Origin of the sequence: Ruegeria conchae (assembly GCF_000192475.1) — a bacterium.
Lineage (GTDB): Bacteria > Pseudomonadota > Alphaproteobacteria > Rhodobacterales > Rhodobacteraceae > Ruegeria > Ruegeria conchae.
On record NZ_AEYW01000013.1, the window covers coordinates 170,825 to 226,973 of the forward strand.

Consider the following 56,149-nt stretch of genomic DNA (forward strand, 5'->3'; position numbering starts at 1 on the left):
GCATCGGCCAGACCGGGGTCGGTCATGATCGTGGCCGGGTTCGAGTTCACCAGGATAACGCGGTAGCCTTCTTCGCGCAGAGCCTTGCAAGCCTGTGCACCGGAATAATCAAACTCGCACGCCTGACCGATAACAATGGGCCCCGCCCCGATGATCATGATCGACTGGATGTCGGTTCTTCTCGGCATGGCCTTGTTCCTTCGATTGTCCGCGAGTCAGGGCACCGCCCCAGCGCCCAAATTGTCCTGCGTTATAGGGACCGCGCGAAAAGGTGCAAGAGGTATCGGAAATGGGTTTGAAATTGCCGCTTTCCCCTCTTTCCCTCGGCGCGCTATTCTCTATACCGCGCAGCACGGCAAATGAGGATGCAATTGCGTATTCGTTTCGATCAAGGACCAGCCGGGCGTGGAACTCGGTTCGACAGTCCAATCCGGATCATCCGCGCGGACAACGCGGAGGAGGTGCCCCAGGCTCTGGCGGCGCTTGATCAGGTGCGCGCGGATGGGGCTTGGCTGGCAGGATACGCAAGTTACGAACTTGGCTATGTCCTGGAGCCAAGGCTCACGGATCGATTGCCAGCAGGTCGTCGCCTGCCGTTGTTGTGTTTCGGGGTGTTTGATGAACCGGATCGCGTTGGCCTGTTACAAAATATTGGGGGTATCACCGAGTTTGAACCTCGTTGGGACGAAGCGCGCTACACCCAAGCCTTTCGATTGGTGCATGACGCCATCGGTGCTGGGGACATCTATCAAGCTAATCTCACTTTCCCGATAGACCTTGAAGTGACCGGAGACAGCGCCGCGCTTTACGCTACGCTGGCGGCGGGCCAGCCTGTTGGTCATGGCGCAATGGTCCAGCAGGATGGCTTGCCCGACTTGCTGAGCCGATCTCCTGAACTGTTCTTCCGCACCGATGCCGAAGGTCGGATCGAAACGCGCCCGATGAAGGGCACCCAACCGCGCAGCGAAGACCCGGTCGAAGACGAACGCCGCCGCGTTTTCTTGTCGTCAGACGGAAAGAACCGGGCTGAGAATCTGATGATCGTTGATCTGTTACGCAACGATATCAGCCGGGTGGCTTTGGCCGGGTCGGTAAAAGTGCCCGAGCTGTTCAAGGTCGAGACCTATGCAACCGTGCACCAGATGGTCTCGCTGGTGCAGGCGCAATTGCATGTTGGCGTCGGGTTGTCGGATATTCTGACGGCCCTCTTCCCGTGCGGCTCGATCACCGGGGCACCTAAGATCAGGGCGATGGAAATCCTGTCTGATCTTGAGCCGTGGCCCCGCGATGCCTATTGCGGCACCATTGGCTGGGCAGCACCGGATGGGCGATCTGAATTCAACGTGGCCATCCGCACTCTTATGGTTGAAGACGACAAAGCGACCCTGAACGTCGGCGGTGGGCTGGTCTGGGACAGCACTGCCCCTTCAGAATATGAGGAGGCGCTATGGAAAGCCCGCTTCGCCCACCAACTGAGCCTGATTTCCGTCTGATCGAAACTCTGGCGTTCCGGCCGGGGCAAGGGTTTGTTCGTCTCGACCGCCATCTGTCCCGCATGGCCCGCACAGCTGAGAAGTTGGGGATAGCGTTTGACCGTGCCTCTGCCCATCAAACTTTGGAGAATGCATCGCGGGAAACCTCGATGCGCTGCCGCCTGACGCTGGACGCACGTGGTAATTTTGAGCTGACAATCGGGGAACTTGCAGCCAACCCATCGGTCTGGCGTGTGGGTCTGGCGGATCGGAGGTTGTCATCGTCGGATATCTGGTTGCGCCACAAAACGACCCGTCGGGCCGTATATGACAAGGCGCGGGCAGAGCTGCTGCAGGGTGTTGACGAACTGCTATTTCTCAACGAACGGGAGGAGCTTTGCGAAGGTACAATCACGAACCTGTTCCTGACCATGCCCGATGGAAGACAACTGACGCCTTCTCTGTATTGCGGTTTGCTTCCGGGTATTCTGCGAGAGGAATTGTTGGATAATAAACAAGTTAGCGAAGCTGTTCTGACCTTGACCGATCTTCAAAACGCACAATCTATCTACTTTGGAAATTCCCTGCGGGGGCTGATCCGGGCGGAGCTTGTAGCACTTTGAGCAAAAACACCGAGTGGGTGGAAACCCCAGCAACCAACCAACGCCTCAGGATCGAGTTCATACTATTCTATGTCGCCGTCCCGGTCCTGATCGCGACTTTGTTCCCGCCTAGCTGGATGTTTCCTTCTCTCTTTGCGTTTACCGGCCTCGGCATTTTGCTGCTGCAGGATACGCCCGGATTCTCTTGGGCCGAGCTTCGATATGGTTGGCGAAATTGGTCGTGGACGGAAGTCGTTGCATTTGCCCTGTTCATGGCTGCCTTCTGTTCCGCCCTAGTATTGTGGGCACGACCAGATGCAGCCTTTGCTCTGCTGCTGTATCGCCCGGAGATGCTGATATTCATTTGGATCGGCTATCCGTTGTTGTCCGCTCTGCCGCAAGAGCTGCTGTTCCGCTCTCTCTTTTTCCGGCGCTATCATTCGATCTTGCCCCAAGAGCGCGCGGCCTATCTGCTGAACGCCGGGCTGTTTTCGCTTGCGCACCTGATGTATTGGAGCTGGGTCGTCGCGATCATGACCTTCGCCGGGGGCCTTCTGTTCACCTGGGCCTATCGCAAGCGAGGGTCATTCTTCTACGCTGTTCTTCTACATGCAATTGCCGGCAATATTATCTTTGCGGCTGGGCTTGGTGTCTATTTCTACTCGGGCAACGTGCAAAGGCCGTTTTGACGGCGCGACCCGCCTTGACTTTCCTAGCCCAAAGGGGTGTATCGGCGCGACGAATTCTGCGCCCGAAGGGATATGATCCATGCACGCCTATCGCAGCCACACCTGCGCCGCTCTGACCGCCGCCAATGTCGGTGAAACCGTCCGCCTGTCCGGTTGGGTGCATCGTGTCCGAGATCACGGCGGCGTGCTGTTTATCGACCTGCGCGACCATTTCGGTGTGACTCAGGTTCTGTGCGATGGCGACAGTGCGGCATTTGCTGAGCTTGAGAAGGTGCGGTCCGAATGGTGTATCCGCATCGACGGTACTGTCAAAGCCCGCGACGCTGATCTCGTTAACCCGAAATTGCCAACAGGCGAAATCGAGGTTTACGTGCGCGAGCTGGAAGTTCTGGGCGCTGCCGATGAACTGCCGTTGATGGTGTTCGGCGATCAGGAATACCCAGAGGAAACGCGTCTGCGCTATCGTTACCTCGACTTGCGGCGCGAGGCGATGCAGCAGAACATGACCCTGCGCTCGGACGTTGTTGCATCCATGCGCCGCCGCATGTGGGATCAGGGCTTTCGTGAATATCAGACGCCGATCATTACAGCCTCGTCGCCAGAAGGCGCACGCGACTTCTTGGTGCCGTCGCGTTTGCATCCGGGCAAGTTCTACGCTCTGCCACAGGCACCGCAGCAGTTCAAACAGCTGATCATGGTGTCGGGTTTCGACAAATATTTCCAGATCGCACCCTGCTTCCGCGACGAAGACCCGCGTGCTGACCGTTCGCCGACCGATTTTTACCAGCTTGACCTCGAGATGTCGTTTGTCGAGCAGCAGGATGTGTTCGACACCATCCAGCCCGTTCTGACCGGTGTGTTCGAAGAGTTCGGCGGCGGTCGCAAGGTCGATCAGGAGTGGCCGCAAATCTCCTACAAGGACTCGGCCCTGTGGTACGGCACCGACAAGCCCGACCTACGCAATCCTATTAAAATGCAAGTGGTCTCTGACCACTTCCGCGGGTCTGGCTTCGCGATATTCGCGAAGCTGTTGGAGCAGGAAGGCACTGAAATCCGCGCCATTCCTGCACCAAGTGGTGGTAGCCGCAAGTTCTGTGACCGTATGAATGCCTTTGCCCAGAAAGAAGGTCTGCCCGGTATGGGTTACATTTTCTGGCGGGATCAGGGCGAAGGTATGGAAGCCGCAGGTCCGCTGGCCAAGAACATCGGCCCCGAACGCACCGAGGCAATCCGTCAGCAATTGGGTCTGGGCGTCGGTGATGCGGCGTTCTTCTTGGGCGGTAAACCGAAGGCCTTTGAAAAGGTCGCTGGCAAAGCGCGGGATGTGATTGGCGAAGAGCTTGGTCTGACTGAAAAAGACCGTTTTGCCTTTGCCTGGATCGTGGACTTCCCGATCTACGAGCAGGATGAAGAAACCGGCGCCATTGATTTTGAACACAACCCGTTCTCGATGCCGCAGGGCGGAATGGAAGCTTTGCAGGGCAACCCTCTGGACGTACGTGGGTATCAGTATGATCTGGCCTGCAACGGCTACGAGTTGGTGTCGGGTGCGATCCGGAACCACAAGCCCGAGATCATGTTGAAGGCCTTTGAACTGGCAGGGTACGGCGAAGACGAAGTCAAATCTCGCTTTGGCGCTTTGTTCAACGCATTCCACTACGGCGCGCCGCCGCACGGTGGCTGCGCGGCTGGTATCGACCGGATCGTGATGCTGTTGGCGGATGAGGCCAACATTCGTGAGGTCATGATGTTCCCGATGAACCAGCGCGCCGAAGATCTGATGATGGATGCTCCCTCTGATCCGACATCGGATCAGCTGATGGAGTTGGGTCTAAGGATCATTCCACAGGACTAAAGCCAACCGCTCGCCGTGTGCGGGAGGTTTTGTCTTGCTGGTGGCAAAGACCGAAACACGCAGCGATGATTGCGAGATTGGTTGCGTATTGTAGAAGTGCCTGCCACGGTTCAGTCAAACGGGCTTCCATGGTTTCGTCGCTTGCGGCGGATGGTTTTAGCGGTGATTCGTGTCCGGCGATAGAACCACACACTCAGGATCGAGGCCGTTAAGAAGTAGGCAGTCAGCACGTCAGATTGCCTCCTGGCGTTCCAGGCGGTCTTGCACAAGGCCTGCGACTCTTGCCGTCTCTGCTGTCGTCGGGGCACCTTTGGATTGCGACCGGGCAAGCTCATGCACCGCCTCTGCAAGCGTTGTGTCATTCGCATCTCGCGCAACGCTTTGCAGAAACTGCGTGGCATAGTTTAGCGTGCGTTGGTCCGTCGGCCCGGTGAGCACATCGGCGATATGGGCCATGTCGTCCTGATACGCCAACGGGTCCGGGTGAATGATATCGTCTTTGACCGTGCCGAGGTCACTGGGGCGCCGGTCTTCCGGCAAGAGCGCAAGAATTGTTTTCTGGAAATAAGCAACCGATTTGAGGGGTTTGGCCAGAAAGCCATCCGCTCCTGCACGCAGGGCAAGTGATTGGGCGTTGTCATCGCCGGACAACCCCAGAATGACGCCGATTCGGGGAACTGCATGGGTCAACTCGGCAATCAGATCTGCGCCCGAACCATCGGGAAGACCCATATCAACAATCAGGACCGAAGGTCGGTAGATCTGCAAATGCCGCCGCGCCGATTGCAGGCAATCCGCCCGCCGAATACGCGCTCCGCTGTGCAAGCACATCAAGCGTATCGCGTCGCAAGCATAGCGGCTGTCTTCGACCACTAGGATGGTTTGGCCCAATAGTGGCCGAATCTTGGTTGGCAACGCCGGAGAAGCGAAAGGTTCCGAATCGTCCATGGCAGAACTCCTGATTAGCAGATATCTCACGCTAGGAACTTCTGGCTAATACAGGGTTAACGCGCGTTTTAGCGCACTTGCCCTTTAGCCGGACAACCCCCATAACCGCCGCAGCGCAGAATGAAGGAGAGTCCAATGATCGGTCGCCTGAACCACGTTGCCATCGCTGTTCCCGACCTCGAGGCTGCCTCGGCCCAGTATCGCAATGCGCTGGGTGCGAAGGTCGGCGCACCTCAAGATGAACCAGATCATGGGGTCACAGTGGTGTTCATCGAATTGCCCAACACCAAGATTGAACTCTTGTATCCATTGGGTGAGAACAGCCCTATCAATGGGTTTTTGGAAAAGAACCCTTCAGGTGGTATCCATCATGTCTGCTACGAGGTCGAAGACATTATCGCGGCCCGCGATCATCTGAAAGAGACAGGGGCGCGGGTTTTAGGCTCGGGTGAGCCCAAAATCGGTGCCCACGGCAAACCAGTTCTTTTCCTGCATCCAAAAGACTTCAACGGCTGCCTGGTCGAGCTGGAACAGGTTTAACGCCTATGACCATCACCGCAGCTTTTGTTCTATTCGCAGTCATCTGGTTTATGACCCTGCTTGTGGTCCTGCCGGTTCGCATCAAAACACAGGGTGATCTGGGCGATATTGTTCCGGGAACCCATGCCGGTGCGCCAGAAGTTCATCACATGAAGAAGAAGCTGTGGATCACGACCGGGATATCAGTGGTTCTGTGGGCGATCATTGCAGGCATCATCATATCAGGACTGATCAGCGTAAGGGATTTTGATTGGCTGAACCAACTGGAACCACGCGGCTAAATTAGCGTCGGTCATCCGATAAGCCGTGGTAGATATGGGTGAAGGTCGCCGCGCCAAGTATCGGGATCAGCAGATTGACCAGCGGAACCGAGAGCGGAACTGCCATAAGGACGCCTGCGACCCAAATCGTTGTTGCATGTTTTGCCCGCAGTTTCCGTGCACCTTCGCGCCCCAGTCGACGCATGGCGGCCAATGTGAAATACTCTCGCCCCAATAGAAACCCGTTCATGCCCCAGAAAATGAACAACGCAAATGGGGTGAAGAATGCATAGAGTATCAGCGCCAGCAGGTTGGCGACGATCAAAACCCCCAAAAAGCTGAGCGTATCCCGCAGGGCGTCGCCGAATGGGATGCGAGTGGCAGGAGGTAGAGTGGGATAGTGCTTGTCCTCAACCGCCTGCGCGACCTCATCCAGAAACATCGAGGTAATGGCCGAGGCGACGGGGACCATCAGGAATACCGATAACACCATCATCAACAAGAACGAGGAGACACTGAGCAGATCGTTCAGCCATGTCACCTCACCCAATACCGGCAGGGTGGTCTGATCGCCGACCAGTGCGTTTATCAGCCACAAAAAGCCGGCATAGGCAGCCACCAACAGCGCGAAGGTCAGGCCAACACCCAACAGAAGAACCTTGCGGAATCTTGGGTCGCCGATCTGGCCCAGAGCCTGCAGAAATGACTGAACGATGATCATTCTGAGACCCATTGCGTCAGTGTAGTTACATCCGGGCGTGGTCGCTCGGGTGGGGCAGTCCCTTCGGTGGCGATGTGGATGAAGCCCGCTATTTTCTCATTTTTGGACAACCCCAGTCCTTGCTCGCAAAAGCTGCGGTTATGGGACTGCCAGCCTGAAAGCCAGTTCGCGCCCCAACCCGCAGCCAATGCCGCGTTTAACAATGCCAGACAAACGGCACCTGCCGAATAGGTCTGTTCGATTGCCGGGATCTTTTCGGAAGGTTTCTGCACTTCGATGACGGCTACGGCCAGATGGCCCATGTCGAACTGGCTGCGTGCCTTGGCGATATCTTCGGCGCTTTTGCCCATGGCCAGACCGCAGGTTTCGGTCAGCGCCGCAAGACGTTGCATGGCCCCATGTTCGATAACGACAAAGCGCCAGGGCTCAAGCTTTCCGTGGTCGGGACTGCGCGCGGCAGCGATGAGCAAAGGCATCAACTCTTCCCGCGTCGGGGCTGGTGCCACAAGCGTCTTAGCTGGGCGCGATCGGCGCACCTGCAGAAAATCCAACGCAGCTTGGTTTTTCAGGGACATATGTTAACTTCCTTCACATGGGCAGTGCTTATGTCGGAGGCATGCCATCTTCTTTCAAGGGCAAGTTGCCCCCTAAAAGGTGACTAATTCAATCGGAAAAGCGGCCTGAAATCAGATAAAGAGACGGAAGGGAACCGCTATTTCATGAAATCGTCGCTCTCACGAATCTGATAGACGCCTTCGGGCAAATCCAAAGCAGCCGCCAGATCGCGTACCTGCTCAGGTGACAGGGTGATTTTTTGGATCTGATCAGTTCGGGGGTCCAACTGCTCAAGCGTGACGCACTCGGCAAAGTTGTTGATGACGACGTCCTCTTGCAAAGGTTTGGCACCTTCGTCCACCAGAGTAATGACCGTCGAGTCGAATTCGTGTTCAATTGAAAACATACCGGTACAGTGCCTAGGCAGAGATCGCAATGCAACCCGTTGCAGCGGCATTCGGCAGTAGCCCAGGCAAGTTGGGCGCGTTATGCTTGTCTGCCGACAGGTTGACTGAAAGGAATAGGAATGCGCGGTTTTGCCTTGTCGCTGGTTTTGCTGTTGGCGGCTTGCGGCTCTTCGTCCGTAATCGCGATTCCGGCAGCGGAATGGCAACCCTCATCACCGGCTCTTCGCGAGAAGGCACGGGAATTCGAGCAGGTCAGCCGCGCGGTTGCAGCGTCGGCTGAAAAGGAATGCCGCCGCCAGGCACGTTCTGCCAATTGTGATTTTGCCATTCTGGTTGATCTGTCATCAAGAGCGCCAGCAAATGCATTCCAGACGCTGGACGAGGACGGGCGACCGTTGATCATATTCACGCGGCCGATGATTGATTCAACAGAGAATGCCGAAGAGATGGCTTTTGTCATGGGGCATGAAGCAGCCCATCACATTCTGGGTCACATCGCCCGACAAACGAAAAATGCCAAGGAGAGCGCGCGCATTTTTGGCGAACTCGCCCGCAAGCAAGGTGCAGATGATGCGGGAATTGAGCGTGCACAGGCTCTGGGTGCCGAGGTCGGGGTGCAGAACTATACGCGCGTGTTCGAGCTTGAGGCGGATCGTTTGGGGACAAAAATCACCCATGCGGCAGGATATGATCCAATGGTTGGAATGGTCTTTTTCCAGCGAATTCCAGATCCGAGTGACCGTTTCCTGGCGACACACCCGCCAAATGCTGAACGGGTCGAGGCGGTTCTGCAAACGGCCCGCCAGTTGGGATTGCGATAATGATTCATTTAGACCGATTGGGCGTGGTGCTCAGCGATCGCGGGTCGAAATATGCAGTTACCGGTGCAAAGGTTACCAGCCGTTCCGACGTTGATGCAGCGCTAGCAGAGCTTAAATCAGACAAGGCTTATGCAAAGGCAACGCACAACACTTGGGCCGCGATGTTGCCAACCGGAGCGCTTAAGGCCGACGATGGAGAATCCGGTGCCGCGATGGTCATTTTGCGGATGATGGAGCGCGCGGATCTTTCGGATCACGTCATAATCGTGACGCGTTGGTATGGCGGCAAGAAACTGGGTGGAGACAGGTTCCGCCGGGTACAAGATGCCACCCGAGTGTATCTGGACCAGTTAGAAGCCGGGAATTGACCTGAGTCAAAGGCATCGTTTGATGCATGGGCTACCTTTTCTTCAGCGAGCAAAGAAAGGGAAACGCATGTCTGACCGCGCAACGCTGCGACATCACGCAGGTCTGATGGATGAGATGGCTACAACGCTCGGGGTTGATCTGCAGGAGGCCGCGATTGACGGTGCCTTGCGATTTGATGAAATCTCGGACGCAGTACTGCGCTGTGCCCAATGCCCAAATCCGGGGCATTGCGCGGCCCTTTTGGACCAGGGCACCGACTTGGGCAGTGCACCGGAATACTGCCGTAACCAGGAATTGTTGAACAGGCTAGCGCCATAAAGGAGGAGCATGTTCATGCCGCAACTTGGGCGGATTATGCCGCATTTCCATCTAGTTCAGAGAATGGCGCGGGCAATTGGCGCAGATGTTGTGGCGGCACATCGGAATGGGCGTCTGGAGCAGCAAGACTGGGCTCAGATGATCCACGCATGCCGTGGTTGCGAATGGGCGCACGCCTGTACTGACTGGTTGCATAAGAACGAAAATGTAGAGAAGGCACCAGTCGCCTGCCCAAATCGGGCAATGTTTGCGGCCATTAAGGTAGGAAGCAATGGTTGAGCACGATCCTCGAACCCGACTGGGTGAGATCGAAAAACACTTTTGGCTGACACGATCGGTGGCGCGTTGCATGGGGATATCCCTGACCGAAGGAATGGCCGAGGGAAGGATCACGCCTCAAGAATACGCCCTGATGGTGACCCGTTGCCGTAGTGCTGGATGTAGCGAGCAATGCCAGTTTTGGCTCGCTGATCAGCAGGAAAAAGCATCCGCTGCACCGCAGTTTTGCGCCAATGCCAGTGCTCTGAACGATCTGGCCTGACCGTCAGAGCTTATTGTGCGTCCCGTCGCATAACGGCGGATTGGCGCAGTGCTTACAGCCACAAAAGAACACCTTCTTGCTGGCCTCAGCCGTGTATTTTACTGGTTCGAACGACGTGTCTTTGTGCGAACCGTCGCAAAATGGTTGCCGCTTGGACTTGCCACAGGCACACCAGAAATAGGTTTTTCCTTCGGTCACTTCGACCGGATAGGGCGATTTCTGGGCGATGATCGGGGCGTCTGACATGTGGCTACTCCGTCTTTAGCTAACGTCGAAGTCAGAGTTTAGGGTTCTTTGTCAAAAAAGGTAGTCTGCGAATGAAAACCCGCCTTCCAGCATGGATTCGCCTTAATTCACGAAAGCGTTATCGATTCGGTTGCCATATGAAATTCTTGGTCCTATTCTGATACCGGCCCCGAAAAACTGGGCAATATCAGAAAAGTAATAGAGGATTGATGGACATGAAACTGAAATTTGCTGCTATCTGCGCCACGGCCGTTGTACTGACTGCGTGCTCGCAGCAAGAGGAACCGACCCCGGTCTATATCCAACCCGACTATGACAAGTATGGCACGCCCAGCTGTTCGGCAGGCTACGAACTGGCCACGACCGAGGCGGGTCAGACCGTGTGTAATCCGGTCACGCAATAAGCGTTTCGCAGGCGGTCCATATATTCGGACCGCCTGCACATTCAAGCCGCTGCCGCCGCCGAAAGGCGGTTTTTTCTTGCCTTTCTGCCGCAGGTCGCGAACGTCAGTTCAGGTGGAATTGATCGGAAAGGCCTATGCGAAAATTATTTGATCACCTGAAAGATCGCACTCGCTGGAGTTGGCAGGGCCTATCAGCTACTTGGCGCGAAGAATATTCGTTTCGGGCTTGGGGCTGGGCAAATCTTGTTTCAGGCGCTTTGGCATTCCTACTTCCGCTCGATTCCGCTGAAAAAGCGTTGATCCTTGCGCTCGGGATACTGGTATTGGTGGCTGAACTGTTCAATACAGCCATCGAACGAGCAGTCGATCATACCTCGACCGACCACCATGTGCTGGCGGGGCAGGCCAAGGACGCGGCAAGTGCAGCAGTGGCACTTACTGCTGTTGCCGCTGGTGTTGCTTGGGTCGTGATTCTGTTTGGGCTGTTGTAGTCCGGGTCCCGGTCACACCGACGAACACAAACGTCCCCAAAGATCGTATTCTCCGGCCTCGTCAACCTCGACAGTGACGATATCGCCCGGATTCAGGTTTTCGAAGCCCTCATCGATAAACAGATTTCCGTCGATCTCGGGCGCGTCGGACTTGGTGCGGCAGGTCGCGGCTTCATCATCGATGTCATCTACAATGACCTCGATCGTTTGCCCGACTTTAGCCATCAGCTTAGCCTCAGAAATGGCTAGCGCCTTCTCCATAAAGCGTTCCCACCGATCTTGTTTCACGTCAGCTGGAACATGATCTGGCAGGTCGTTTGAACGTGCGCCATCTACATTTTCGTATTGGAAGCAACCGACACGATCCAATTGCGCTTCGTCCATCCAGTCGAGCAATGTTTGGAATTCGTCTTCGGTTTCTCCAGGATATCCGACAATGAATGTCGAGCGAAGGGTGATATCGGGGCAGGTCTCGCGCCATGCCGTGATCTCTTCCAGAGTTTTTGCCCCTGCGGCCGGCCGGGCCATGCGCTTCAACACGTCCGGGTGCGCGTGCTGGAACGGGATGTCTAGATAGGGCAGCACGCTACAGCCCGCATCCGCCATAAGCGGAATCAGATCGCGCACATGGGGGTAGGGGTAGACATAGTGCAACCGCACCCAAGCATCGAATTGGCCCAGCTCACGCGCCAGATCAGTGATATGGCTGCGCACCTCGCGATCTTTCCACGGATTCAGATCATATTTGCGGTCCAAGCCATAGGCCGAGGTATCCTGCGAGATCACCAGCAATTCGCGCACGCCATTATCGACCAGCTTCTCGGCCTCGCGGAGCACAGCATGCGCTGGGCGGCTGGCCAGCTTTCCGCGCATGTCCGGGATGATGCAAAACTTGCACTTATGATTACAACCCTCGGAAATCTTGAGGTAACTGTAGTGGCGCGGCGTCAGCTTCACGCCCGAAGCCGGAAGCAGATCGACATAGGGGTTCGGATCCGGGGGAACCGCGGCATGAACCGCATCCAGTACCTGTTCGTATTGATGCGGTCCGGTCACCGCCAGAATACGTGGGTGATGCTCGCGGATATAATCGGGTTCGGCGCCCAGACAGCCGGTTACGATGACTTTGCCATTTTCGACCAGCGCCTCGCCGATGGCATCCAGAGACTCGGCCTTAGCGCTATCCAAGAAACCGCAGGTGTTCACAATTACGGCATCGGCTCCGGCATAGTCCGGCGAGATACCGTAGCCTTCGGCACGCAAACGGGTCAGAATACGTTCGCTATCAACCAGCGCTTTAGGACAGCCCAGCGACACCATTCCAAGTGTTGGCTGACCGCGGCGGGGTGTCTCGGCGATGCGGGCCCCTGGGGCCAGATCGGGGCGGAGGTTCGGTGGGTTCGTGCTCATGGCCGGGCATATAGAGGGGAATGCTTCCCCTTGCAAATCCTGCCCACACAGGGCTGACTTGTACCAGAGCAGATAAGCCGGAAAGGCAAACTCATGAAGTGGCTCATTCGTATTCTCTTTCTTGTGGTTGCGGCCTTCGGGCTGGTGATTGGTGCCTTGCTGCTGATGCCAGGAGACAAACTTGCCACGATCCTGGCTGAGCAGGTCAAGGCACAAACTGGTCGCGAATTAAAACTGTCTGGGGATGTCAAACTATCCTTCTGGCCCGTTTTGGGCATGGAAACCGGTCGCGTTACCTTTGGCAACGCGCCCTGGGCCGGGTCGGAGCCGATGCTGAGCGCTCAAAGTCTGGCTGTAGGGGTCGATGCCTCGGCGCTGCTCTCGGGTGATATCCGGATCAAGAGGGTGCTTGCCGATCATCCAACACTGCGTTTGGAACGTTCGGAGGATCGCGGGAATTGGGAGTTGCACCAACCCGGAAATTCATCTGACACCGGTGCGTCGGCGCAAGCGGTTGAGAGTCGGCCGGTGACTCTGGAACAGTTGGAACTGCAGAACGCGCGGTTGATCTACATTGAGAATGGCGCGGTCAGCATGGAGTTCGCCGATGTTGATCTTTCTGCCCGTTGGCCCGACGTGACTGCCCCGATGGAAATGCAGGCCAGCATGCCCGTGCCCGGAGGCAACGTTAAGGTTAACCTGAACATTCCTGACCTGCCTGCGTTCTCGAGCGGGGTGGTGACCCCGTTGGAACTAAGTCTGACTGCACCCGGTGGAGGGATTCAGTTTTCCGGCCGGGTGAATCTGGCCGGAGAAATGGACGGCAAGACTACTGTCACCGCAAAAAATACACACAAGATGTTGGCTGCATTTGGTCAGGGAGGTGTCACCGTTCCCGAAGGCTTGGGCCGGGTTGCGAATGTATCCGGGCAGATGACCTATACCCGAGACGGGCGGATTTCACTGCGGAAAATGGTTGCTGTCCTCGACAATAATCGGCTTGAGGGTGAAGCGGATATTCAGATCTCTGATCCGCCAAAAATCACGGCGCGCCTGAAAGCGGGCGATCTCGATTTGTCCAATGTAAGTGGGGATGACGTATCAAGCAGCGGGTCCGAGGCTGACGGGTGGTCCAAAGCCACAATAGATGCGTCATCGCTGGCACTCGCAAACGGGACGATCCGACTGCAAGCGAACTCGATTTCGTTGCCAGGCATGCGCTTTGGCAAAAGTGATCTGACGCTCAACCTTGATCGTTCGAGAGCGGTGTTGAAAATGCATCCCGCGTCGCTTTTTTCAGGGCATCTGAATGGCCAAGTGGTTGCCAATAATCGCAATGGTCTGTCGGTCGGTGGAAATCTGACGGCCGATAATATCGATATCAATGAAGCCCTTGTAACGCTTGGGGATATCAAGCGCCTGTCGGGAACCGGGTCAGGACATCTAGAGTTTCTGGGTGTGGGGCAGAATGAAGATCAGATCATGCGTTCGCTGAGCGGCAAAGGGAATATTGAAGTCGGGAAAGGGGTCATTTCCGGGGTGGATCTGGACCGCCTTATGGGGCGCGGAGGGGGTTCAGGCGGCACAACGGTTTTCAATAGCCTCACTGCCAGCTTCACGATGAAAGATGGTGATCTGAACAACGACGACTTATTGATGAAACTGGACAATTTTCGAGCGGACGGCACGGGCCGAATTGGTCTTGGTGCCCGCGATATCGACTATCTGTTTACGCCGGTGGCTTTACGCGCCAATGCAGGCGAGGGGATATCGGTACCCGTTCGAATCGTGGGGCCATGGAGTGGCCCGTCGATCAAGCCGGACCTCACCAAAGTGATTGAGGCTGCCGCAGAGGGCAAAGTCAAAGCGTTGGAAGATGACGCCAAGCAAAAGGTATTGGAAAAGGTCGGGAAGGAACTTGATACCACAGTAACGGACACCGGTCAGATCGAGGATGCCCTTAAAGACAAGCTGGAGGACGAGGCCAAGAAAAGCCTTCTCAAACTGCTGGGTGGGGATTGAGTGCACCGATCAAGGGCGCTGAAACCAGCGCCCTTGTTATGTGGGCTAGATGGTCTGATCGTACTCGCCAACGCCGGGTTCGGTGCGAATAACAGCGTCAATATCGGCGAAAATCGCCCGCAATTCGTCTTCGCTTTCGCTGCTTTCGCAAACCACCACGAGGTTCGGAGTATTCGACGAGGCGCGCACCAGCCCCCAGCTGCCATTGTCCAGAATGACGCGCGCGCCATTGACGGTCACTACCTCTTTGACCGCTCGGCCCGCGAAGCTTTCGCCAGCATCGGCCATTGCGACCAACTTATCGACGAGGCGCTGCAAGATATCATATTTCTCGGTATCCGCTGCGTAAGGTGACATGGTGGGTGTTGACCACGTCTTGGGCAGCGCCTTGCGCAGGTCAGACATGCTCTGATCTGGGTTGCGGTCCATCAGCTTGCAGATTTCCACCGCCACGCGCATCCCGCAGTCATATCCGCGCCCGACTGGCTCAGCCAAGAAATAGTGGCCCGATTTTTCAAACCCGGCCAGCGCACCGATTTCTTTGACCCGACGCTTCATATGACTGTGGCCGGTTTTCCAATAGTCGGCTTTGACACCATGAGCCCGCAATTCGGGATCGCTGGCGAAAAGACCGGTAGATTTCACATCGGCCACAAAGGTCGAATTCGGATAAATCTTGGCCAGATCGCGGGCCATAATGACGCCGACCTTGTCGGCAAATATCTCTTCGCCTTCGTCATCTACAACGCCACAACGATCCCCATCGCCATCAAAACCAAGCGCCAGATCGGCGCCGCTGGCTTTGACTGTATCGGACATGTCATGCAGCATTTCCATCGCTTCGGGGTTCGGGTTGTAGTTGGGGAATGTGTAATCCAGATCGTTGTGGCTTGGCACAACCTGAACACCGATCCGTTCGAAAATTTCGGGCGCAAAGGCAGCGGCAGTTCCATTGCCGGTGGCGCAGACCACCTTCAGCGGGCGGGACATTTTGAAGTCACCGACCAGATCGTCGATATAGGCCTCTTTCACACCGTCCACGAATTCATATGACCCGCCCGGGTGCGCGACGCCTTTGCCGTTCAGAACGATATCGCGAAGTTCGGACATCTCGTCAGGCCCGTGTGTCAAAGGGCGATCGAAACCCATTTTGACGCCGGTCCAGCCATTGGGGTTGTGGCTGGCTGTGACCATCGCAACTGCGGGCACATCCAGATGAAACTGTGCAAAATAAGCCATCGGGCTGAGCGCCGGGCCAATATCCTTTACCTGAATGCCTGCCTGCATAAGCCCAACGATCAGCGCGTTTTTGATCGACAGGGAATAATCGCGATAATCATTGCCCACCGCAATTACCGGTGCGATTCCGCGTTTCTGCATCTGGGTACCCAGACCCAGTCCCAGAGCCGTCATACCCGGCAGGTTGATCTCGTCAGGGTATTTCCACCGCGCATCATATTCGCGAAAGCCCGTGGGCTTGATCATCGGGTCGCGCAGAAAACTCCAGGTGTTTGGGGTCACCTCACTGAAGGGTTTGGTCATTACAAATCTCAATCGTTAAATCTGAATTGGGTTTTCTTTGGCCAGCGCATCAAATCGCATCAATGTGTCAACCAGATGGCCCATCTGATCCAGATGGATCATGTTCGGCCCATCTGAGGGTGCGGTGTCGGGATCCTGATGGGTTTCTACGAAAACGGCTCCGACGCCCAGAGAGACAGCGGCACGCGCCATCACTGGCGCAAACTCACGCTGTCCTCCTGAGGAACCGCCTTGGCTGCCGGGCTGTTGCACCGAATGGGTTGCGTCCATGACGACCGGATATCCGGTTTGCGCCATCTGCGGCAGCGACCGCATGTCCGCGACCAGCGTATTGTAGCCAAACGAAGTTCCGCGCTCGGTCAGCAGGATGTTCTGATTGCCAGTGCTTTCGATCTTAGTAACGATATTGGGCATTTCCCACGGGGCGAGAAACTGTCCCTTCTTTACGTTGACCGCTTTTCCAGTATTGCCTGCCGCCAGCAGCATGTCCGTCTGACGACACAGAAACGCAGGGATTTGCAGGATATCGACAGCCTCGGCTGTAATCGCGCATTGGGCTTCGGTATGAACATCGGTCAAAACCGGAATGCCCATGGTTTTGCGAATGTCGTCCAGCACCTTCAGCCCAGCATCAATGCCCATACCACGCTTGCCGGAAAGCGAGGTCCGGTTTGCTTTGTCATACGAGGCCTTGAACACATATTGCGCACCTGCGGCGTCGCAGGCCTCTTTCATGGTGCCGGCGATCATCTGGGCGTGTTCGGCGGACTCAAGCTGGCAAGGGCCAGCGATGATGGTCAGCGGAAGGTCGTTGCCAACCATGAGGTCGGCGATTTTTACATGTTTCATGAGTCTTACGAGGATACCTGTTCACGAAGGACCGACGCGGTAAGCGAGATCATCAGGTAGATACCAGCAAATAACAGGAAAGCCAAAATCGTATTTTCGAACTTGCGCGGATAGCTGGGTTCCTGGCTGGCAACAGGGTTCACCGAGACGGTCAGATACCGCACTTTCCGGTTGGCCTCGGTCCGTGTGGCTTCCATTTGCTGCATTGCCGTTTGCAGCATCATATCTCGGGCCGCTAGATCGGCCTGTGCCATCTGAATACGTACGCTCAGACGCGCCAGCGAATTTTCGCCTGCTGAAGCATCCAGCATCTCAGCATTCAATTCTGACAGCACGGCCTCCAGCCGTTTAATATCTGCACGCGTGCCGTCCACTTTAGCTTTGTTGGGCCGTGCATTGTCAAGAAGGGCGGCCAGCTGCAATTCTTTATCCTGCAGCTCAATTTCAAACTGATCGATTCTGGCACGCAAGCTGGCGATCACGCTTTGCGGATCCAGTATGGCACCCTGCAACTGCAATTCGATCAGGTCTTCCTGTGCCTGCCTGCGCGCTTCTTGCGCGGCTTCAAAGCCCGCCAATGCATCACGCATTTGATCTTCGCGTTTCAGCTCGGTCAGGCCATTAATCCTCTCCTCAGCGTAAGAGATCAGACGATTGGATAGATCGACCGAGATTTCAGGGCTGGGCGCGGCGACCTCCATGCGAATGACACCATCACTAGGGTCGTACCCGATCGTGATCATTCGCTTAAAAAGCTTGTAAGTTTCTTCAAGCGTCGCATCAGAGGGCAAACGTTGGATCAGATCAATATTGTCTTGCTGAAAGAACTCAGCAAACCCGACATCCCGTTCAAGGCGTTCCAGCGCGTCCTTGGATTCCAAAAACTCCTGAGTGGATACTGAATCCTGTGCTGTTGCAAACTGTGTCCCCGCGAGGAAGCCACCGAAAGAGGCCCCTCCACCGTCGGCTTGCAAAATCGAAAACACGGAATCGCTGGCGTACATCGGCGTTGCGACCCGATAGAAATAGTATCCCACAATGAATGTAGGCAGGATCACAAAGGCCGTTAGCCGCGCAAATAATGCAACGAGTTTGCGGCGCCGTCTGCGGGCGATGTCTTTCTGGATTTGCCCGATCTCATATTCGCGGCGTTGGGCCGGGCTGAGCTCTGGACCTGGCAGGTTCTTTTGAGTTTCTTTGGCGGTCTGAGGTAAGTGAATTTTGATGTTATCTGGCGTCGCTTTGTCGTCGGTTGAATTGCGTTGATCGTAAGCTGCAAGATCTAGCAGATTGGAACGCTGAAACGGATCAATCCCTTTCTTACGCAACAGTCGCACTGCGTCATAATCAGAGGTTGCTGCCAACCCATTCTTGTGGGCAAGCCGTCTGGCGACTCTCAATTGCCGCCCGGTTAACCCTTCGCGCTTGATTGCGTCCAATTCGGTCCCCGGCTGCTGCGCGTCTGTGCCGGAACCAGAGGCCTGAGTCGCCTTGCGAATACGATCGATCGCCTCCGAGCGTGCCTCAGCAGTGCCAGCTCCGCGCGCTGCGCGGTCAGGGTTGTATTTTCTAGCCTTGGGCTTGGTAGTCATAGAGCTGCTTCGCCTCTTCCAAGGTTTCAAACATATAAAGCTGACCATCCACCAAAACAGCAGCTTGGCGCGCGAATTTCTCGAGGGTAGATGGATTGTGTGACACGATTACCAAGGTTGTTGTCCGAAGCTTCTCTTTCAGGATATCGCCGGCTTTCTTGTTGAATTCCACATCTGTGGTCGAGGGCATCCCTTCGTCAATCAAATACATGTCGAAATCCAGAGCCAACATCAGCGCAAAGGTAAATCTGGCGCGCATACCGGACGAGTAGGTGCCAAGCGGCTGGTCAAAATACTCACCCAGATTGCACAGCCATTTACAATAGGCTTCGACATAATCAGGGTCCATGCCGTAGATCTTGGCGATCGAGCGCGCGTTTTCGAGCGCTGACAGGCGTTTGGCGACACCCCCGGTGAAGCCCATGGGGAAAGACACACGGCAATCCCGTCGAATTACACCTTCGTCCGGTTTTTCCAACCCTGCCATCATATTGATCAATGTGGTTTTGCCTGTTCCGTTCGGGGCCAGGACCCCAAGTGAGGTGCCCAGTTCGACACGGAACGACACCTGATCCAGAATCACTTTGCGGCGGGTTCCGGTCCAGAATGACTTGCTGACATTTTCGAATTCCAGCATTTGCGGCCTGTCATCGTACTGTTTTGTTATGGCTCGAAGGTGTGTGTGCTACGGGTCCATGTTGGCCACATTATGTCGAAACATGAAACAAATGATCAATGCGGATCCCGCGATATGACATTGAAGTGTTGCCAAGTTAGGTGCTGTTGGCTCCGACCGTATTCATTCCTATCTTAATTGAGTGTTCATTGCGGGAACGTTTCAATCCGATGAAGTCGCTCATTAAGGATATCGGAGAGTGCCGACTTTGCGCGGACAGGTTTGCGCAGACGGCTACCGCGCACAAGCCGCGCCCGGTTGTCTGGTTCCAATCCGGCGCACGAATTCTGATCGCCGGTCAGGCACCGGGGGCTCGGGTGCACCTGTCGGGAAAGCCCTTTACCGATCCCTCGGGTGATCGCCTAAGGGATTGGTTGGGGCTGGACGAACAAGGCTTTTATGACCGCTCGCGTGTATCAATTGTGCCGATGGCATTTTGCTTTCCTGGATATAATGCGCGTAAGGCCGACCTACCACCACCGCCGATATGTGGGCGCACATGGCATGAAAAAGTGATGAATGCGCTGGGAGAGGTGCCGCTGACAATCCTCGTTGGCGGTCACGCGCACAAATACCATCTGGGTGTGAAAACGCCGGTCACCGAGACCGTCAGCCGTTGGAGAGACCATGCGCCGCGGGTCTTTGCCTTGCCACACCCGTCTTGGCGCAATACGGCTTGGCTGAATAAAAACCCCTGGTTTGAGGCCGAGCTTTTGCCGGTTCTTCGGCAACGGGTGCAAGAGGTTCTGAATGACTGAAACTACAGCTTTAGATGCTGCACATGCCGCTATGCTTGCAGCGCCAGAAGACGATTCAGCACGGCTGCGTTTCTTTGAAAGGTTAGCCGACAGCGAGCTGTTCCTGATGCTGTCGGAAGAGGCCAGGGACGAGAATATTTCGCCTGAGCTCTTCGATGTGGCTGATGGCCGTTTCGTGCTGGCCTTTGATCTTGAGGAACGTTTGGCAGAGTTTGCGGGGCATCCGGTTCCCTATGTTGCTCTGTCCGGGCGTGTCTTATCCGGAATGCTGTCAGGGCAAGGAATTGGTTTGGGCCTGAACCTTGAGACCGCGCCGTCATCGATGTTGATCCCGACCGAGGCATTGGGCTGGTTGGAAAGCACGCTGCAGCACGGCCCGCAAGAAGTGCAGCAGAGGCTTACTGAATTTCACCCGCCCGCCGGTCTGCCAGATAAATTGCTGACTGCACTTGATACTAAGCTGGCGACTGCAGCAGGCCTCGCCACTGCGGCTTTTCTAGTGGGAACGAAGACGGATGATGGCGGTCGGGGCCATCTTTTGGGTTTTGTCTCGGCAGTTGAAAACGCGCAGCCTGCTCTGGCGCGCGCCGTTTCTGAGGCGCTGACATTTTCGGGGATTGAGGCGGGTGCATTGGATGTCGGGTTCTTTGAAGCAGAGGAACCGGCAGCCGCCGCGCTGGCAAAGGTCGGACTTAGGTTCGATTTACCCCAGCCACAGGCTCCGAAAGTTGAAAGGGCCGCCCCGGGCAGTAACCCCGAGCGGCCCCCGATCCTGAAATAACAAAGCGCGTTAGTCTGCCGCTTCCAGCTTGTCCTGTGTACGCGTCTCAAAGTCACTTGCATCGTGACGTTCGTGCAATTGAGTGTGAGGTTCGCCAAATGGGCGATTGACCATTCGACCACGCTGAACGGCTGGGCGCGCATCGATTGCTTTGGCCCATCGCATTACGTTTTTGTAGCTTTCGACATCAAGGAATTCCGCCGCATCGTATAGACGGCCCAGAACCAGTTGTCCGTACCAAGGCCAGATAGCCATATCGGCGATCGTATATTCTTCGCCAGCGATATAGGTCTTTTCAGCAAGTTCCCGATCCAATACGTCCAACTGGCGTTTGGCTTCCATCGCGAAACGGTCAATCGGGTATTGCCACTTCTCAGGAGCGTAGGCGTAGAAGTGGCCAAAGCCGCCACCCAGATACGGTGCACTGCCCATCTGCCAGAATAACCAGTTCATAACCTCAGTTCGTTCCGCACCACTCGCGGGTAGAAACTCACCGAACTTCTCTGCCAGATGCATAAGAATAGAGGCACTTTCGAACACGCGCACAGGTATTTCATCCGAATGATCCCAAAGCGCGGGAATTTTCGAGTTGGGGTTGGCCCCGACAAAGCCCGAACTAAACTGGTCGCCTTCGCCAATATTGACCAGCCAGGCATTGTACTCTGCCCCACTGTGGCCCAGAGCCAGCAGCTCTTCGAGCATCACAGTGACTTTAATACCGTTGGGTGTTGCCAGAGAATAAAGCTGCAGCGGGTGCTTTCCGACCGGAAGGTCCTTGTCATGTGTGGCACCGGCAATTGGCCGGTTGATATTGGCAAATTGTCCGCCGCTTTCACTGTCCCACGTCCAGACCTTAGGTGGGGTATAGGTGGATTGTTCGCTCATATCATGCCTTTCTTGCGCTGCTGGCCAATGGACCGCTAAATCAACAGCTAATATTGCAGAACTCAGAGTCCAACCCCAAACATCGCGGGTATTTTGTAACAATCCCCCGGATACACCTCACAATTCCCAATTCGTTTTCACAGCGGCGCGAGTGGGACTTCGCGCGAGGCCAAAAACACCTATTGTCTGAGTAGACCCGTAGCGTGGGTGCCCAGAAACCAATAGGACATGAGGACAATTCACATGAAACGCTTTGCACTGACCCTTGCAGCGACGATGGCTTTCGCCATGCCTGCATTCGCAGGAGATCAATATGTCGACGGTACCGGATTTGCGGTGTCAGGGTATGACGTCGTTGCCTATCGCGACTTGGATCAAGTTGCCGTGGGTCAATCGCAGCCCGAGGCAGTTCGCGGCCGGTCTGACATCACTGCCGATTATAACGGTGCGACCTGGGCATTTTCGACTGAAGAAAACCGCGATAAGTTCCTCGAAAATCCGGCCTATTATGCACCGCAATATGATGGACACTGCGCCTATGGCGTGTCGCGTGGCGGCAAGGTTCCGGCCAACCCGAACCTGTGGCGGATCGTCGATGACAAACTGTATCTGAACATCACCGATGTAGTTGTCGGCTTTTGGGAAGAGGACGTTCCCGGCAACATCAATTTGGCAGAAGGCAACTGGCCGGGTATCGAACCCGACGCGGCGTCTACCAGTGTGATCCCGAAATTTACTTCGGAAGGTCCAGTGTCCAACTGATATTGGTGAAAAAAGTAAGCCCGGCCTTAACAGCCGGGCTTTTTTTACTGGCAGGTTCTCTCACCCTGCCAACTCAAACAAATCCCGCATTTGCTGGTCTGCTTCAAACCGAATCCTAACGCTTCGGGCACCGGGAAACTTCCGTTCGCGTATAGGGTCGGGAATGACAATTTCACCCGAACCCGCACCTTTGGATTTAAATGTCAAAATCTCGGTTTCAGTTTTCCTGCAACTTGCCAGAACCGATGTTGGCAAGGCGACTCGGTTTTCACCCTTGCAGACAGAAGACGCGACGAAGTAAGTCAGGTCACGTCCGAAACAGCCGATTGCATCTGGCACATGGTCAGATGACTGGTCTTGGTCGTCGCTTGTCGCGGCGTAGTCAATCGCAGACATATCTGAAAGCACGTATTCAGGATTCAGCAATTCACGGCAAGCTTTGATCTCATCGGCGTCCAGTTCGATAACACGTTTCTTTAGGCGTGGACGACGTGGTGTCGACGAACTCGTCACCCCTTTTCGGGTCAGACCCTCGCTACGCAGAAAATCGTAAGCCGACTTGGCTTTGGAAAAAACCGAATGGTCACCATCCGTATGATCAGGGTGATCATGAAAGGCGATATTGCGCCAGGCGTCTCTGATGTCGTTTGCGTTGGCGTGGGTAGGCAGGCCAAGAACCTGAAACGCTTCTGCCCGAGCCTTAACTTTGCTCACTGGCTCCATACTGATAACACTCATTAAAACTACACTGCGCTCAGAGTGCCATCGATCACATTTTTGTCAAATTTTCTTAGATATTAGCGTTAATCCCAGCAACAGTTTCTGGAATCAATTCTGGATTGTCGCCCGCGCTTTAATCGGCGTGCCGCACATCGGTAGTGGTGGGTGTGCCCAGCGACAGATTTGCCACCGGATAGGCCACAAGTTCAAGCGACGTTCTGCAATTCGGTCTGAGGTGTAATACCCAATGCGAAACACACATCGCGGGTCAGTTCAGGGCGATTGAGCGTGTAGAAATGCAACTTGTCCACACCACCTTCGATCAGGTCCGAGCAGAGTTCGGTGCAAAGCGCAGTGGCAAGAAGGTCTTCGCGATCGTCGCGGATCGCCTTCTCAAATGCATTTTCGATCCACTCGGGTACTCGGGTTCCACAGCGTTTTGCGAAGTTGCGTGCCCCTTTCCAGTTTTCGATTGGAAGAATTCCGGGCACGATTGGTTTATCAATGCCTGCTTTTTCGCAAGCATCCCGGAACCGGAAAAAAGTCTCGGCTTCGAAAAAGAACTGGGTTAGCGCTTCGTCCGCACCCGCGTCCAGTTTTGCCTTTAGCCAATCCACATCGGTTCGGGCGTTCTGTGCCTCAGGGTGGATGTCAGGATAGGCACCGACGCGAATACTGAACATTTCTGTTTCTGCCAGCGCGGATATCAATTCGACCGAATTGGCAAATCCTTCCGGATGTGGCTGGAACCGGTCCTGTCCCTTGGGAGGATCGCCGCGAAGCGCGACGATATCCTGAACGCCTGCGCGTGCGAACGTATCGGCAATCTCAAGGGTTTCTTGACGCGAGGCATCTACACAGGTCAGATGCGCGGCAACGGGCAGGCCTGAAGATTTGTGCAGGGTTGCAACCGCATCGCGTGTCAGTTCGCGCGTCGTGCCCCCAGCGCCATAGGTGACGGACACAAAGCGAGGGTTCAGCGGAGCCAGCGTCTGAACCGTATCCCACAGGCGAAACGAGGCCTCCAGCGTCTGGGGCGGGAAAAATTCGAATGAGATCTCAGGCTTGGTCATAATGGCCTCGTAACTGTCATTTACGCTCTTGTGCCACCTGAGGCGTTGTGAGACAAACTCATATTATTCAACAACAACATGAGTCACGCAGCATATGCATATTGAGTTCCGACATCTGCGGACGATCAAAGCCATCCACGAATGTGGCGGTTTGGCACGTGCTGCTGATCAATTAAACATTACCCAGTCAGCATTGAGCCATCAGATCAAGGGCTTGGAAGATCAAGCCGGGGTTGAATTGTTCCTGCGCCGTTCTAAGCCAATGAAACTGTCTGCAGCCGGTCTGCGACTGTTGCGGCTGGCAGAGCAAATACTGCCGCAGGTCGAGGCAATGCAGGATGAGTTTTCATCGCTGCGCGACGGTCGCACCGGGCGTATGCATATTGCGATCGAATGTCACGCTTGTTTCGAATGGCTGTTCCCTGTGCTCGAAGCCTTCCGAAAATCCTGGTCTGATGTCGATGTAGACATTCGCCCAGGTCTCGCATTCGACGCGCTACCTGCGTTGCAGAAGGAAGAGGTAGATCTTGTGGTCTCCTCCGACCCTGAAGATTTGCCGGGTGTCGAGTTTATTGAACTCTTTGACTATCAAGCCGTGTTTGTCGCGGCGTCCTCGCACCCGCTGGCTGATAAACCATTCATAGATGCCGAGGACTTTCGCGGCCAGACACTGATCACCTATCCGGTCGAACGGACACGTCTGGACGTATTCAGCCAGTTACTAATCCCGGCTCGTGTTGAACCAGCCACAATCCGTCAGGTTGAACTGACAGCTGTGATCCTTTTGTTGGTTGCGTCGAACCGAGGTATTTCTGTTCTGCCTGATTGGGTCGTGCGTGAGGTAAAGTACAATTCGGACTATGTAACCCGCCCACTGACCAAAGACGGGATCACCCGCAGGCTCTATGCTGCAGTTCGCAGTGAGGACCTTGAAAAACCCTTTGTGCAAGAGCTGGTAAAGCTGGCCCGGACTGAGGCGCGAAAGCTGCAGACGCAATAGCGCCAGACGCAGATCAGCCATGCGCATCATTCCTCTTGGCAAGGGCGCGTTGCCCCAGTATACGCGCGGCTTGACCGGACAGGAGCCTATTTAAAATGGTTGGCAGTGCAAATCTCAACATCATGATCAAAGCCGCGCGGAAAGCAGGGCGTTCTCTGGTCAAGGATTTTCGTGAAGTCGAGAACCTGCAGGTGTCGATGAAGGGCGCGGGCGACTTTGTGTCCAAAGCCGACATTGCGGCCGAAGCAATTTTGAAAGAGGAACTGCTGGGTGCCCGCCCGACCTATGGCTGGCTGGCCGAAGAGGGCGGTTCGATTGATGGCGAAGACCCGACCCGCCGCTGGATTGTTGACCCGCTGGACGGGACCACCAACTTCCTGCACGGCCTGCCGCATTGGGCAGTCTCGATCGCTCTCGAACACAAGGGCAAGATCGTCTCCGGTGTGATCTATGACCCAGCCAAGGACGAGATGTTCTTTGCTGAAAAAGGCGAGGGTGCGTGGATGAACGACATGCGCATTCGTGTCTCGGGACGGCACCGTATGATCGAGTCTATCTTCTCAACCGGTTTGCCGTTCGGTGGCCGTTCGGACCTCCCCGCGACCCTTCAGGATCTCGCCCGTTTGATGCCAGCCTGTGCTGGTGTGCGCCGCTGGGGTGCTGCTGCTCTGGACATGGCTTATGTCGCCGCAGGTCGTTATGAGGGCTTCTGGGAACGCCGGCTCAACGCTTGGGACGTTGCAGCGGGCATCATCATCGTGAAAGAAGCAGGCGGGTTCGTTCAGGCGCTGAACCCCGAAGGCAGCGTGCTTGAAGATGGCGAAGTAATTTGTGCGAATGAGCCGATCTTTGACAACTTTGCCAAAGTGATCCGGGGCTGAACGGCTTCTTCCAGCTTCATAGATGAACGCGCGCCCGATTGGAGCGCGCGTTTTTGTCTAGAAATCCACTTCGATCGCGATCCCTTGCTCAACAGCAAGCTCGACCACGGCGCTTGCGACGGCCAAGTCCTGCAACCCGACGCCCGTTCCATCGAATAGCGTGACCTCTTGATCGGATTGCCGTCCGGGATGTGTGCCATTGATGACTTCACCTATCTGCCGGATATCGGTTTCGGTTTTCGATCCACTGGCGACTGCGTGCTGACATTCGCCCAGTGTGATGGACTGAGCGACCTCATCCGTAAAGACAGTGGCGCGGTTGATCAGGTCGACCCCGACTTCTTGTTTGCCGACCGTATCGGTGCCCATGCAGGCGACATGTGTGCCGTCTGATACATGATCCGACATCAGAGTAGGCGCAAATGACGATGTAATCGTGATGATCACATCCGCCTCGACCATGCCGGGCAATTCCACAGCTTCAAAGGGCAGGCCAGCCTCAGACGCGACTTCTTCGATGTTGGGCAGCATATCGGGGTGCAGATTCCAGCCGATGACCTTCTCAAACTCTCTTTGCTCCAACGCGGCACGCAATTGGAACTTGGCCTGATGACCCGCACCGACCATGCCGATCACCTTGGCGTCTTTACGTGCCAGATGGTTGATGGATACGGAAGAGGCAGCCGCCGTGCGCAGGGCTGTCAGCAAATTGCCTCCGACAATCGCCTTCACCCGGCCCGTATCAGGGTCAAACAGGAATACGGTGGATTGATGATTGATCAGCCCGTGTGTCTCCAGATTGTTGGGCCAATATCCACCGGCCTTGAGGCCAAGCGTCATGCCCGCCCGATCAAATCCGCCCTTGAAGCCATAAAGCGCATCTGCATGACCAATGGCTTCGCGCACGACTGGAAAATTATAGGCATCTCCTGCCGCCATTGCGGCAAATACCTGTTCGATCGCCTCGTAGCTTTCGTTGCGGCCCAGCAGAGCGCCGATTTCCTTTTCAGGAACGATGATCATCTATTTTGCCTTTCGATAGTTCTGATGATCTACGGTCAGACAGGCGACCTAAGCCGCCTGCCTTTCCTGTTATGATCAATAGGCCTTGCCGCGTGCCGAGACTGGCCAAAGCGCTTCGACTTTTCCGTTCCGCACACCAACGTACCAGTCATGGACATTGCAGGTCGGGTCGCAATGCCCCGGTACAAGCCGTAATCTGTCGTTTACCTTCAACGCGCCGTTTGGATCACCGATGACCCCGTGCTCGTCCGAACATTTGAGGTATTCCACATCGTCGCGTCCAAATATGAAGGGCAGGCCGCTATCGACTGATTGCGCCTTAAGACCTGCATCACAGATCGCCTTGTCAGCTTTGGCATGGCTCATCACGCTGGTCAGAATGAACAGCGCGTTTTCCCATTCGCCTTGGTCAATCCGGTTGCCATCCTTATCGAGAATTCGGCCATAATCGGCATCCATGAAGGCGTAGGACCCACATTGCAGTTCATTATACACGCCTGAGTTGGCCTCAAAGTAATACGATCCTGTCCCACCGCCCGAGACCAGCTCGCAGTCGATACCAGCGTTCTTTAGGCCGTCATACGCGTCTTCGACCATAGCGATGGCAGCTTCCAGTTTCTCTTTTCGGGCCTCATAGGTATCAAGGTGCTGCATCGCGCCCTGATAGGCCTGAATGCCAGAGAATTTCAGGTTTGGCGCAGCTTCGGCTGCCTTGGCGATGGCAACGACATCCTCGGTCGTTGTTACCCCACACCGACCCGCACCGCAGTCGATTTCAACGAATACTTCCAGATCGGTCCCGTGGCGTTGCGCCGCTTCGGACAGGTCTGAGATATTCTCGATGTCATCGACGCACACAATCGTACGCGCACCCAACTGAGGCAAGCGTGCCAAACGATCGATCTTGGCCGGATCGCGCACTTGGTTGGACACCAAAATGTCTTTGATACCACCACGGGCGAACACTTCGGCTTCGGACACTTTCTGGCAGCAAACGCCAACGGCACCGCCCAGCTTTTCCTGCAGCTTCGCCACATCTACCGATTTGTGCATTTTGCCATGCACCCGATGGCGCATCCCATGGGCCTTGGCGTAATCGCCCATCTTTTTGATGTTCCGCTCAAGCGCGTCCAGATCGAGGATCAGGCAGGGCGTCTGAATTTCACTTTCATCCATACCGATTGCGGCAGGGATGTCGTAGCCAACTTCAAGCTGATCAATGTTCATCGGTTTATTCATCCTGTTTCTCCTTACCCGTTGAGCCAGGGCAGTTTGTCCAAATCCACGTTGCCGCCTGTGATGATCACTCCGACTCGCTTGCCTCGGAATGTGTCGGGGTTCTTGATAATGGTCGCAAGCGGGACAGCTGAAGATGGCTCCATCACCACCCGCAGGTATTTCCAGGTGAGCTTCATCGCGATGATGATTTCTTGTTCGGACGCGGTGAAGATGTCGGTCACGTAGTTTGAAACGAAGTGCCAGGTGTTTTCCTTGAGCGGCACCAAAAGACCATCCGCTACCGTTTTCGGGGCATCATCTGCGATAATGTGACCTGCTTTGAATGAACGGTACGCATCGTCCGCCTGCTCGGGTTCAGCCGCGTAGATTGCGGTTTCCGGCGCCAGGTTTGGCACAGTCAGGCAAGTGCCCGAGACCATGCCACCGCCCCCGATCGGTGCGATTACCGCATCCACACCATCCGTTTGCTCCAGCAACTCGGCCGAACAGGTCGCCTGACCAGTTATGACGCGCGGGTCATTGTAAGGGTGTACGAATTCACCACCGGTTCTGGCCTGAACTTCGGCGAATGTTGCTTCGCGGGAAGAGGTTGAAGGCTCGCATTCGGTGATCGTACCACCATAGCGACGTACTGCGTCTTTCTTGGCTTGCGGGGCTGTTCGCGGCATGACCACATTACAAGGAATACCTCGGCGACCCGCAGCATATGACAGTGACAGAGCGTGGTTACCGCTGGAATGGGTGCAAACGCCCTTGGTTGCCATCTCATCGCTTAGACCAAAGACAGCGTTGCTGGCTCCGCGCACTTTGAAAGCGCCGGCCTCTTGAAAGTTCTCACACTTGAAGAACAGCTGTGCGCCAGTCAGGTCATTTAGGTAATCAGACGTCATAACCGGCGTGCGCCGAATATGTGGCCTGATCCTTTCATGCGCTGCCAGCATATCTTCAATAGTCAGGTCAGCAACTGGGATTTGATCCAACATTATGGTCCTCCTCAGGCTGCAGCTTTGGCGTGGCCGGATGTTCCAGCACGATAAAATTCTTGTGCCGCCGCCACACCGCCGCCCAGCTCAATTGGATAGTTCAGATCGGCCATCGCCATTTCTATCGTGGCCAAACCCGACAGAACCATCACATCCGTCAGACTGCCCAGATGGCCGATGCGGAAGGCTTTGCCATTCAACTCTCCCAAACCGATGCCGAACGAAACGCCGTAGGTGTTAAAGGCATGGTCGGTCAGTTCGTTACTGTCGAACCCTTCGGGCACATAGATCGCGCTGACAGTATCAGAACATAGGTCAGGAGTCTGAGCGACGAGTTTCAGTCCCCATGCGTTGGCCGCGCGTCGAACCCCTTCGGCGAGGCGCGTGTGGCGGGCATAAACATTGTCCAGTCCTTCCTCGAACAACATCTTCAGGCTTTCGCGCATACCGTAGATCAGTTGCAACGGAGGCGTGTAAGGAAATCCACCCGAGGCATTGGCCGCCATCATGTCACGAAAATCAAAGAATGTCCGGGGCAGCTTCGCAGTTTCCATTGCTGCCAGCGCCTTGGGGCTAACACACAGGATTGCCATGCCGGTCGCCAGCATGAACCCTTTTTGCGATCCCGAGACAGCGATATCGACGCCCCACTGATCGAATTCAAATGGCATCGAGGCCAGCGAGCTGACGCAATCCACAAACATCATCGCTGGATGATTTGCCGCGTTCATAGCGTGCCGTACGGCCCTGATGTCAGAACGCACTCCGGTTGCGGTTTCATTGTGGGTTACCAAAACGGCCTTGATGTCGTGCGCTTTGTCAGCTGACAGGATCGCTTCAAAGCGGTCTGCAGGTGCACCAGTGCCCCACGTGCATTCGACGATCTGAACGTCCAGCCCATGCCGTTCGCACAGGTCAATCCAGCGGTGACTGAAAACGCCGTAACGCGCGACCAAAACCTTGTCTCCTGGGCTGAGCGTATTAGTGATCGCTGCCTCCCAACCCCCGGTGCCGCTGGCGGGGAAGGTGATGATCTGACCCTCGGTCGTGCCGAAGACTTTCTTTGTATCCTCCAGCACCGGGGCGAAAGTCTCAACGAAATCCGGGGCGCGGTGATCTTGTGTCTGCACCTGCATGGCAAGGCGCAAGCGATCAGGTATGTTGGTTGGGCCTGGGATAAAGACCGGGTTTTGGTTCGACATGACTCAATCCTCTGCTTTGGAAATAAGTGTCGCTGGAACGGGCTTAGGTTGCAATTTTCTTGAAAAACATTTTCATTTTATTCATTAAATAGATAAGGCGCTGAAATAGATGGGAATTTAGTTTCTCAATTTTATTCCCATGGAATTGCGATCTGAAAAACTTGAATCAGTACGGACACTAATATCGGAAGGTGAGCTAGAAAATGGAGTCTCAGAAAAGGCCTCGTGGTCGGCCGAAATCGATGTTCAAGGAAAGCTCAGCCGGAACCATGCAGTCGCTGGACCGAGCGCTGGGCGTACTTACAACCGTCGCCGGGCTGGAACGTGTCGCGCTAAGTGACCTGGCGCGCGAGGTCGATGTACCAACTGCCACCACGCACCGTATTCTGGTGACATTGCAGAAGCACGGGTTCGTCAGTTTCGACGAAGAGCGGCAAGAGTGGATGGTCGGTATCGAAGCCTACCGGACTGGTGCATCTTTCCTTCGACGCAATAACGTTCTCGAGATTGGTAGGCCGATCCTTCGTCGTCTGATGCTGGACAGTGGTGAGACCGCTAATCTGGCGGTGCCTGATGGGCCAGAAGTTGTCTTTGTCGGGCAGGTTGAAACCCAAAATCCGATCCGGGCCTTCTTTCCGCCAGGTGCGCGAACTCCAATGTATGCTTCGGGTACGGGAAAGGCGATTCTGGCTGCTCTGAGCGAGGAAAGTTTAAACAAGGTGTTGGCTCGGACTGACTTGATTGCCTTTACTGAGAACACCAATCTCCCCCAAGCGGGTCTGCACGACGATCTGGCGGAGACCCGTAGGCGCGGCTGGTCTTACGATCATGAAGAGCGCTACGAGGGCATGTCCTGCATTGGCGCGGCGATCTTCAATGATCGCGCCGAACCCTGCGCAGGCATCTCAGTGTCCGGCCCAACTGTGCGGTTCAGCCTCGATCGCGCGCCTGAGCTGGGTATGCTGGTACGAAACGCGGCACAGGAGATTACCCATCTGAGTGGAGGTAGATCGCCCAGCCAGTGATCCGCGATTACTTGCGCGGCACTTTGGGAATACGTGATTGCGACAGCTTATACTTGTGTCCCGGGTGTGGAGGATGGCCATGGGTGCGGTCCCAGAATCCAGGGCCTCCGCGCTTGAGCCAAAGAGGGACACACAGGATCAGGCCAACAAAGAACCCTCCGGTATGGGCCCAATAGGCAACGCCACCCTCATCAGGATTGCTGGACAGGCTTCCAAAGAACTGAAGGCCCAGCCAGACCCCAAGCATGACAAATGCCGGGATGGTGAATATCCGAATATAGACAATCAGGATCAAAAGGATATCGACGCGCGCCTTTGGGAAAAGCAGAAGATAACCGCCCATGACCCCGGCAATTGCGCCGGAAGCGCCGATTGTCGGCACCAAAGAGCCAGGTGCCGAGACAACGTGAATAAGCCCCGCGCCGATTCCCGCCAGCAGATAGAATACAAGAAACAGAACATGCCCCATTTCATCTTCGAGATTATCGCCGAAGATCCATAGAAACAGCATGTTCCCGGCCAAATGCATCCAGCCCCCGTGCAGGAACATTGAAGTCACAAGCGTCTCGAGCCCATAGCCGTCGGTGATCCGTGCAGGAATGACGGCGTAGTCGAAGTAGAGCCGATTCATGGCCCGCGCATCGTCCATGATCCCTACATAGCCGAGGAAGATCAGGATATTTGCCGCCAGAAGGGCATAGACGACATACGGAGTACGCCCCGAAGGGTTATGATCGCGGATCGGAAACATGGCGCGACGCTGGGCTTTTCACCGCCCAGCGTCAAGGCCCGGTTATGCCGCACCTCCGAGTAGGGCGGCATTACCTCCGGCAGCGGTCGTGTCGACGCAGACATGGCGTTCGCCAAGAACACGCGCACGGTCAGGGTGACCGGGTATCAGTGGGATAATCGGACCATTGCGCCGGGCCAGATGCTGCTCGATCTGGCGGGCGGTGTCGTCGTCGCCCCACCACAGAACGCCCGAGAAACCGGTCAGGTTTTCAAGCCGGTGTAGATCCAGCGCTCCGGTCATCCGGACTGTCGTTCCGCCCAAGCCCATAACTGCCTGCGCCTGTGCCTCGGCTGCATCGGGTCCAGGGCCCATACACAAGAGTGGCTCACGCGCATAATCGGTCAATCGGTTTGATTCGCCGGTTGGGCCGGGCAGCGATTGCGTGCGAGGTGGGGCAGGTTGTCCTTCGGGTGCGTTCATCTCTGCTGCACTGTCCCAGTGTCCCGAAGAATTCTGCCGATCCGTGGCGCAGAACCGCGCCATATAATTCGGTCCGCCTGCTTTGGGCCCAGTGCCCGAAAGACCCTCACCACCGAACGGTTGTGAGCCAACGATTGCGCCGATCTGGTTGCGGTTGACATAGATATTGCCGGCGTGGATCGCTTCGGTCACATGCTGCACGCGATCGTCGATCCGTGTGTGTAAGCCGAAAGTCAGGCCATATCCTGTGGCGTTGATTTCTGCGATAACCTTGTCGATCTCTTGCGCCTTGAAACGGGCGACATGCAGCACCGGTCCGAATATTTCACGTTCTAATGCTGAGATGCCGGGGATTTCGATCAGAGTTGGTGCGATGAACGTACCTTCGGGTGGAGTAGAGAGTTCTTTCAGAACCCGCCCCTCTGCGCGCGCATTGGCGACGTGATCTGCGATACCCTGACGAGCCTGCTCGTCAATGACTGGGCCACAATCGGTTGAGATCAGCCAAGGATCGCCAACTTGCAGAGCGTCCATTGCCCCTTGCAGCATTGTCAGAACATCCTCGGCGATGTCCTCCTGCAGATAGAGACAGCGTAGGGCGGAACACCGTTGTCCTGCTGACTGGAAAGCGCTTTCGATGATCGATTGCACGGCTTGCTCCGGCAAGGCGGTGCTGTCCACGATCATGGCGTTCAGGCCGCCGGTCTCGGCGATCAGAGGTGTGCCGGGACGCATATGCTGGGCCATTGCAGACCGGATTTTCAATGCGGTTGCGGTCGAGCCGGTAAAGGCCACACCCGAGACGCGTTCGTCCGACGTCAACGCTACGCCCACTTTTGGTCCTCCGGGCAACAATTGCAGAACATCGCGCGGGACGCCTGCTTCGTGCATCAACTGAACAGCGCGATGTGCTATGAGGGGCGTTTGCGGGGCAGGGGCGGCGAGCACGGCGTTGCCAGTTGCCAGCGCGGCCGAAATTTGCCCCGTGAAGATCGCCAGAGGGAAATTCCAAGGGCTGATACAGGTGAAAATCCCGGCAGGCTTGGCCGCCGGAATATTGGCGGCGTAATAACGTAGGAAGTCGACAGCCTCGCGTAGCTCGGCAACCGCATCGGGTACAGATTTCCCGGCTTCGCGAGCGAGCAGGGCGAATAGCTCGCCGTAATGCGCCTCGTAGAGGTCGGCGGCTTTGTTCAGGACTTCAGCGCGGGTGGCTGCCGTGGCCTGCCATGGGCAGGCACTGGCAAGCGCCAGCTCGACATCGGTCGGACTGGCAACAGCGACCGAGCCCGGGCGGTCCTGCGGTCGGGCCGGGTTGATAACAGGCAAATCTGACTCGGGCTGAGCATCGTCCGAAAGCAATGGCCGGGCGTACCAGTGATGGGCGCGGTAAGCATCGCGCGCAATGTCGACCCGGTCCAGTGTTGGCGTATGATGCAAATCGAACCCTTTCGAGTTCGGACGCTCGGGTGCAAACAATTCTGGTCCGGTCGGCAGTGGTTTTGCGGGTGTCTGAATGGCTTGGAAAGGGTCTGCCGCAACAATTTCCGGTGCGACATCTTCATCAACAATCTGGTTGACGAAGGACGAATTCGCCCCGTTCTCCAGCAGACGCCGCACCAGATAGGCCAACAGGTCACGGTGCGCGCCGACAGGCGCGTAGATACGGCAGCGGGCGCTCTGCTTGTCGCGCACGATCTGATGCAGGGTCTCTCCCATTCCGTGCAGGCGCTGGAACTCGAACGGTTGGTCGTCAGCCATATGCAGGATTGCACTGACCGTATGGGCGTTATGGGTGGCAAATTGCGGATAGATGCGGTCGGTCATATCCAGCAGCTTGCGAGCATTGGCGATATAGGACACATCGGTCGCTGCCTTCTGGGTGAAGACCGGAAACCCATCGACGCCTTCGACCTGAGCGCGCTTAATTTCTGTGTCCCAATACGCGCCCTTCACCAACCGCACCATCAGCTTGCGGTCATGACGCTCGGCCATCTCGTAGAGCGTATCCAACACGAGACCGGCGCGCGGGCCGTAGGCTTGTACGACAATGCCGAACCCGTCCCAGCCTGCCAGTGCGGGCTCAGCCATGACTTCTTCGATGACCTGCAGCGACAGGGAGAGGCGATCGGCCTCCTCTGCGTCGACGTTCAGCCCCATGCCCGCGGCCTTTGCAAGCAGTGCCAGAGCCCGAAGGCGGGGAACCAACTCCTCCATGACCCGCTGTTCCTGCGCCAGTTCATAGCGGGGGTGCAGCGCGGACAGCTTGACCGAGATACCGGGGTTTTCGCGGATGTCTTTGTGGGTGCAGGCTTCGGCAATGGCGGCGATGGCACGGGAATAGGACAGATGATAGCGGGCGGCGTCGGCTTCGGTCCGTGCGGCTTCGCCCAGCATGTCGTAGGAATAGGTGTATCCTTTGTCTTCCATCCCCTTGGCACGTTTCATGGCTGACTGAATGGTCTCGCCCAGAACAAATTGGCGCCCCATTTCTTTCATCGCACGACCCACAGCAGTTCGGATCACAGGCTCGCCCAAACGTTTGATTGCCCCGCGCAAAGCGCCCACTGGCGAAGTCTTGTCCTCATCCAAAACGCGCCCGGTCAGCATCAGCGCCCATGTTGAGGCGTTCACCAGCGACGAGGATGATTGTCCCAAGTGCTTGCCCCAGTCCGATGGCGCGATCTTGTCTTCGATCAATGCGTCGATAGTGTCCGCATCGGGGACACGCAACAGTGCCTCGGCAAGACACATTAGCGCGACGCCTTCATCGGTGGACAGGCCGTATTCGGCTAGAAATACCTCCATCATACCGGGCGACGTGCTGGAGCGAATGTCGCGCACGAGCTGCGCCGCCGCCTTACAGATGTCGGCGCGGTCAGTTTGTGACAGGTCGGCTTGAGCGATCAAAGCGTCCAGCACGGTGGATTGCTCGGCGTAGGTTTGGGTGTCGATCTTGGTGCGCAGGCTATGTGACATGTGTACTCCGGGGCTTTTGCCTAATATAACTGGCCTTGAGCAGGAGAATGGACTGAATTTTTTCTTCTGATAGTCGAATGGACCGAATTTACGGGGGCAGATGATGCGAAACGACTTGTCCGGTCTTGATCAGTTCGATCAGGCCATCCTCACGGCGCTGGCCGAGGATGGTCGCATTTCGGTAACAGATCTTGCGCGCAAGATCGGCCTATCGAAGTCCCCGACGCAAGCACGACTCAAGCGGCTTGAGGCGGACGGGATCATCACAGGATACCGGGTCATGCTTGATCCGATCCGTTTGGGCCTTGATCATGTAGCCTTTGTCGAAGTGCGTCTGACGGATACACGCGAAAAGGCGCTGGCTGAGTTTAACGCGGCTGTGCGTAAGGTTGCCGAGATTGAACAGGCCCACATGATCGCGTCAAACTTCGATTACCTGCTCAAAATACGTACCCGTTCGATGTCGGAATACCGCACTGTTCTGGCCGAAAAAATCTCATCCCTACCGCATGTTGCGAATACCTCTACTTTCGTGGCGATGGAGGCGGTGAAAGAAACGGGGTTACTCGCCCCACTAGAAAACGGTTGACCTATGGGTTCTGGGGATCAGGTTAGAGGGGATGAAACTCGCATTTGCCGTTTTCCTTGCCGTCTCTGCTGTGCAGGCCACCGCTGACTGCCCGGTCGCACCCGACCATATCTCTGGGATCGACTCTCTGATAGCGCAGGCTCAAGATGCGTCAACCGAGCAAGAAGCGCGAGGCATCTCTGGCCAGATGTGGCAGCTCTGGACCGATGCTCCGGATGCGAGGTCGCAAACCTTATTGGATCGTGGAATGTCCATGCGCGAAGCCTGGGATTTGGCCGGAGCGTTGGCAGAATTCGATGCTCTCGTTGCTTACTGTCCCGAATATGCCGAAGGGTACAACCAGCGCGCCTTTGTCAATTACTTGCAGCAAGACTTTGGGGCGGCTCTGATTGATCTGGACCGGGCCATAGCGCTCTCGCCGAACCATGTTGCCGCGCTCAGCGGGCGGGCATTGTCGCTGCTGGGGCTGAAGCGCATGGATGAGGCGCGCGCGGCGCTGAACCATGCACTGGAATTGAACCCCTGGCTATCCGAACGTGCCCTGCTTGCCCCGGGTGGGCTACTTGACCCGCCGGGCGAGGATATCTGAACAAAGCTGAAAACGCCCCCGAACCCGAGTTCGAGGGCGCTTTCGCTCATTGGATCGGTTTAGCCAACAAGCCCGTTATCGGTACGTTTGATCGCGATCACCGATGAGCGTGGCGTGCCGCCATCGGGCCAATTGCTGCCCGGGTGCTGGATGCCCACGAACATGGTACGCAGGTCGGTAGACCAGGCCAGGCCGGTGACCTCGCAGCCATTCGGACCAGTCATAAAGCGCACGATCTCGCCGGTGGCAGGATCACCAACCAACATCTGGTTATTGCCATTGCCAGCGAAATCTTCTTCGTTGTTGTCTTTGCCATCCGTCTGAATCCAGACCAGTCCTGTCGAGTCGATCGCCATACCGTCTGGCGAGTTGAATAAGTTGCCCTCATTCACGTTCGCTGAACCAGCGCGGTCGTCCGAATGTACGGTCGGGTTTCCGGCCATGACATACAGGTCCCAGTCAAAGCCTGTGGCCGCGTGATCCTCATTCGCTGGGCGCCAGCGCACGATTTGACCGTATTTGTTGGCATCGCGCGGGTTTGGACCGTTGGCCGAGGTATCATCGCCACCGGCATTTGGTTTCACGCCGCGGTTCTTGTTGTTGGTCAGACAGCAATAGGCCTCAACTGCAACAGGGCTTGAGGCCACCCATTCCGGGCGGTCCATGGTGGTGCCGCCCACTGCCGAAGCGGCCATACGGGTAAAGATCAAGATCTCGGCCGCATCCATACCTGTAGAATCGGGCGTCAAAGGCAGCCACTCACCGCTCATGTCGTCGTTAAATTTGGCGACAAAAAGTGTTCCGTTATTCAGCAGATTTTCGGTGTCGACACCGGGAGCGTAGGCAGCGTTCGAGATGAATTTGTAAAGGTACTCGCCGCGCTCATCGTCGCCCATATAGACCACGACACGACCGTCGGCCGCCAGCGCCACCTCGGCGTTTTCGTGCTTGAAGCGGCCCAGACCGGTGTGCTTGACCGGTGTGCTGTCGGGCTTGGTCGGGTCGATTTCAACGATCCAGCCTGCGCGATGTGGTTCGTTAGGGTTTTTCGAGGTGTCAAAGCGTGGATCAAACGACTCGTAGCCATTCCAGCTTTCGGCCTTGATGCCATAGCGCTTCATGCCATCTGCGACCTTCTGGTCGTAGCTGGCATTTTCATCAGAGGAGCCGAAGTAACCGTTGAAATTCTCTTCGCAGGTCAAGTAGGTGCCCCAAGGCGTCTTGCCCGAACCACAGTTATTCATCGTACCCAGCGCCGCGGAGCCGGTGGGATCAGATTCGGTCTTCAGCAACTCGTGCCCCGCAGCAGGGCCGGCGATCCTCATCGGCGTATTGTGGTGGATCCGGCGGTTGAAAGGACTGTCCTTGACGGCCACCCAGCCCTCAGGGCCTTCCTTGATCTCCATCACGGTTACGCCCTGAATGTTTTGGAGTTTCAGAACGTCATTTGCGCTGGCAGGCACTCCCTCCTGCGCAGCAGGCAGGTTTATCTTGCGGTTCGGATATTCGTGGTTGATCGCGATCAACTCGTGACCCTGGAATGAGAAGGTTTCCATCCCATCGGTGTTCTCACCAAAGATCTTGTCAGAGTTCTCAACCGAACCGCCATCGGTCAGATCATAACCGTCCGCTTCCGAAAACAGCGGATCACCCCAGCGCATCAGCATCTTCCACTCATAGCCTTCGGGCACGTGGACGGTGCCATCGGTCTGCGCAGGAATCGGGGTGAAGGCAAAGCGCGAAGCTCCAACAGCCTGTGCTGCGGTTGAGGTCAATAGACCTGCACCCATGGCTGCAGCACCCGATCCGAATGCTACAACACCCGCCAAAAATCCGCGGCGAGAGATGGCACTTTCGACGACGCGATCAAAATCGTTTTCCTCGGGGCGAGGGAAGTGCAGCTCATCCCAATCATCGGCGGACATGTTTGTAGGATCGAAGTCTTTCATGGATAGCTCCTGGCTGTCGGAATGCAATTTCGTTCAGCGGGTGTAAGGCGCTCACATGACAGAAATATAATAGTTTTATCAAATAATTTTTACACGTCGTTGGTGGGCAAACCAGTACTGATTTGCCCACGGGTTTGAACAAATTACAACCGCTACATAGGTGAGGACGGCTATGCAGCTCTCACCTTGCTGCGGCAATAGCAGGATGCGTGAACCGGAACCGTCGCGCGCGCCGCCGCCTGATCCAGCAGGAGTTTGATATGCCGCGCTTCAGTCTCTTCGCCGCGCTGCACCAGACATTCGTGCAAGCCATGAAGACTCCAGATATTGCGCGGATGTTGGCAGGCGCGCGCCAGCGTATCGTCAAGGCCCAGATCGGCGCGGTAGACCGCTTCAGCCTCGTCAAATTGACCAGCCTCCATCAACAACGCGCCCAACGCGTGGCGCGTCGGCTGCATCCACCCCCAGGGTTCGTCATAGACCAAGGCGTCATCCAGTTCGACCGACCGACGTAGATGGGTTAGTCCGCCTTCCTGGTCTCCGGATTTGAAAGCGATCTCACCATCCATCATGGCTTCGCCAATCATCAATACATCCTCGGCTGTATTGTTGAAGACCAGACGGCTTTCCGGCACCGCTTTGCGCGCCTCAACAGCCACTTCACGTGCTTGTTTAGCGGCGTCCAGCTGTCCCAGGTTTGCAAGTGCGACCGCGCGTGCTTGTTGAATCGCGGCCGTTGTGTAGCTGTATAGTTCAGCATCTTCGGGCAATGGTTCATCCAGAATTTCCTGCCACGTGCCAAATCGGACCATGACATGCACCTTCTTGCCATAAAAAGATTCAAACAGGTCTGGGAAGAACCGGATCACATTGTCAGGCAGCATCCGCATCAGCTCTTCCGATGCAGCGAGTGCCTTTTCAGGCTGCCCAAGGAACATGGCGCCGTAGGCTTCGAAATGCACATTGTGGACACGATAGACGGTATAAAAGTTCTCACCTCCTGCCATCGCTTCGTATTTCTGGTCAACTGCAGCGGCTCGATGATTGCGCCAGACGACATTCTGATAGTCACCGCAAAGAACATCGATATGCGTGGCCATATGCACCAGGTGTCCGCTATCTGGGACCAAATCGACCAGCCGATCCCCGTGTCGCAGGGCATTTTCGGGTGTAGGCGACATCTCCATCAGATGGATATACATATGCAGCAGTCCTGGGTGGTCCCAAGCGCCAGGAAGCGCGTCAAACGCTGTTTCCAATACGGTCTGTGCCTCTTTGGTCGAAGCCCCTTCGGCAGGTATCCCTTTCTTCAAATCCCAAAGCTGCCATGGGGTGCGGTTCATCAAAGCTTCGGCAAATACGGATGAGACCTCAAGATCGCCTGGATTGTTTGAATAGACCTCACGCATTGAATCCGCGAACGCGTCATTCCAAGGTGTGTAATCCTCGATCTCGGGGTCAGAAGGAAAACGATGTGATATCGCTTCGATCAAAGCGGCCTCGACCTGCGTAGATGTTTTGCGCAAAGCCATAGCCGCCTCGATTGATCGATGGGCTTTCTCGAGCGTTGCGGTTTTTTCATCGGGCTCAAAAAACTCCCACGGCTTGTTGTAATTGGGGCCAATGGCATAGGCGACGCCCCAATGTGCCATGCCACATTTCGGGTCATATGTGAGTGCTTGTTCGAAGCAGGCGGCTGCGGCCTCATGATTATATCCGAACAACCAGACCAAACCCTGGTCGAATAGTTCCTGAGCTTTATCGGATGAAGTTGTTATGGCACGACTATACGTGCCGAGGTCAAATTCGGTCATCAATCAATCCCCCGTGTGATATCCGCCGAGGAAGAGCGAGCAGCGCCTGTCGGCGGATGTCTGAAGGATAGCACATTTTGAGCGGGCATTGGGGGCGCTAAGAATAGCGTCTGAAAAAGCGTGTATGGGAGTGATTTCGCTTCTTGGCGATTGTGAGTGCATGGAATACTCAGCGTCCGTGCTGAGAGGGCGTTGTGTAGTGGTAATACGATAGTAAGATCAGGACCGTTCTCAGCAGAAAGCGATCAGCGTGTCTCGGCTCAAACTCGATCATCTACAAACATTTCTTGCTGTCGTGCGCTTCGGCAGTGTCAGCAAAGCAGCCGATGTGCTCAACCTTACGCAACCTGCCGTGACAACGCGCATCAAGTCCCTTGAAGACGTCTTGGGAACGTCGTTGTTTGAACGTGAAAGCGCCGGAATGCGCCTGACTAAGCGTGGGGATATGCTGATCCATTATGCCGAGCAATTTCAACACCTTTCCGATCTGGTCGAAGAGCACGTTGTAGACACGAGCGCGGTTGACAGGTTGATCCGCCTTGGCGTGTCCGAAACCATTGCACAAAGCTGGTTGCCCGAATTCGTCGGTGCGTTGCGCGCAAAATACCCCTCTCTCAAGATTGAGATCAGCGTCGACATTTCATTGAACCTACGGGACCAGTTGCTGGGGCGTGAAATCGATCTGGGTATCCTGCTTGGGCCGGTCTCGGATTACACGGTTGACAACGTGGTATTGCCGGATGTGCCACTGGCATGGTTCCAGGCGTCGGGTGGACCTGTTGGTCAAAATGTCGATCTGGCCGGCATTCCCATCGCGACCTACGCCAAGAACACTCGGCCGTACCGGGTATTGAGAGCCGCTCTGTACGAACGGTTCGGTTCCGGAATCTCCCTTTTCCCGTCCTCCTCATTGTCATCTTGCTTTCGGATGGTTGAGGCTGGGCTATGCGTAGGCGCCCTCCCGATCTCGCTGGCAAAAAAACTGGTGCAAGAGGGAAAACTGGTCGAATTCAACCCGGGATGGGTTCCCGAACCCCTTCAATTTTCTGCGTCTTATCTGGGTGATCCACGCAACCATCTGCTTGAGGCTGCAGCGGGTATCGCCAAGGAAATAGCGCTTCAACAAGCATAAAAACTTTTTATGTAGAAGGCAAAAATAATACAATTTGATTTTATGCCTCGGTCACACGAACGTATTCCAAATGAGGGAGGCGTCGTGATGAACGATCTGTTTGAGCCACTAAAATCTGCGACAACAGAGTCTGTGCGCGCGCAGATCAGGTCACAGGCCTATCGCGGGCACACTGCCGGTTTGGGCGGAAATACCCTGCAGGCCAACCTGGCGATATTGCCCGAACCTTACGCGTTGGATTTCATGCGCTACTGCCAGCGAAATCCAAAACCCTGTCCGATTGTTGGTGTTTCCGACACAGGTAATCCCAACATGGATACCTTGGGCGGTGATATCGATATCCGCACCGATACTCCGGCCTACTACATTTATCGCGATGGCATCCACACCGACACGGTTCATGATCTCAGAAACCTGTGGCGTGATGATTTTGTGGCTTTCGCATTGGGGTGCTCGTTTACCTTCGAACATGCATTGCAACAGGCCAAAGTACCGCTCTGGCACATCGAAAACGACCGCACTGTGCCAATGTTCGCGACCAGCATCCAGACGGTTAAATCTGGTCCGTTCGAGGGGCCTATGGTCGTCAGTATGCGGGCGATCCCTAATGCAAGGGTCGACGAGGTTGTCGAAATCTCGCGCAAGTTTCCTTTGGCGCACGGCGGTCCGGTGCATTGGGGTGATCCGGCGATCATTGGGATTGCCGATGTAAGTAGCCCGGATTGGGGCGATCCGGCTCCGGTCCCCGACGGAACCACGCCAATGTTCTGGGCTTGTGGCGTCACACCTCAGGCTGCGATCAAGAATGCCAAACCTTCAATCGCGATCACACACAAGCCGGGTCACATGCTGATCACCGACATCGCTGATGACGCCGAAACACCAATCTACCAATCAAGATGATGCAACAGGAGAGAAACCAGATGAAGAAACTCGCAACAACACTCGGCGCGCTCGCTGTTTCAGCAACCGCTGCAATCGCCGACAGTCCCGTGGTTCTGAATGCAGTTGGAACTTGGTCCAGCCTCACGAATTACCAGAAACACGAAGAGCCTTTCTTTAACCAGAGGCTCAACGAGGCATCAGGTGGAGAAATAGTCGGAAAGATCCAATCGCAATCCGGTTTGGGGCTAAAAGGCTTCGAGATCATGCGCATGGTCAAGAACGGCGTCTTTGACTTTGCATTCGGGTTGCCTGGCTACGTCGCTGCTGAAAATGCGATCTTCGAAGGTGCAGATTTGTCTACCCTGACACAGGATATCGACACTCAACGAAAGGTGGCCGATGCCTATTTCGACACGCTGTCCGCGGCGTTCGATGAAATCTACAATGCCAAGCTGTTGATGCTGTACCCGTTCCCAAGCCAAACCTTGTGGTGCAACGCCGAAGTGAACGGGATTGCCGATCTGGAAGGCAAGAAAATCCGTGTCTATTCGACGACCTTGGGTGATTTTGTCGAGGGCGTCGGGGGCACATCCGTGACAGTCGCCTTTTCCGAGGTTATCCCGGCACTGGAGAAAGGTGTCGTCGACTGTGCGATTACGGGGACGATGTCAGCCTATACAGCCAAGTGGAACCAGGTCGCCACCCACGCTTATACCTTGCGTGTCGGTTGGGGTCTCGCATTCGGAGCCATGAACCTGGACAAATGGAACAGCCTGTCGCCCGAGCAACAGGCACTCTTGGAAACCGAACTCGCAGTGCTGACGGACTCCATGTGGGCCGAGACTGCAACCGAAGATGACATTGCGATTTCATGCATCACTGGCGGCAAATGCGAGATCGGAGAAGCCGGATCCATGACGCTCGTCGAACCCTCGGCAGACGATCTGTCCGCACGGGACAAGATCGCGACCGATGTCGTGCTGGCCCGTTGGGCGGAACGCTGCGGCGCCGATTGTGCCGCAAATTGGAATGAAACCGTTGGCCCGATCCTTGGCCTGAAAGCCGAAGCCAAGTAATCCGGCCAATTCAGTGGGGCGGCCGGACTCCCGCCGCCTCACCACAAAACATCAGGTTATCAAAATGTTAGACAAGCTCTTAGGCGGCGCGCAGAGGCTCAGCCTCTGGATGACGTGGCTGGGCGGTACACTGATCGTGTTTTCGGCCTTCCTCATCACTCTCGAAGTCTTTCTGCGCAAAGTTTTCAACATCTCTCTGGGCGGGGCGGACGAAATCTCGGGCTATGCCTTCGGTGTGGCAACCGCTTTGGCGCTGTCTTTTGTGCTGTTTGAACGCGCGCATATCCGGGTTGACGCTCTGCTTGGAGCAATTCCCAAAGCGCTGCACCCGTTTATCAACCTGTTTGGCCTCGTGCTTTTGACGGGGTTTGCGTTGGTCATCGTTGTGATGGTGTGTGGAATGGTGGCGGATACGCTGGCTAACGGTTCCCGATCAATTACGCCGATGCGCGTTCCGCTGGCCATTCCCCAGATACCGTGGCTCTTGGGTTGGATGTTCTTTGTAGGCTCGGGCGTTCTGATCGCTCTGACCGCGATCCGACAGTATTTCCGAGGCGATCTGGCCGCAGTGCAGGACCTGATCGGCGTGAAATCCCTGGACGAACAAATAGAAGACGAGACGGTATAGACCAATGCTGATCAAGACACTCCTGATCCTTCTTGCTCTCATCGGTCTGGCCGTTCCTATTGCCGCCTCGTTGGGTTGGCTGGGCCTGATCCTGCAATGGACCGATAGCCCGATGCCGCTGCACCGCGCAATATCGGATATGGCATGGCAGACCAGCACGGACTTTCTGCTGGTGGCAATCCCGATGTTCGTAATGATGGGAGAAATCCTATTGCGTGCTGGTATCACCGAACGGATGTACGACGGTATCGTGAAATGGCTTGGTTGGTTGCCAGGTGGGTTGATGCATTCCAACATCGGATCCTCGGCCCTGTTTGCGGCAACGTCTGGGTCATCCGTAGCCACGGCAGCAACCATCGGAACGGTGGCTGTGCCGCAGATCAAAAAGCGGGGTTACAACGAACGGCTGTTTCTTGGTACGGTGGCTGCCGGGGGAACGCTCGGCATTCTCATCCCGCCTTCGATCAACCTGATCCTGTATGGTTTGTTGACCAATACGTCCGTGCCGGAACTGTATCTGGCGGGCTTCCTGCCCGGATTTCTGCTGGCACTGCTGTTCATGGCGACCGTCGTTGTGGCATGCATGATCAGGCCGGAATGGGGCGGGGACCAATTACGCCACAGCTGGGCAGAGCGGCTTGCTGCACTTCCCGCACTGATTCCGCCACTTGGCATCTTCATGGTAGTCGTCGGCTCCATTTATGCGGGACTGGCAACTCCGACCGAAGCCGCAGCTTTGGGGGTTGTTGCCTCGATGGCGCTTGCGGCGTTCAACGGCAAGATGTCGATGGAAACCATGCGTCACGCAATTGAAGGCACGATGCGTACGACGGCCATGATCATGCTGATCATCATAGCTGCGGTGTTCCTGAACTTTGTCCTTTCAATCATCGGCCTGACCCAAGCTCTGACCGATTTCGTCACAGGGCTGGGCTGGAGCCCCATGCAAACCATGTTGATGATCGTCGCGGTGCTGATCCTGATCGGCTGCTTCATGGAGACGCTTTCCATGCTGTTGACCATGGCACCGCTGGTTACACCGATCGTTGTGGCGCTTGGCTTTGATCCGGTTTGGTTTGGCATCTTGTTGATGGTACTTCTGGAAACCGCTCTGATCACGCCGCCCATTGGGATCAATCTGTATGTGGTGCAGGGGATCAGAAAAGCAGGGCCCATGATGGATGTGATCCGCGGCGCATTGCCATTTGTTGTCACCATGTTCGTCATGCTCGGGCTTCTTTTGGTCTTTCCTAAGCTCGCAACCTGGTTGCCTTCTCTGGTGTACTAAACCGCCAAGACACCTTTCCACTTTCATGAAATTCAATGCCGGTTTGTCCGGCAAACAGAGGAGTTATGTCCATGTGGCAGTTTTGGGTTGATCGAGGTGGCACGTTCACCGACATCGTTGCACGCAAGCCGGATGGGAGTTTGCAGACACATAAGTTGCTGTCCGAGAATCCTGAGCGCTATGCTGACGCCGCCGTACAAGGGGTCCGTGAATTACTGGGTTTGGAAAGTGATCAGGACATCCCAAAAGGGTCAATTCGTGCGGTAAAGATGGGAACCACGGTCGCGACCAACGCGCTGCTTGAACGGAAAGGCGACCGAACCATACTGTTCATAACGAAGGGGCTGCGCGATCTTTTGCGGATCGGATATCAGAACCGTCCTCGCCTGTTCGACCTGAACATCCAACTGCCCGAGCTTTTGTACGAAGACGTAGTCGAAGTCGAAGAACGCATCGCGGCGGCTGGCGAGGTCGTAACGCAGCTGGATATCGACAAAACGAAAACCGCTTTGGAAAAGGCCTATTCGGAAGGATATCGTTCCGTCGCTGTCGCGCTTATGCACAGCTTTCAGCATCCCAATCATGAAAAACTGATTGGCGAGCTGGCGCGTGCCGTTGGGTTTCCACAAATCTCGCTTAGCCACGTGGTGAGCCCGCTGATCAAACTGGTCGGCCGCGGAGATACCGCAGTGGTTGATGCCTATTTGTCACCCATTCTTCGCCGATATGTAGAGCAGGTAGCGAAAGCTCTGGGCGCGGATGAAGGCGGGTGTAATCAATTGATGTTCATGCAGTCTAACGGCGGCTTGACTGACGCTGATCTCTTCCAGGGCCGTGATGCAATCTTGTCCGGGCCGGCGGGCGGTGTTGTCGGGATGGTACGCACCGCTGCAGATCATGGCTTTGACAAACTGATTGGTTTCGACATGGGTGGTACGTCTACGGACGTGTGTCACTATGCCGGTGAATATGAACGATCCTTTGAAACCGAGGTTGCTGGCGTCCGGATGCGTGCGCCGATGATGTCGATCCATACGGTCGCTGCAGGTGGCGGATCAATCCTGTCCTTTCGCGATGGCAGGATGCAGGTCGGGCCGGAAAGTGCTGGCGCCAACCCCGGACCTGCTGCCTATAGGTGCGGCGGCCCGCTGACCGTCACCGACTGCAATGTCTTGCTTGGTAAACTGCAGCCCGAGCATTTCCCTTCGGTTTTCGGCCATGAAGGCAACGAACCGTTGGACAAAGAAATTGTGCGCAGAAAATTTGAATCTCTGGCGGCCGAAATGGGCACGGATAAATCAATTGAGGAACTTGCACAGGGCTTTTTGCGGATCGCTGTTGAGAACATGGCTAACGCGATCAAGAAAATCAGTGTGCAACGCGGTTACGACGTTACCAAATACACTATGAATTGCTTTGGCGGCGCCGGGGGACAGCACGCCTGTCTGGTCGCCGACGCGCTGGGGATGGAACGGATTTTTATTCACCCTTATGCAGGCGTTTTGTCAGCTTTTGGTATGGGTTTGGCGGACATCACAGCGATCCGGGAACACCAGTTCCAGTCCTCTATTCTGGATACAGAGGCACAGAATATCTGTGATACTCTGGCACAGTCCGCTACGGCTGAGGTTGCAGCGCAGGGTGTGGCAGAGGTTGATATTTCGATCTCAGCAACTGCCCATATCCGCCCCGCGGACGCTCAGCAAAGCCTGTCGGTGCCGTTGTCCGACCCGGGTACGATGCGCGACGCATTTGTCGTGGCGCATAAGCAGCGCTTTGGATTCGCGCCGGATACCAGCGATCTGATCATCGAGATGCTGGTGACAGAGGCAATCGGAAAGACGGGTGAGCAGGTCACCTTGCCCGACAAAATCGCGGCCGGGGCCACTCAGACCCCGGTGACGCTTTATAGCAGTGGGCAACACCAACAGGTTCCCCTTATCGATCGGACGCAGCTTGGTGTTGGCCATTCGGTGAAAGGCCCTGCGATCTTGACCGAACCCACCGGAACAAATGTCGTTGAAGACGGCTGGACCGCCACCTGTCTGAGCGGTGGCAACCTGATCTTGACGCGTGAAACTCCGCTGCAGCGGGTTGAGGCGGTCGGCACAAATGTCGATCCGGTCATGCTGGAAGTATTTAACAACCTGTTCATGTCTATCGCCGAACAGATGGGGGCAACGCTCGCGAATACGGCGTATTCTGTGAATATCAAAGAGCGATACGACTTTTCCTGTGCGATATTTGACCAAAACGGTGATCTGGTCGCCAACGCGCCGCATGTACCTGTGCACTTGGGCTCGATGTCGGAAAGCGTTCGAACGATCCTGCGCCAAAACAGGGGCAAGATCCGTCCAGGTGACGTGTTCATGATGAACAACCCCTATAATGGCGGCACTCACCTTCCCGACGTTACTGTCATCACCCCAGTTTTTGACGAAGCAGGTGAGAAAATTGTGTTCACCGTCGCCTCGCGCGGTCATCACGCTGATATCGGAGGCAAAACCCCTGGGTCGGCTCCGCCCGACAGTCGCCACATAGAAGAGGAAGGCGTGTTGATCGACAACTTCTTGTTGGTCGATCGGGGTGAATTGCGTGACGACGCGGCGCGCGAACTGTTGGCGTCGGGGCGTTACCCGTGTCGCAATGTCGATCAGAACATGGCGGATCTTGCGGCGCAGATTGCCGCGAACGAGACCGGAGCGGTCGAGCTGCGCAAGATATCGGCACAGTTTGGTCTGCCAACAGTCCACGCCTATATGGGGCACGTTCAGGACAACGCTGAGGAGAGTGTGCGACGGGTTCTCGACGTCCTGCGAGATTGCAGCTTTTCCTACCCATTGGACGGAGGGGCAAAAATCGAAGTTGCAATTTCGGTAGACAAGGCATCCCGAACCGCCACCATCGATTTTTCGGGCACTTCCGGCCAATCACCGCTCAACTACAATGCGCCACTGGCGATTTGCCGTGCCGTTGTCTTGTACGTGTTCCGAACGTTGGTCGGCAGCGACATTCCGATGAACGAAGGCTGTATGAAACCTCTGAATCTGATTGTTCCGACGGGAACGATGATCAATCCCAACGCGCCCGCGGCTGTCATTTCCGGCAATACTGAAGTCTCGCAAGCCATTGCGGACACCCTTTATGGTGCACTTGGGGTTGTTGCAGGCAGCCAGGGCACGATGAACAACTTTGTCTACGGCAATGCAACCTTTCAAAATTACGAAACCATCTGCGGAGGGACCGGAGCTGGCAAGGGCTTTGACGGTACCAGTGCAGTACACAGCCACATGACAAACACCCGTATGACGGACCCGGAGGTACTGGAAAGCCGGTTCCCGGTGCGGTTGGAGGAGTTTTCGATCCGCTCTGGTTCGGGCGGGACCGGTGAGTTCCAAGGTGGCGATGGTATCCGCAGGCGGTTGCGGTTCTTAGAAGAAACAACCGTGACCGTCCTTTCGTCCCACCGGGATATCCATCCACACGGTGCCTCTGGCGGCGCCCCGGGCGCGACGGGACAGAACGCTATTGTCCGCGGCAACGGGTTGGTTCAAGAGCTTAGCGGTAACGACCAGTCAGTACTGCTTCCGGGAGATGTTTTCGTAATGGAGACACCAGGCGGAGGTGGGTTCGGCCAACCAGACAAAATGGTATGATTTGGAGATACTTGATGAAATAGGGATTGTTGTGGCAAAAGGGTGCTCTTGACTTGCTCGGGATGTGGCGAAAACGCTTTTTTTGACAGGAAAAACAGCTGAGACCAGCTTCGTCCAGTGACGCTGGTCCGCTGCCAATCGGCTATTGCTAGTGTTATGAACGACCGCTTTGGGGATTCGGTTTTGAAGCGTCGAATTGGTGTTTGAAAGGCCGCTCTGGGCCACCCCGTGTCAGTTATTTGCGGGGCAGGGGGCTTTGCTGCACCGGCACCGAGGTCAGCATCGAACCCATTCTGCAAAATGCTGCGTTTCGAAGGACTGGTGGAAGATAGACTATACCTGACACCAACGGCGGCAATTAAATGCCCGTGCTTCAATCGATAAGCTGTAGGACGCTCATGCCCGCGTCTATTGCTGCCTGAACACCTTGCGGTGAATCCTCGATAACCAAAACGTCGTTTTGAGGTACCGCCAAACGTTTTGCCGCTAGTTTGAATAACTCTGGCGAAGGTTTTGGCCGAACGCCGACAGAGATACTGATCAAATGGTCGAAAAGATCCCTCGTCCCTACGGCTGCAAGTGACTGCTCAGCGACACTTCGTTCCGCATTCGTTGCGACCGCCAATGAAATCCAGCCTTCTTTCAGTGCCAACATTGCCGTAAACGGCAGCCCCCATGTGCAGACCAATACCGAAGTCCATTCTGTCCTCAGTCAAGATTTCCTCCCGCCTTTGGAATGCTTCTCTTGTGGCCGACAATGCTGCTTCACACACGTCCTCTGGTAACCTTCTACGTCCGTCAAACGGGAATATCGCAAGCAAGCCGTCGCCAACAAATTTTAGAACTTCTCCCCCGTGGTCGTGAACCGCGCCGGCAACACAGTCAAAATAACGGTTAACTGCCGCGACGTATTTTTTCGGAGACAGACTTTGAGTAAGGGCAGTCGAGCCCTGCATGTCACTGTATAGAAGCGCACAGTCGATCTCTCGAACATCGCCACGCGATATTTGTCCACTTAAGACAGAGCGACCTGAAATCCTGCCCAAATATGCTTCCATCAATTCAGCCGCCAAGTACAGTTCAGAGAAAATACGCGCGGTCCCAAACAAAGGTGTGGAAAGACGCCTAAGACCATTAACCTCACGGTCGGAAAAACCCGACCGTTTCTTTGTGGCAAAGAATACCGAGACACCAAGTAGCCACTCTGACCCGCTGTCGAAACTTATTATGCGTGTTCCGAACGGAGCAGAAAAAACGAGGTAGTCAGTGATGCCCGATGCGGCAAGCTTTTGGTATATTGGGTAGTTTTCCCAGACCTACGGATTAGTGAGATCAGCGCGAATTGACGGCATCATTTCAAATTCGCCATCCATGCTGTCGACCAAGTCCCAAATCTCGGTATTCATGAACTTCTTAGCGAGTTTTTCTGTTACTTTGGTGTTTTCACCAAATGGAGCTTTGTCAAAAAGATCATCCGTAACCGAACTCCATGGCATAACAGTCCAATCCAATCGATCGCTTGAAGCATCCCAAGTCGCATCAAGCAGCCCAATAACGGGGTGCATTATCAAACGACCAAGTGAAACACGCGCGACCGGAACTCCACCATCGACCAACCGATGGCTTAAATGCTGGACTAAACCACCGATATCCCCATCGAAAAAGGCCAGCTTCTGCAACCAGTCTGAAATGCTGTCAAATACATCTCACGTAGTACTCTCCTCAACCATATTGTGTTACAGCTAGTTGTTCATGTCATTCGGTTTATTGGTGGGGGTTTTGCGAAGGATCAGCTTGGCATATGGATGCTGCAATGCACCTAAGGTAGGAGCGAGCCAAAAGCGGTTGCGCTTTCCCAATAGGACCTCTTTGCCAAAATATCTGGCTGACAGTGCTCTTTCTTCTAGCTAGCTTCCAACAAGCGGGGGGAGAAACATGGAAAAGAGGCTTGCTGCAGTGCTGGCGGCTGATGTCGCCGGATACTCGGCGTTGATGGATCAGGACAGGGACGGAACGCTCAAAGCACTGAAGATTTTCCGTGAAGATCATCTGATACCCGCTTTGGCAGTTCATGAAGGACAACTGATCAAAAGCATGGGTGACGGCTGGATTGTCGAGTTTCGCTCCGCATCAGCCGCGACAGAATTCGCGATTGCTGTTCAGCTCGCTGACCGACCAAAGGAGATCCAAATCCGCATCGGTATACATACCGGCGAAGTCGTTTCGGAAGGCGAGGACATATTCGGTGACGGTATCAACATAGCTGCCCGCCTGGAGGCATTAGCAGAACCGGGGCAGATACTGCTTTCAGACACAGCACATAACAGCTTAGACAGGAATGCCGCCGCGTCGTTCTCTGGTGGCCAGCAGACTGAGTTGAAAAACATTACTCGCCCCGTTGGTGTCTGGCAGTGGCCTGTCGGTTCGGCGACGACAAGTGCATCTGTCAAATCTGAGAAACCCGGTATTGCTGTGCTGCCGTTTGACAATATGTCGGGCGACCCGGAGCAAGAGTTTTTCGCCGACGGAATTACCGAGGACATCATAACAGAGTTGTCTCGATTTCGTTGGTTGATGGTCGTGGCGCGAAACTCATCTTTCACGTTTAAAGGAAAGAGTACCGACATTCGCGAAGTCGGGCAGGCGCTCGGCGTGAGATATGTGCTTGAGGGGTCGGTAAGGCGAGCAGGCCAGCGCCTTCGCATTACAGGACAGTTAATTGATGCAGAGAATGGCAGTCATCTTTGGGCTGATCGTTTCGATGGAACGCTGGACGATGTTTTTGACCTGCAAGATCAAGTCACACAGGAAGTTGTCACGGCGATCGAACCGTCCGTTCGCCATGCCGAGACGGTCCGCGCTCGGGCGAAACCGACGGAAAATTTGGATGCCTATGAACTTTATCTTCAGGCTCAATCACACTTTCATCTGCTGACGGACGAAGACAACCGTGAGGCCATTCGCCTTACGCGTCTGGCGTTGGAGCGCGATCCCGATTACCCGTCGGCAGCTGGATTGCTTGCGTGGTTGCATATCCAAAGGATGGTGCAGGGGCTGAAACCAATTGACGAAGGGCCAAAGGCCGCCGTCGCCGCAGCGGAACGTGTATTGTTAAGTGATCGCGCGGATGGAATTGCGTTGGCTTACGCCGCACACTCGATCTCGATGCTTGCACAAGACCTGCCGCGCGCGCGCGCAGTTTTCAAACAAGCACTCTCTGAAAATCCAAACGCTGCGATCGTTCATATGCTCGCTGGCATCAATCTGAATTTTCTCGACAGACCCGAAGAAGCCCTAGAACACGCTACACACTCGATCAATCTCAGTCCAAAAGATCCGATGCGGCACGCAGCCTATGTCGGGCAAGCCTCCTCATTTTTCCAACTTGGCCGCTATGCCGAAGCCGTACAAGCCAACCGAAATGCGTTGGCCATCAGGGCGAAATTCGTGATTACGCATCTCATGCTCATCGCATCCTTGGCTCAAAACGGAGACCTCGAGTCAGCAAGGGCTGCGGTAGCTGAACTGAAGGAACTTCGTCCGGATCTTGACATCAAAGAGCAAACGAGACTGCCCATATTCAGCGTTCCCGAATGCTCGGAGCAATGGCGGGAAGGATGGTTAAATGCAGGCCTTCCAATCTGAGATAGCAAAACCAAAAAAGTGATCCAATCCGGAGGCTTCGTTGGATGTGTCGCAAACTTTTGAGACAGTCAGAGTTAGCGACTTACCTGACACACCTATCCTGCGATCTCTGCAAATTGCAGAAAACCAGATGTCGTAGTGTTGGGGAATTGCTGCTTTCGGATCATGTTGGCGACTTCGATGCCGTCCAGTGTGGCCGAGGCGGTTCTGAACGATTTGAACCCGCACATGTGCCGGATGCGACGCTTGATAAACTGATGATCCTGCTCGATCAGGTTGTTTAAATACTTGGACCTGACTGTATGAATTTTGGCGGTGCAACCAAACCGATTAAGGATTTTGTTCACCTCTCGAATGCCCACTGCGTTGGCTCCGCTTTTGTCGATGACGATCTTGCTCGGGATTCCATTTGACGACAGAGCTTTGGCAAAGAACCTGGCTGCCGCTGGACGGTTCCAGCGCTCAGACAGCATGAAATCATGGGTATTTCCTGCCTTGTCGACGGCCCGATAGAGGTAGATCCATTTGCCGCGAACAGGAATATAGGTCTCCTCCATACGCCAGGAGCTCAACGTTGGGCGTTTCTTTGATTGCGCACGAGCTGCGACGATCGGCGAGTATTTCACAACCCACCTATTCAATGTGGCATGGTCAACTCGCACACCGCGTACAAAACAGTATCCTTGGGAAGTGACAGCACTTCAATGAGATCATGCTCAATTAACCTGTTCGAAATCTATTCGGCGGAAACAATCGTCAGATCACACAGGCTCGTCAACTAGACCCCAGAGTTTGCGACACATCCGACATGCGTTGACCGAGATGCACGAGCGGTAGGAGATTGCAACTCAAGAGTGGCCGCGCCTACTGACGCAGACGGCTGACTTTGCGGGAATCGGCAGTAAATGTTACTGTCGCCTTGTTGGCAAGATCGCCGCTAGGTTTCTCCGGCCATCGCGTTTCGTTATTATTTTTGCAATAAGTTTTTTAGCCGTTCGGCCGGGCGATCCGGGGCCTCTGGGCCAGCGTTTCAGGATGCTTTTGAACGGAGGCAGACATGCCGGAAACAGTATTTGAACGCGCGCCAGACGGCGCAATCATTGGACTTCAGCATCATGGCGACCCACTTGAGGGGCGTACAAAAGGAACCAGTGCGCTGGATGTGGCCCAGGCCTATGTCGCCGAAGTGGCGGGCTTCTACCGGATAACGCCTGATTTTCTTGATCGGCTCGGTGAGAGTGTTTCGGGCAAGTATGATCGCGAGGAGGGCAGCAAGCTGCGGCTGGAAGAATCCAAGGCGGTACAGTCCTTTCTGATCTTCACATTTCGCCAGACCCTTCACGGAATTCCGGTCTGGGAACGCGGCCTGACGCTGCGAATGGCTGGTCCAGACAATGTGGTCACCGGTTCGTCCTCAAGCGTCGCTTCCGATATCGAACTCGGCAATCCTCCCACACCGCCGGCCAGCCGAGACAAACAAGCTGGCACGGTTCTGCGCGAAGCGGTGAAAGGGGCCAAATTCACAAAATTCAAAGTCAATGACATCCAGGACTTTGTTTATCGCTACGACGCGAAACATCGTCTGCCGCACAAAGAACCGGGCGAGATCGAAGGTGCCAAGTTGACCCCGCTGCCGGATATCGGCCGTGTACCAAAGGGCCTTAAGGACGGCGAATGGCGTTTCGCGAGCCTTGTGCATTTTGGCTGCAAAATTCCCGACTACGGAGAGCTGAACTGGCGGGCACTAGTCGACTGGGAAACCAACGCGGTGCTCTATATCCGGCCCTTGGTGGGCTGCGTCTCGGGCTATGTCTTTACTGACGACCCGATCTCACTTTCAGGAGATTCCGAGCTTGATCCGACGGCGCCGGTCGCGCTTTTGGACGCACAACGCGAGCTGGTGGCACTGGAACGGTTAATATTACCGGGCGGAGGCGCACCGGTGGAGCTGAGCGGCGAACTAGTGGCAGTACGCGACCTCGACACGCCGAACATCGCCCCACCGACTGAAAATGCCGGTGCCGCATCGGTCTTTGACTATCCCGCCGACAGCGACGATTTCGCGGCAGTCTGCGCGTATTACAACCACGATTTCCTGTATCGCTTCGTCCAGTCTTTGGGCTTCGATCTGCTCAGCTATTTCGACGGGGTAACCTTTCCGGTGGATGTGGATCACCGTTGGTTCAATCCCGCTGCAGGGCCGGTGAACGCCCAGGCCCCCGGCAATGCCATAGGCGACGGTGTTCTACGATTTCGCTATGCACTGGCGGCCAATGGGTCCACGGTCGGCATGGCTACAGACTCGCGCGTTTCGGCGCATGAGTTCGGGCACGCGGTGCTGTGGGATCATCTCAATTGGCCCAATTTCGGCTTTTGTCATGGCTTTGGTGACGCGCTGGCGGCAATTCTCTACGATCCGCAGGGCATCGCGCCGGATCGTTTCCGCACCTTCCCCTTCAGCAATCTGATCACCCGGCGTTGGGATCGGTCGGTTGCCTCGGGCTGGGGCTGGGGTGGTACGATGGACGTGGGCGGATATCTGTCAACCGAGATCAACGCCACAACGCTGGGCCGGATCTATCGATCTTTGGGCGGTGACTCTACCGATCTGGACGACAGGCTACATGCCAGCCGCTACACGATCTATCTGATCCTGCAGGCGGTACCGCTTTTGGCCGGGATCGTGCCCAACACAGTCGAAGGTTTTTCCCGGGCCTTGCAGGAATCTGACCAGAACACTGCTCTATTCGACGGTGCAGCCGGAGGCTGGGCACACAAAGTGGTGCGCTGGGGCTTTGAGAAGCAAGCCCTCTACAACGGAGCACCGCCCGATGTGGACGTCTTCATTGATGACGGACGGCAGGGTGAATACCCTTGGCAACAGTCAGGCAATGTCGCCCCCGGCATATGGAACCGGCATCGTCCCGACGGGGGCACCGACCATGAAACGCCGCGCCGCTGCGTCGAGAACTATCTGTATGTCCGGATCGGCAATCGCGGCAACTACCCAGCCCAATCAGTGACGTTATCAATGGCCCGCGCGA

The 56,149-nt window shown here is 55.6% G+C and carries 55 protein-coding genes and 1 pseudogene (2 of these 56 cut by a window edge); 30 read left to right on the top strand and 26 right to left on the bottom strand.

Annotated elements, in window-relative coordinates; genetic code table 11:
• Window positions 1-188: the 5' end (the start) of a carbamoyl-phosphate synthase large subunit gene (carB, locus tag G7G_RS0112740; RefSeq protein WP_010441815.1), read on the bottom strand. 3,157 nt of this gene lie to the left of the window's left edge; only the first 188 of its 3,345 coding nucleotides appear in the window; it begins with the start codon at window positions 186-188; its stop codon lies beyond the left edge, outside the window.
• Window positions 189-365: 177 nt separating this feature from the next.
• On the opposite strand from carB, the gene G7G_RS0112745 reads away from it, so the two are divergent.
• The 4 genes from G7G_RS0112745 (at window position 366) to aspS (ending at window position 4,618) form a co-directional block, all read left to right on the top strand.
• Window positions 366-1,493 (top strand): aminodeoxychorismate synthase component I, encoded by a 1,128-nt coding sequence (locus G7G_RS0112745; RefSeq protein ID WP_010441816.1) that lies wholly within the window; start codon window positions 366-368, stop codon window positions 1,491-1,493.
• Window positions 1,448-2,095 (top strand): aminotransferase class IV family protein, encoded by a 648-nt coding sequence (locus tag G7G_RS0112750; protein WP_029621983.1) that lies wholly within the window; start codon window positions 1,448-1,450, stop codon window positions 2,093-2,095. Before G7G_RS0112745 ends, G7G_RS0112750 begins: the two co-directional genes overlap by 46 nt.
• A 17-nt stretch (window positions 2,096-2,112) precedes the next feature.
• Window positions 2,113-2,763 (top strand): CPBP family intramembrane glutamic endopeptidase, encoded by a 651-nt coding sequence (locus G7G_RS0112755; RefSeq protein WP_238528796.1) that lies wholly within the window; start codon window positions 2,113-2,115, stop codon window positions 2,761-2,763.
• Between the two features lie 79 nt (window positions 2,764-2,842).
• On the top strand, window positions 2,843-4,618 hold the full coding sequence (gene aspS / locus G7G_RS0112760; protein WP_010441819.1) for an aspartate--tRNA ligase: 1,776 nt from the start codon (window positions 2,843-2,845) through the stop codon (window positions 4,616-4,618).
• A gap of 231 nt (window positions 4,619-4,849) precedes the next feature.
• On the opposite strand, the gene G7G_RS0112765 is transcribed toward aspS, so the two are convergent.
• Window positions 4,850-5,566, bottom strand: a complete 717-nt coding sequence (locus tag G7G_RS0112765) for a response regulator (protein ID WP_010441820.1) — start codon at window positions 5,564-5,566, stop codon at window positions 4,850-4,852.
• A 135-nt stretch (window positions 5,567-5,701) separates the two neighbouring features.
• Here G7G_RS0112765 and mce point away from each other — a divergent pair, with 135 nt between their 5' ends.
• Window positions 5,702-6,106, top strand: coding sequence for a methylmalonyl-CoA epimerase (mce, locus tag G7G_RS0112770; protein ID WP_010441821.1), 405 nt, complete (start codon window positions 5,702-5,704; stop codon window positions 6,104-6,106).
• Between the two features lie 5 nt (window positions 6,107-6,111).
• Window positions 6,112-6,387 carry a DUF1467 family protein gene (locus G7G_RS0112775; RefSeq protein WP_010441822.1) on the top strand — a complete coding sequence of 92 codons (276 nt, stop codon included), beginning with the start codon at window positions 6,112-6,114 and terminating at the stop codon, window positions 6,385-6,387.
• 1 nt (window position 6,388) lies between these two features.
• Here the strand turns inward: G7G_RS0112775 and G7G_RS0112780 are convergent, their stop codons facing one another.
• From G7G_RS0112780 to G7G_RS0112790, 3 genes are all read right to left on the bottom strand, one after another.
• Window positions 6,389-7,087 carry an EI24 domain-containing protein gene (locus G7G_RS0112780; RefSeq protein WP_010441823.1) on the bottom strand — a complete coding sequence of 233 codons (699 nt, stop codon included), beginning with the start codon at window positions 7,085-7,087 and terminating at the stop codon, window positions 6,389-6,391.
• Window positions 7,084-7,662, bottom strand: a complete 579-nt coding sequence (locus G7G_RS0112785) for a nitroreductase family protein (protein WP_010441824.1) — start codon at window positions 7,660-7,662, stop codon at window positions 7,084-7,086. Before G7G_RS0112785 ends, G7G_RS0112780 begins: the two co-directional genes overlap by 4 nt.
• 137 nt (window positions 7,663-7,799) lie before the next feature.
• Entirely contained in the window at window positions 7,800-8,048 is a 249-nt protein-coding gene (locus G7G_RS0112790) for a hypothetical protein (RefSeq protein ID WP_010441825.1), read from the bottom strand.
• A gap of 120 nt (window positions 8,049-8,168) precedes the next feature.
• Here G7G_RS0112790 and G7G_RS0112795 point away from each other — a divergent pair, with 120 nt between their 5' ends.
• The 5 genes from G7G_RS0112795 (at window position 8,169) to G7G_RS0112815 (ending at window position 10,098) form a co-directional block, all read left to right on the top strand.
• On the top strand, window positions 8,169-8,870 hold the full coding sequence (locus tag G7G_RS0112795; protein WP_010441826.1) for a M48 family metallopeptidase: 702 nt from the start codon (window positions 8,169-8,171) through the stop codon (window positions 8,868-8,870).
• Window positions 8,870-9,238 (top strand): YigZ family protein, encoded by a 369-nt coding sequence (locus G7G_RS0112800; protein WP_010441827.1) that lies wholly within the window; start codon window positions 8,870-8,872, stop codon window positions 9,236-9,238. The genes G7G_RS0112795 and G7G_RS0112800 overlap by 1 nt, the downstream gene beginning before the upstream one ends.
• A gap of 67 nt (window positions 9,239-9,305) precedes the next feature.
• On the top strand, window positions 9,306-9,557 hold the full coding sequence (locus G7G_RS0112805; RefSeq protein WP_010441828.1) for a DUF6455 family protein: 252 nt from the start codon (window positions 9,306-9,308) through the stop codon (window positions 9,555-9,557).
• Between the two features lie 15 nt (window positions 9,558-9,572).
• The gene (locus G7G_RS0112810) at window positions 9,573-9,836 is read left to right on the top strand and encodes a DUF6455 family protein (protein ID WP_037321510.1); all 264 of its coding nucleotides are present in this window, start codon (window positions 9,573-9,575) and stop codon (window positions 9,834-9,836) included.
• The gene (locus G7G_RS0112815) at window positions 9,829-10,098 is read left to right on the top strand and encodes a DUF6455 family protein (protein ID WP_010441830.1); all 270 of its coding nucleotides are present in this window, start codon (window positions 9,829-9,831) and stop codon (window positions 10,096-10,098) included. Before G7G_RS0112810 ends, G7G_RS0112815 begins: the two co-directional genes overlap by 8 nt.
• 3 nt (window positions 10,099-10,101) lie before the next feature.
• On the opposite strand, the gene G7G_RS0112820 is transcribed toward G7G_RS0112815, so the two are convergent.
• On the bottom strand, window positions 10,102-10,344 hold the full coding sequence (locus G7G_RS0112820) for a CDGSH iron-sulfur domain-containing protein (RefSeq protein ID WP_010441831.1): 243 nt from the start codon (window positions 10,342-10,344) through the stop codon (window positions 10,102-10,104).
• Between the two features lie 215 nt (window positions 10,345-10,559).
• On the opposite strand from G7G_RS0112820, the gene G7G_RS0112825 reads away from it, so the two are divergent.
• Both G7G_RS0112825 and G7G_RS0112830 read left to right on the top strand, forming a co-directional pair.
• Window positions 10,560-10,748, top strand: coding sequence for a hypothetical protein (locus G7G_RS0112825; RefSeq protein ID WP_010441832.1), 189 nt, complete (start codon window positions 10,560-10,562; stop codon window positions 10,746-10,748).
• Between the two features lie 134 nt (window positions 10,749-10,882).
• Complete coding sequence (locus G7G_RS0112830) at window positions 10,883-11,239, top strand: diacylglycerol kinase (RefSeq protein WP_010441833.1); 357 nt, start codon at window positions 10,883-10,885, stop codon at window positions 11,237-11,239.
• A gap of 12 nt (window positions 11,240-11,251) precedes the next feature.
• On the opposite strand, the gene rimO is transcribed toward G7G_RS0112830, so the two are convergent.
• Window positions 11,252-12,649 (bottom strand): 30S ribosomal protein S12 methylthiotransferase RimO, encoded by a 1,398-nt coding sequence (gene rimO / locus G7G_RS0112835; protein ID WP_010441834.1) that lies wholly within the window; start codon window positions 12,647-12,649, stop codon window positions 11,252-11,254.
• Between the two features lie 93 nt (window positions 12,650-12,742).
• Between rimO and G7G_RS0112840 the strand changes: the two genes are divergently transcribed.
• A complete protein-coding gene (locus G7G_RS0112840; RefSeq protein WP_010441835.1) occupies window positions 12,743-14,671 on the top strand; it encodes an AsmA family protein in 1,929 nt (642 codons plus the stop codon).
• 45 nt (window positions 14,672-14,716) lie between these two features.
• On the opposite strand, the gene G7G_RS0112845 is transcribed toward G7G_RS0112840, so the two are convergent.
• From G7G_RS0112845 to G7G_RS0112860, 4 genes are read right to left on the bottom strand one after another with little or no spacing between them, the layout of a single operon-like run.
• Window positions 14,717-16,213: a phosphomannomutase/phosphoglucomutase gene (locus G7G_RS0112845; RefSeq protein ID WP_010441836.1), complete on the bottom strand. Its 1,497-nt coding sequence runs from the start codon at window positions 16,211-16,213 to the stop codon at window positions 14,717-14,719.
• Window positions 16,214-16,228: 15 nt separating this feature from the next.
• Complete coding sequence (gene kdsA / locus G7G_RS0112850; RefSeq protein ID WP_010441837.1) at window positions 16,229-17,062, bottom strand: 3-deoxy-8-phosphooctulonate synthase; 834 nt, start codon at window positions 17,060-17,062, stop codon at window positions 16,229-16,231.
• 5 nt (window positions 17,063-17,067) lie between these two features.
• Window positions 17,068-18,654, bottom strand: coding sequence for a KpsE/RkpR family capsule polysaccharide export protein (locus G7G_RS0112855; RefSeq protein WP_010441838.1), 1,587 nt, complete (start codon window positions 18,652-18,654; stop codon window positions 17,068-17,070).
• Window positions 18,632-19,291 (bottom strand): ABC transporter ATP-binding protein, encoded by a 660-nt coding sequence (locus G7G_RS0112860; protein WP_010441839.1) that lies wholly within the window; start codon window positions 19,289-19,291, stop codon window positions 18,632-18,634. Before G7G_RS0112860 ends, G7G_RS0112855 begins: the two co-directional genes overlap by 23 nt.
• Before the next feature lie 209 nt (window positions 19,292-19,500).
• Here G7G_RS0112860 and G7G_RS0112865 point away from each other — a divergent pair, with 209 nt between their 5' ends.
• Window positions 19,501-20,088, top strand: coding sequence for a uracil-DNA glycosylase family protein (locus G7G_RS0112865; protein ID WP_010441840.1), 588 nt, complete (start codon window positions 19,501-19,503; stop codon window positions 20,086-20,088).
• Window positions 20,081-20,869: an SseB family protein gene (locus G7G_RS0112870; RefSeq protein ID WP_010441841.1), complete on the top strand. Its 789-nt coding sequence runs from the start codon at window positions 20,081-20,083 to the stop codon at window positions 20,867-20,869. Before G7G_RS0112865 ends, G7G_RS0112870 begins: the two co-directional genes overlap by 8 nt.
• Before the next feature lie 9 nt (window positions 20,870-20,878).
• Here G7G_RS0112870 and yghU read toward each other — a convergent pair whose 3' ends face one another.
• The gene (gene yghU / locus G7G_RS0112875) at window positions 20,879-21,754 is read right to left on the bottom strand and encodes a glutathione-dependent disulfide-bond oxidoreductase (RefSeq protein ID WP_010441842.1); all 876 of its coding nucleotides are present in this window, start codon (window positions 21,752-21,754) and stop codon (window positions 20,879-20,881) included.
• Window positions 21,755-21,997: 243 nt separating this feature from the next.
• Here yghU and G7G_RS0112880 point away from each other — a divergent pair, with 243 nt between their 5' ends.
• Window positions 21,998-22,516 carry a YHS domain-containing (seleno)protein gene (locus G7G_RS0112880; RefSeq protein WP_010441843.1) on the top strand — a complete coding sequence of 173 codons (519 nt, stop codon included), beginning with the start codon at window positions 21,998-22,000 and terminating at the stop codon, window positions 22,514-22,516.
• A gap of 60 nt (window positions 22,517-22,576) precedes the next feature.
• Here the strand turns inward: G7G_RS0112880 and G7G_RS0112885 are convergent, their stop codons facing one another.
• Together G7G_RS0112885 and metF are read right to left on the bottom strand one after the other, a co-directional pair.
• Complete coding sequence (locus G7G_RS0112885) at window positions 22,577-23,254, bottom strand: J domain-containing protein (protein WP_238528797.1); 678 nt, start codon at window positions 23,252-23,254, stop codon at window positions 22,577-22,579.
• 188 nt (window positions 23,255-23,442) lie between these two features.
• Window positions 23,443-24,309 carry a methylenetetrahydrofolate reductase [NAD(P)H] gene (gene metF / locus G7G_RS0112890; protein WP_010441845.1) on the bottom strand — a complete coding sequence of 289 codons (867 nt, stop codon included), beginning with the start codon at window positions 24,307-24,309 and terminating at the stop codon, window positions 23,443-23,445.
• Between the two features lie 94 nt (window positions 24,310-24,403).
• Here metF and G7G_RS0112895 point away from each other — a divergent pair, with 94 nt between their 5' ends.
• Window positions 24,404-25,309: a LysR family transcriptional regulator gene (locus G7G_RS0112895; protein WP_010441846.1), complete on the top strand. Its 906-nt coding sequence runs from the start codon at window positions 24,404-24,406 to the stop codon at window positions 25,307-25,309.
• Between the two features lie 95 nt (window positions 25,310-25,404).
• On the top strand, window positions 25,405-26,190 hold the full coding sequence (locus G7G_RS0112900) for an inositol monophosphatase family protein (RefSeq protein ID WP_010441847.1): 786 nt from the start codon (window positions 25,405-25,407) through the stop codon (window positions 26,188-26,190).
• Window positions 26,191-26,247: 57 nt separating this feature from the next.
• Here G7G_RS0112900 and bhcD read toward each other — a convergent pair whose 3' ends face one another.
• The 4 genes from bhcD to bhcA form a co-directional block, all read right to left on the bottom strand.
• Window positions 26,248-27,213, bottom strand: a complete 966-nt coding sequence (gene bhcD, locus G7G_RS0112905) for an iminosuccinate reductase BhcD (RefSeq protein WP_010441848.1) — start codon at window positions 27,211-27,213, stop codon at window positions 26,248-26,250.
• A 75-nt stretch (window positions 27,214-27,288) separates the two neighbouring features.
• On the bottom strand, window positions 27,289-28,452 hold the full coding sequence (bhcC, locus tag G7G_RS0112910) for a 3-hydroxy-D-aspartate aldolase BhcC (protein ID WP_010441849.1): 1,164 nt from the start codon (window positions 28,450-28,452) through the stop codon (window positions 27,289-27,291).
• 11 nt (window positions 28,453-28,463) lie between these two features.
• A complete protein-coding gene (gene bhcB, locus G7G_RS0112915) occupies window positions 28,464-29,435 on the bottom strand; it encodes a beta-hydroxyaspartate dehydratase BhcB (protein ID WP_010441850.1) in 972 nt (323 codons plus the stop codon).
• A gap of 11 nt (window positions 29,436-29,446) precedes the next feature.
• Window positions 29,447-30,637, bottom strand: coding sequence for an L-aspartate--glyoxylate aminotransferase BhcA (bhcA, locus tag G7G_RS0112920; RefSeq protein WP_010441851.1), 1,191 nt, complete (start codon window positions 30,635-30,637; stop codon window positions 29,447-29,449).
• 203 nt (window positions 30,638-30,840) lie between these two features.
• Between bhcA and G7G_RS0112925 the strand changes: the two genes are divergently transcribed.
• A complete protein-coding gene (locus G7G_RS0112925; protein ID WP_010441852.1) occupies window positions 30,841-31,662 on the top strand; it encodes an IclR family transcriptional regulator in 822 nt (273 codons plus the stop codon).
• A 7-nt stretch (window positions 31,663-31,669) separates the two neighbouring features.
• Here G7G_RS0112925 and G7G_RS0112930 read toward each other — a convergent pair whose 3' ends face one another.
• Complete coding sequence (locus G7G_RS0112930) at window positions 31,670-32,413, bottom strand: rhomboid family intramembrane serine protease (protein WP_010441853.1); 744 nt, start codon at window positions 32,411-32,413, stop codon at window positions 31,670-31,672.
• Between the two features lie 42 nt (window positions 32,414-32,455).
• Entirely contained in the window at window positions 32,456-35,854 is a 3,399-nt protein-coding gene (putA, locus tag G7G_RS0112935) for a bifunctional proline dehydrogenase/L-glutamate gamma-semialdehyde dehydrogenase PutA (RefSeq protein WP_010441854.1), read from the bottom strand.
• Window positions 35,855-35,957: 103 nt separating this feature from the next.
• On the opposite strand from putA, the gene G7G_RS0112940 reads away from it, so the two are divergent.
• Window positions 35,958-36,443: an Lrp/AsnC family transcriptional regulator gene (locus G7G_RS0112940; RefSeq protein ID WP_010441855.1), complete on the top strand. Its 486-nt coding sequence runs from the start codon at window positions 35,958-35,960 to the stop codon at window positions 36,441-36,443.
• Between the two features lie 31 nt (window positions 36,444-36,474).
• Complete coding sequence (locus G7G_RS0112945) at window positions 36,475-37,032, top strand: tetratricopeptide repeat protein (protein WP_010441856.1); 558 nt, start codon at window positions 36,475-36,477, stop codon at window positions 37,030-37,032.
• A 59-nt stretch (window positions 37,033-37,091) separates the two neighbouring features.
• Here G7G_RS0112945 and G7G_RS0112950 read toward each other — a convergent pair whose 3' ends face one another.
• Together G7G_RS0112950 and G7G_RS0112955 are read right to left on the bottom strand one after the other, a co-directional pair.
• Complete coding sequence (locus G7G_RS0112950) at window positions 37,092-38,981, bottom strand: PhoX family protein (protein WP_010441857.1); 1,890 nt, start codon at window positions 38,979-38,981, stop codon at window positions 37,092-37,094.
• A 170-nt stretch (window positions 38,982-39,151) separates the two neighbouring features.
• On the bottom strand, window positions 39,152-40,795 hold the full coding sequence (locus G7G_RS0112955) for a tetratricopeptide repeat protein (protein WP_010441858.1): 1,644 nt from the start codon (window positions 40,793-40,795) through the stop codon (window positions 39,152-39,154).
• A gap of 250 nt (window positions 40,796-41,045) precedes the next feature.
• Here G7G_RS0112955 and G7G_RS0112960 point away from each other — a divergent pair, with 250 nt between their 5' ends.
• The 6 genes from G7G_RS0112960 (at window position 41,046) to G7G_RS0112985 (ending at window position 49,460) form a co-directional block, all read left to right on the top strand.
• The gene (locus G7G_RS0112960; protein ID WP_010441859.1) at window positions 41,046-41,927 is read left to right on the top strand and encodes a LysR family transcriptional regulator; all 882 of its coding nucleotides are present in this window, start codon (window positions 41,046-41,048) and stop codon (window positions 41,925-41,927) included.
• Window positions 41,928-42,014: 87 nt separating this feature from the next.
• Window positions 42,015-42,830, top strand: coding sequence for a putative hydro-lyase (locus G7G_RS0112965; RefSeq protein ID WP_010441860.1), 816 nt, complete (start codon window positions 42,015-42,017; stop codon window positions 42,828-42,830).
• 20 nt (window positions 42,831-42,850) lie between these two features.
• Complete coding sequence (locus tag G7G_RS0112970; protein WP_010441861.1) at window positions 42,851-43,888, top strand: TRAP transporter substrate-binding protein; 1,038 nt, start codon at window positions 42,851-42,853, stop codon at window positions 43,886-43,888.
• Between the two features lie 64 nt (window positions 43,889-43,952).
• The gene (locus tag G7G_RS0112975) at window positions 43,953-44,516 is read left to right on the top strand and encodes a TRAP transporter small permease subunit (RefSeq protein ID WP_029621989.1); all 564 of its coding nucleotides are present in this window, start codon (window positions 43,953-43,955) and stop codon (window positions 44,514-44,516) included.
• 4 nt (window positions 44,517-44,520) lie between these two features.
• On the top strand, window positions 44,521-45,804 hold the full coding sequence (locus G7G_RS0112980; protein WP_010441863.1) for a TRAP transporter large permease: 1,284 nt from the start codon (window positions 44,521-44,523) through the stop codon (window positions 45,802-45,804).
• A 71-nt stretch (window positions 45,805-45,875) separates the two neighbouring features.
• A complete protein-coding gene (locus G7G_RS0112985) occupies window positions 45,876-49,460 on the top strand; it encodes a hydantoinase B/oxoprolinase family protein (RefSeq protein ID WP_010441864.1) in 3,585 nt (1,194 codons plus the stop codon).
• A gap of 373 nt (window positions 49,461-49,833) precedes the next feature.
• Here G7G_RS0112985 and G7G_RS24970 read toward each other — a convergent pair whose 3' ends face one another.
• The 3 genes from G7G_RS24970 to G7G_RS0112995 form a co-directional block, all read right to left on the bottom strand.
• Window positions 49,834-50,115 carry an HAD family hydrolase gene (locus tag G7G_RS24970; protein WP_010441865.1) on the bottom strand — a complete coding sequence of 94 codons (282 nt, stop codon included), beginning with the start codon at window positions 50,113-50,115 and terminating at the stop codon, window positions 49,834-49,836.
• Complete coding sequence (locus G7G_RS23015; protein WP_139056606.1) at window positions 50,048-50,533, bottom strand: adenylate/guanylate cyclase domain-containing protein; 486 nt, start codon at window positions 50,531-50,533, stop codon at window positions 50,048-50,050. Before G7G_RS23015 ends, G7G_RS24970 begins: the two co-directional genes overlap by 68 nt.
• 243 nt (window positions 50,534-50,776) lie before the next feature.
• Window positions 50,777-51,139: a hypothetical protein gene (locus G7G_RS0112995; RefSeq protein WP_010441866.1), complete on the bottom strand. Its 363-nt coding sequence runs from the start codon at window positions 51,137-51,139 to the stop codon at window positions 50,777-50,779.
• Window positions 51,140-51,395: 256 nt separating this feature from the next.
• Between G7G_RS0112995 and G7G_RS0113000 the strand changes: the two genes are divergently transcribed.
• Complete coding sequence (locus G7G_RS0113000; RefSeq protein WP_010441867.1) at window positions 51,396-53,105, top strand: adenylate/guanylate cyclase domain-containing protein; 1,710 nt, start codon at window positions 51,396-51,398, stop codon at window positions 53,103-53,105.
• A 95-nt stretch (window positions 53,106-53,200) separates the two neighbouring features.
• On the opposite strand, the pseudogene G7G_RS23020 reads toward G7G_RS0113000, so the two are convergent.
• Window positions 53,201-53,773, bottom strand: a pseudogene (locus G7G_RS23020) (IS6 family transposase); the annotation flags it as partial.
• Between the two features lie 389 nt (window positions 53,774-54,162).
• Between G7G_RS23020 and G7G_RS23710 the strand changes: the two are divergent.
• On the top strand, window positions 54,163-56,149 hold the 5' portion of the coding sequence (locus G7G_RS23710; protein WP_010441869.1) for a hypothetical protein. 1,103 nt of this gene lie beyond the right edge of the window; the window shows 1,987 of its 3,090 coding nt (coding positions 1-1,987); it begins with the start codon at window positions 54,163-54,165; the stop codon falls past the right edge of the window.

Bases quoted from the DNA above. Each gene is read 5' to 3' on its own strand.
- G7G_RS0112745 (WP_010441816.1), top strand. From the start codon at position 366: ATGCAATTGCGTATTCGTTTCGATCAAGGACCAGCCGGGCGTGGAACT.
- kdsA (WP_010441837.1), bottom strand. From the start codon at position 17,062: ATGAAACATGTAAAAATCGCCGACCTCATGGTTGGCAACGACCTTCCG.
- G7G_RS0112880 (WP_010441843.1), top strand. From the start codon at position 21,998: ATGAAACGCTTTGCACTGACCCTTGCAGCGACGATGGCTTTCGCCATG.
- G7G_RS0112820 (WP_010441831.1), bottom strand. From the start codon at position 10,344: ATGTCAGACGCCCCGATCATCGCCCAGAAATCGCCCTATCCGGTCGAA.
- G7G_RS0113000 (WP_010441867.1), top strand. From the start codon at position 51,396: ATGGAAAAGAGGCTTGCTGCAGTGCTGGCGGCTGATGTCGCCGGATAC.
- G7G_RS0112965 (WP_010441860.1), top strand. From the start codon at position 42,015: ATGAACGATCTGTTTGAGCCACTAAAATCTGCGACAACAGAGTCTGTG.
- aspS (WP_010441819.1), top strand. From the start codon at position 2,843: ATGCACGCCTATCGCAGCCACACCTGCGCCGCTCTGACCGCCGCCAAT.
- G7G_RS0112950 (WP_010441857.1), bottom strand. From the start codon at position 38,981: ATGAAAGACTTCGATCCTACAAACATGTCCGCCGATGATTGGGATGAG.
- yghU (WP_010441842.1), bottom strand. From the start codon at position 21,754: ATGAGCGAACAATCCACCTATACCCCACCTAAGGTCTGGACGTGGGAC.
- G7G_RS0112815 (WP_010441830.1), top strand. From the start codon at position 9,829: ATGGTTGAGCACGATCCTCGAACCCGACTGGGTGAGATCGAAAAACAC.
- G7G_RS0112765 (WP_010441820.1), bottom strand. From the start codon at position 5,566: ATGGACGATTCGGAACCTTTCGCTTCTCCGGCGTTGCCAACCAAGATT.
- bhcD (WP_010441848.1), bottom strand. From the start codon at position 27,213: ATGATCATCGTTCCTGAAAAGGAAATCGGCGCTCTGCTGGGCCGCAAC.
- rimO (WP_010441834.1), bottom strand. From the start codon at position 12,649: ATGAGCACGAACCCACCGAACCTCCGCCCCGATCTGGCCCCAGGGGCC.
- G7G_RS0112855 (WP_010441838.1), bottom strand. From the start codon at position 18,654: ATGACTACCAAGCCCAAGGCTAGAAAATACAACCCTGACCGCGCAGCG.
- G7G_RS0112860 (WP_010441839.1), bottom strand. From the start codon at position 19,291: ATGCTGGAATTCGAAAATGTCAGCAAGTCATTCTGGACCGGAACCCGC.
- G7G_RS0112985 (WP_010441864.1), top strand. From the start codon at position 45,876: ATGTGGCAGTTTTGGGTTGATCGAGGTGGCACGTTCACCGACATCGTT.
- G7G_RS0112825 (WP_010441832.1), top strand. From the start codon at position 10,560: ATGAAACTGAAATTTGCTGCTATCTGCGCCACGGCCGTTGTACTGACT.
- G7G_RS24970 (WP_010441865.1), bottom strand. From the start codon at position 50,115: ATGTTGGCACTGAAAGAAGGCTGGATTTCATTGGCGGTCGCAACGAAT.
- G7G_RS0112930 (WP_010441853.1), bottom strand. From the start codon at position 32,413: ATGTTTCCGATCCGCGATCATAACCCTTCGGGGCGTACTCCGTATGTC.
- G7G_RS0112925 (WP_010441852.1), top strand. From the start codon at position 30,841: ATGGAGTCTCAGAAAAGGCCTCGTGGTCGGCCGAAATCGATGTTCAAG.
- G7G_RS0112840 (WP_010441835.1), top strand. From the start codon at position 12,743: ATGAAGTGGCTCATTCGTATTCTCTTTCTTGTGGTTGCGGCCTTCGGG.
- G7G_RS0112750 (WP_029621983.1), top strand. From the start codon at position 1,448: ATGGAAAGCCCGCTTCGCCCACCAACTGAGCCTGATTTCCGTCTGATC.
- G7G_RS0112780 (WP_010441823.1), bottom strand. From the start codon at position 7,087: ATGATCATCGTTCAGTCATTTCTGCAGGCTCTGGGCCAGATCGGCGAC.
- mce (WP_010441821.1), top strand. From the start codon at position 5,702: ATGATCGGTCGCCTGAACCACGTTGCCATCGCTGTTCCCGACCTCGAG.
- G7G_RS0112800 (WP_010441827.1), top strand. From the start codon at position 8,870: ATGATTCATTTAGACCGATTGGGCGTGGTGCTCAGCGATCGCGGGTCG.
- G7G_RS0112940 (WP_010441855.1), top strand. From the start codon at position 35,958: ATGCGAAACGACTTGTCCGGTCTTGATCAGTTCGATCAGGCCATCCTC.
- G7G_RS0112970 (WP_010441861.1), top strand. From the start codon at position 42,851: ATGAAGAAACTCGCAACAACACTCGGCGCGCTCGCTGTTTCAGCAACC.
- G7G_RS0112790 (WP_010441825.1), bottom strand. From the start codon at position 8,048: ATGTTTTCAATTGAACACGAATTCGACTCGACGGTCATTACTCTGGTG.
- G7G_RS0112945 (WP_010441856.1), top strand. From the start codon at position 36,475: ATGAAACTCGCATTTGCCGTTTTCCTTGCCGTCTCTGCTGTGCAGGCC.
- G7G_RS0112895 (WP_010441846.1), top strand. From the start codon at position 24,404: ATGCATATTGAGTTCCGACATCTGCGGACGATCAAAGCCATCCACGAA.
- bhcA (WP_010441851.1), bottom strand. From the start codon at position 30,637: ATGTCGAACCAAAACCCGGTCTTTATCCCAGGCCCAACCAACATACCT.
- G7G_RS0112980 (WP_010441863.1), top strand. From the start codon at position 44,521: ATGCTGATCAAGACACTCCTGATCCTTCTTGCTCTCATCGGTCTGGCC.
- bhcB (WP_010441850.1), bottom strand. From the start codon at position 29,435: ATGTTGGATCAAATCCCAGTTGCTGACCTGACTATTGAAGATATGCTG.
- G7G_RS0112885 (WP_238528797.1), bottom strand. From the start codon at position 23,254: ATGAGTGTTATCAGTATGGAGCCAGTGAGCAAAGTTAAGGCTCGGGCA.
- G7G_RS0112845 (WP_010441836.1), bottom strand. From the start codon at position 16,213: ATGACCAAACCCTTCAGTGAGGTGACCCCAAACACCTGGAGTTTTCTG.
- G7G_RS0112785 (WP_010441824.1), bottom strand. From the start codon at position 7,662: ATGTCCCTGAAAAACCAAGCTGCGTTGGATTTTCTGCAGGTGCGCCGA.
- G7G_RS0112775 (WP_010441822.1), top strand. From the start codon at position 6,112: ATGACCATCACCGCAGCTTTTGTTCTATTCGCAGTCATCTGGTTTATG.
- G7G_RS0112900 (WP_010441847.1), top strand. From the start codon at position 25,405: ATGGTTGGCAGTGCAAATCTCAACATCATGATCAAAGCCGCGCGGAAA.
- G7G_RS0112955 (WP_010441858.1), bottom strand. From the start codon at position 40,795: ATGACCGAATTTGACCTCGGCACGTATAGTCGTGCCATAACAACTTCA.
- G7G_RS0112870 (WP_010441841.1), top strand. From the start codon at position 20,081: ATGACTGAAACTACAGCTTTAGATGCTGCACATGCCGCTATGCTTGCA.
- metF (WP_010441845.1), bottom strand. From the start codon at position 24,309: ATGACCAAGCCTGAGATCTCATTCGAATTTTTCCCGCCCCAGACGCTG.
- bhcC (WP_010441849.1), bottom strand. From the start codon at position 28,452: ATGAATAAACCGATGAACATTGATCAGCTTGAAGTTGGCTACGACATC.
- G7G_RS0112975 (WP_029621989.1), top strand. From the start codon at position 43,953: ATGTTAGACAAGCTCTTAGGCGGCGCGCAGAGGCTCAGCCTCTGGATG.
- G7G_RS0112830 (WP_010441833.1), top strand. From the start codon at position 10,883: ATGCGAAAATTATTTGATCACCTGAAAGATCGCACTCGCTGGAGTTGG.
- G7G_RS0112865 (WP_010441840.1), top strand. From the start codon at position 19,501: ATGAAGTCGCTCATTAAGGATATCGGAGAGTGCCGACTTTGCGCGGAC.
- G7G_RS0112795 (WP_010441826.1), top strand. From the start codon at position 8,169: ATGCGCGGTTTTGCCTTGTCGCTGGTTTTGCTGTTGGCGGCTTGCGGC.
- G7G_RS0112810 (WP_037321510.1), top strand. From the start codon at position 9,573: ATGCCGCAACTTGGGCGGATTATGCCGCATTTCCATCTAGTTCAGAGA.
- putA (WP_010441854.1), bottom strand. From the start codon at position 35,854: ATGTCACATAGCCTGCGCACCAAGATCGACACCCAAACCTACGCCGAG.
- G7G_RS0112805 (WP_010441828.1), top strand. From the start codon at position 9,306: ATGTCTGACCGCGCAACGCTGCGACATCACGCAGGTCTGATGGATGAG.